Source organism: Acidimicrobiia bacterium (genome assembly GCA_029210695.1).
In the GTDB taxonomy this organism is placed as follows: domain Bacteria; phylum Actinomycetota; class Acidimicrobiia; order Spongiisociales; family JAHEDJ01; genus JAHEDJ01.
Genome location: JARGFH010000018.1, coordinates 1 through 57,541 on the forward strand (window position 1 = coordinate 1; position 57,541 = coordinate 57,541).

A 57,541-nucleotide genomic window follows, 5' to 3' on the forward strand; every position below is an offset into this window, starting at 1 on the left:
ATCCACAATCCGGCCCACCCGACCCCGATTCAACCCCCAAAACCACCACCAGCCAACCGAATCGGTGGATCCAGGCTAAGACGAAAATGGGACTGGAAGAGTTTCTGCGCAGTTGCCCTTTTTTCGGCAGGGGTGGAGATCTGCCGGCGGCTCGTAGGCGAGTCTCTTCCCTTAGGACGAGCGGCCGCGAGTGCGGATCGCCCACCAGATGGCCGCCGAGCCCAGGGCCCCGGCGAGGGCGGCTCCAGAAATGATCGGGACGGGTTTGGGAAGCGTCGCCAAACGAGTGCGCAGGGTGACCGGGCGTTCGAAATCCATCACCTGCCAGTCGCGGGCGGTGGCGATCTCCTCGAGTTCCTTGTCGGGGTTGACCACTACCGGATGGCCGACGGCTTCGAGCATCGGGAGGTCCGTGATCGAGTCGGAATAGGCGTAGGAATCTTCGAGGTTGAGGCTCTCGCGTTCGGCCATCTCCCTGATCGCCTCCGCTTTGCCGGGCCCGTAGGCGTAGAACTCGAGTTCGCCCGTGTAGCGACCGTCCGGACCCGATTTCGAGCGGGTGGCGATCACATCGTCGACACCGAGATACACGGCCAGGGGTCGCACCACTTCTTCGGGGCTGGACGAGATGATGACGACCTTGCGGCCGGCGCGATGGTGCTCGTCGATGATGGCCAGCGCTTCTGCGTAGACGAGCGGGGCGACGATCTCATCAACGGTCTCCCGGACAAGTTCGCCCACCTGATGGCGATCCCAACCTTTGGTCAGTGCCAGGAGTTGCCCTCGCACCTTCTCCATCTGATCGTGATCGGCACCAACCATGACATAGACGATCTGGGCGATTCCGGCCTTGAGCAGGGCGCGACGGTTCAGAAAGCCCGCCTTGTAGAGGGGCCTGCCGAAGGCGAGGGTCGACGACTTGGCAATGATCGTCTTGTCGAGGTCGAAGAAGGCAGCTGGGCGCCCTTCCCCCGAAGCCCAGGTTGAATGTGTGTCGCGTTCGGTCACCGCATGAGATTGTACGTCGTGTGGAGGTCGGGCGGAGCCGACCCCCCATTGAGCCACGTAATTGCAGACGTGACAAGGGGTTGTCGCGCCGGTCGCCGCCCCATATGTTGCCTCTATTCGAGTGGAGGTGATGTGACCGCGTTGACGGTGTGGACCCATGGAGACGGACTGCTGTCGGTGCTCGGACCGATTGGATTGGCTGCCGCAGCCGGAACGGCACTGGTGATCGACCTCGATCCGAACGGACCTTCGAATCGCGGCGCCGGCTCCCTCGCGGCCTTGGTGCGGTCGGGTCCGCGTCTCGACGATTTGCGGCCATCGGTGGCAGGCCCGGCGCTGCTGGCCAACGGTGGCATCGAACCCGAAGCGGCAGAGCCGGTGGTCCGGGCCCTGATCGGGGGGTGGCCTGCCGTCGTGCTGAGGAGTCCAGACGAACGCGGGCATTTCGCACCGGTTGTTCCGGTCTATCCGTTGATGCCGGGTCTGCTCGCTTCCAGTCCAGATCGATTCTGCGTCTTTCAGAGAACCGGGTTTCCCGCCGAGCCGGGCGGGGAAGGGATAGTGCTCCCGCGTCCGGGTTCGGGCACCATCCAGAGACTTCTGACCGGTTCGCTGCCCGTCGGCAGCAAGTGGATTCGAGCCTGGCGGCGGGTATGGGAGCACCCATGGCGCTGATCGGGCGGCTTGTTGCCAGAATCATCGATTCCGATGTGCCGCTCGAGCGTGAGGGGCTCGCGCAGGTCATGCCACGATTGCTGGCAGAGGAGGCGCCGCTGGCGCCGCCGGGAACCTCGCAGGCCGTCATCGACGCTCTGGTAGGCATGGGGCCCATTGAACCCCTCCTCCGCGATGAGGGGGTAACCGATGTCCTGGTCAACAGGCCCGATGACGTGTGGATCGAGCGTGACGGCCGGCTCACCAAGACCACTGTTAGGTTCGAGAGCGGAGCGGACATCCGCGCCGCCGTTGAGCGAATCATCGGGCCGCTCGGTTTACGAATCGATCATGCTTCTCCCACCGTCGATGCCAGACTCCCGGACGGCAGCAGGCTCCATGCGACACTGCCTCCGGTGGCCGTCGACGGTCCCGTCGTCGCGATCCGGCGGTTCACGCGGGCAATCGGCGATCTAGAGGACCTCGTTGTCTCGGGGGCGGTGAGCGAGGCGGGTGCCCGAATGCTTGAAGAGGCTGTGGTTCAGGGCCAGAGCATTCTGGTTTCCGGTGGCACCGGGACGGGCAAGACAACCTTGCTGAACGTGCTATCGAGAGTGATCCCGGCGCACGAGCGGGTGGTCACCGTTGAGGACGCCGCAGAGCTAGCGCTGACCGGGCACGTGGTGCGCCTCGAAGCCCGACCGGCAAACGCAGAAGGGCGCGGCGAGGTCACCCTTCGCCATCTCGTCCGGGTGGCCCTGAGGCTCCGCCCGGACCGCATCATCGTCGGCGAAGTCCGCGGACCCGAAGCACTCGACCTGGTCGGGGCGCTGAACACGGGACATCGCGGATCGATGGCGACGGTGCATGCAAACAGCCCTGAAGAGGCGCTGTTGAGACTCGAGACCCTTGCACTACTCGACGGCGGGGGAATGGAAGCCACCACGATCCGGGCGCAACTTCAAGCCGCAATCGACGTCATCGTGCAGATGGGCAGGTTTCGATCCCGGCGGCGGGTCGTCTCCATCGCCGCGCAGCGTGGAGGAGATCTCGAAGAGAGGTACCGGCAATGATGGAGGCACTCGCCGCCGGCCTGGTCATATTGTCCGGCGCCCCTCTGGTGTTCGTCCTCGTCATGGTCATCGGGTTGATCAATCCCTGGATCGGATTGGCGTCTATCTGGGCCTTCCATCTGTCGAAGCGTGGGCACCCGTCTCCCTGGTCGGTCGACGTGCGCTTCAGCCGTGGGGTGGCCGACGAACTACGCGGCGGATCGTCCCTACGGCAAGCGTTTGCGGAGGCGGCAGAGGACATCGGCGAGGGCCGTCTGGCGCGGGTCTGTCGGAGTGGGCGGCCCTACGAAGAAATGGCATCTGGGGTGGAGGCGTGTTTGCCGCTCACCGGCCAGGCGGCGGGCGCCGCCATCCGGATTGCCGGCGAGAGCGGTGGAAGGGTAGCCGACGCGTTCGAGGCCATCGCGCTGCTCGCCGAGGATGAACAAGCACTGAAGAATGAGCGGCGGGCGGCGTCCGCCCAGGCGCGTACCTCAGCCCTCATCATTGCTGTTCTACCGGTGCTTCTCGTCGTGCTGCTCGTTGGAGCCGGTCGGATGGATGTCTTGTTGTCCGGTGGCTCGCTCTCAGTCGGCCTCATGACGACGGGTTTCGGTCTCATCACAGTCGGGCTCGTCACTATCTGGCAGATGGTCCGGCGTGCGGAGCTGGCGTGATGTGGACGGCCGCCATCGCAGTCGCGCTGTTCGTCGTTGCCAGACGAGGTGACACGACCTCTCTTCCGTCTCACCCGGCGCCGGGTGGAGCCGTCCGATCGTGGACGATGGTTCCACGGCGGCGGCAACGGAACGCCTCCCTCCCGGAAGATCTGCAGGCGGTGGCCGCGGCTCTGGTGGTCGGCACGGCCGCCGGTTTGAGCCTTCAGTCCTCACTGGAGCTCGCCGCCACCCTCGGCCCCTCTCGAAGGGGCGAACTTGACGATGTGCTCAGGGATGCGCGAAATCTGGGTCTGGGTGTCGCGCTCGCCCGATCAGGCGGGAAGATGTCGCCGTTGTTCGCCAGGTTGGCCAGGGCGCAGGTGAGCGGCGCTCCGCTTGCGGCCACCGTCGCCGGCTTTGCCGCGGAAGAGCGCGAAATTCGCCGCTCCGCTCGCATCGAGGCGGCTCGAAAGCTGCCGGTTCGATTGACGATTCCACTGGCGCTGCTTGTCCTGCCCGGCTTCGTCCTGCTCACCGCCGGCCCGGCCGCGGTCGGGTCTCTGCAGCGAATGCTCGGACCGTTGATGCCGTGAGTTCCCCCCGGAGCCGGCCGGATACCGGTAGCCCGGCATGTGTCGGATTGGATGAAAGGAGTCCACCCGTGTGGACGAGAATCTCGAGCGATGATGGACAGAGCACCGTCGAATACGTGCTCGTGTTGCTGGCGGCGGCCGCCTTCGCGATGGCACTGGTCGCCTGGATCAGCGGCTCGAGCTTGATCCCGTCGTTCTTCGCCTCCGTAATCGACAAGGTGATCGGTTTCGTGCGTTGAGTGCTCCGTCGCCGTCGATCGACACCGGGCGGGGTTCGGCCACGGTCGAATTCGCGCTGGTGATCCCGGTCGTTCTGCTGGTACTGGTTGCCCTGGTCGAGGTCGCGGTGGTGGCGCGCGTTCAGTTGGAACTACTCGGCGCAGCCAGACAAGGGGCACGGGTCGCCGCCACCAACCCCGACCCGGCGAACGCCGTCGATGCGGTTCACGGAGCACTGAGCGAAGGAGCGGTCCAACAGGTCATCGTGACTGTTGAGCGGCCGGCGGTGGTGGGCAGGGAGGCAGTAGTCGAGTTGGCGATGACCCACCGCCTGGCGAGCGCACTGTTCGGAGGTGTGCCGGTCAACCTGTCTGCACGATCGGTCATGCGGGTCGAGCGATGATCCGGGAAGACGGGTCTGCGACGGTTGTGGCCGTGTTCGTCGTCGGCATTCTGGCCGTCCTAACTGCCGCCCTCGGCGGGCTGGCGCAGATCCTGGTGGCCGGCGACATGGCGCAAACGGCGGCCGATGCCGCCGCTCTCGCCGCCGCTCCCGTGACGTTCAGGCCGTTCGGGGCGACTGGTTCCGCCGTCGAGGAAGCCGGCCGGTTCGCCGGGGCCAACGGTGGACGGCTCATCCGGTGCGCCGGTTGCGAACCGGATCCGTCGTGGAATAGGCGTGTGGTGGAAGTCGAGGTCCTGGTCGAGGTCGACGTTCTCGGATTCGGCAGGTCGGTCGTCTCAGCCTCTGCCGCCGCAGAGTTCGTTCCCGCGCAGTTACTCGGTCTCCCTGTGTTCGACGGCTGAGCCGGATCCGGGATGCGGTAGCGTCAGAGGATGACCGATTGGCATGCTCGAGACGCCGACGACGTCGTTGCCGGGTTGGAGACCGACTCCGAGCGCGGGTTGTCCGGCGTGGAATCCTCCCGGCGACTGGCGGAGACCGGTCCGAATGAACTCGGGGGCAGCCGGGGACCCGGCCGCTGGCGGATCCTGGTCTCGCAGTTCACCGACATGCTCATCTTCGTCTTGCTCGTCGCCGCCGTCGTCAGTGGTTTCCTGCTGGGGGAGTGGATCGACGCGGGTGTGATCCTTGCCATCGTGGTCCTGAATGCTGTGATCGGGTACACGCAGGAAGTCCGTGCCGAGGATGCGCTCGCCCGGCTCAAGGAAATGGCGGCGCCAACCGCGCTCGTCATAAGGGACGGGGAGGAGGTGGACGTTCCCGCCGCGGAGGTTGTGCCCGGCGATCTGCTCGTTCTCGAGGCGGGCGACAAGGTGGCGGCAGATGCCCGGTTGGTGACCGCTGTGCATCTCCAGGCTGAGGAAGCCGCCCTCACCGGCGAGAGCCTTCCCGTTTCCAAGAACCTCAAGCCGTCTCCTCTCGATGCGTCGACCGGCGATCGGCGGTCCATGGTGTTTGCCGGGACCGTGATAGCCGCCGGGCGCGGCCGGGCTGTCATCACAGCTACCGGGCCCTCCACGGAGATGGGGAAGATCGCCGAGATGCTCGAACCTGAAGAGCAGCCTTCTCCGCTCTCGCTCGAGCTTGCCGAAGTCGGACGCCGGATCGCCTGGCTCACTTTGGGGATCGCCGTCATCGTCTTCATCCTCGGCCTGGCCCGCGACCGGTCGGCGGAGAGCGTTCAGACGATGTTCCTCATCGCCGTGGCGCTTGCCGTTGCCGCCATTCCCGAGGGACTGCCGGCTGTTGTCACCGTGACGCTGGCGAGGGGAGTGCAAGCCATGGCGAAGAACAACGCCATCGTTCGGCGGCTTCCTGCCGTCGAAGCGCTCGGAGCCGCTTCGGTCATCTGCACCGACAAGACGGGCACGCTGACGCGCAACGAGATGCGCGTGCAGGTCATCGATTTCGCTGACCTCGTCGCTCTGCCGGCGGACGTGGAGGGTACCGATGGGAGGGTGTGGCGTTTCGCCCAGATTGCCGCGCTGTGCAGTGATGCTCGCCGGGTCACCGACGGTTATCAGGGTGACCCGACTGAGATAGCGGTTCTCCGATCCATCGATCCGACGATTCTCAAGGTAGACGACGTGCGGGCGGCCAGTCCTCGCCTGGACGAAGTTGCCTTCGACTCATCCCGCAAGATGATGACCACCCTGCATCCGGCCGGTGAGCGATTTCTCGTAGCGGTCAAGGGAGCGCCCGAGGTCGTGCTGGGGCGCTGCGCGTTTTTCGAGCATGTCGGGGGGCCGGTCCCGATGGATGAACAGAGGCGCGCTTCTGCAGTGGAAACGGCCGACGGCTTCGCCGCCCGCGGGCTGCGCACGCTCGGTTTCGCCTACAGCATCATCGATGCGCGTCCTGCCGATCTTGCCGGCGTCGAACGAGATCTCGTGTTCGTGGCGCTGGCCGGGATGAGTGATGAGCTTCGACCCGAGACCCGGCGTGCGATAGAGGACGCCAACGCCGCTGGAGTCCGGGTCGTGATGGTGACGGGAGATCACCTCGTTACCGCCAGGGCGATTGCCGCCGACCTCGGGCTGCTCGGAGAACGCTCGGCTATGCCGGGAACCGAGTTGCGAGCGATGGAGCAGGAAGAACTGAATGCGATCGTCGAGGATGTGGCGGTCTACGCCCGTGTTGACCCGGCCGACAAGGTGAAGATCGTCAAAGCATGGAAATCCACCGGTGGGATCGTTGCCATGACCGGTGATGGTGTGAACGATGCACCGGCCCTGCAGGCTGCGGACATCGGGGTAGCCATGGGGTCGGGCACCGACGTTGCGAAGGAAGCTGCAGACATGGTCCTGGCAGACGACAACTTCGCCACCATTCTTCGTGCGGTTTCCGAGGGGCGGGTGATCTTCTCGAACCTGAAGAAGGTCGTTTACTTCTTGCTCAGTGCCAACGCCTCAGAAGTGCTGGTGATGTTCCTCGGTTTTCTCTTCTTCGGGGCGCTGGGCGAGCCGTTGCTGGCCACCCAGTTGTTGTGGATCAATCTCGTTACGGATGGATTGCCGGCACTGGCCCTGGGCATCGACACGCCGGTGCCCGGGCTCATGCACCAGTCGCCGGACGAGCGGCGCGAGATCCTCAGTGTGCCCCACCAGCTGCGGATCCTCTGGCAGGGTGCCTTCCTGGCGGCCGGCGCGCTCGGTGCGTTGATCTGGGCGCACTACCTGCGAGAGGCCGAGTGGGAGTATGTCCGAACCATGGTCTTCACCACCCTGGTCACCGCCCAGCTTGCGCACATCTACAACATTCGGGCGCAGGGCACGACGGTGTGGAAGATCGGCTTTGGCGGCAATCGAGTGCTGACGTGGGGCGTGATCGGGTCTTTGATGCTTCACGTCCTGGTCGTCTATACGCCGCTCGGCAATCGGTTGTTCGACACGGTGCCTATCGAGTGGATCGATTGGCCGGCGATCGTCGCGTTCACGGTGCTACCTTTTCTGGGCGTCGACGCGGTCAAGCGCAGGATCGTACGCCGCCACCCCGCCTGGGAGACGGTCGGGGACTGAGACTTTCTCGGCAATGCAACGGAGTGTCACGGTTCACAGCATTGCTGAGAAAACTGAGGCGAGTTTCTGCGCAATACAACGACGTGTGGCGGTTCACTGCATTGCTGAGAAAACTAGGGAGTCTCGACGAGCCCGTTCGTGAGGTCTTCGAAGATCGTGAACGCCTCTTCGTCGAGGCGCACGACGGATGCCGCCCCCGCCGTTCCAACGGTGCCGGGCACGACGATGTTCGTCAGGGTGAGTGGATTCAGCTCGTAGGCAGAGGCCGCCAGCGTCAAGAGGTCCTCAGGCGACAGATCCGTCCACGTGTATTCGGTCAGAAGTTCGAGCAGATGGGGAAGCTCCTCGATGCTCCGCCGTTGCGTCTCAAACAGGGCGGCCTTCATGATCAACCCGTGGTGGAGCTGTCGGGTCAGGTCGCCGCCGGCGATCGTCCGGTTGCGGGCAAAGGCGAGCGCCCCGGTCCCATCGATGTGCTGTTCGCCTGCATTGAAGTACGCCTTGGACTTCGGTTCGGACATCGCGAACGGAATGTCGATCTCAAATCCGCCGAAGGCGTCTACCAGACCCACGAACCCTTTGAACCCGGTGAGGATGTAGCCCTCGAAGTCGAGCCCGGTGAGGATCTCGGCGGTCTCGACCACGACCTCCGGTCCCCGGGACGCCATCACGTTCGTGAACTTGGCGTTGCCGCCGTAGGAGGCCGCGACCCACGAGTCGCGCGGGATCCCCACGATGGCACCGTCCCCGAGTCCCGGAACCGTCGAGACGATGTGAAGGCTGTCGGCCCGGAAGCGCAGGGGGTTCTCGCCCGGCCGCGCGTCGGAACCAATGACGAACGCCAGGCGCGGCGTCTTCCCGTACACCGGCGGGGCATCGAACCTACTCAGCCGGGCGCCCACGATTCGCCATTCGCCGTCGTCGACTGCGAGTACCACATCGTCTCCGGCGGTCACGACGGCGATGGGGGTCTCGAAGATCGTCCCGAGGTAGGCCGTCCCCTCGACCTCGATCGAACGTTGATCGGTGTGAACTCCTTCGAGTCCGGCGGCGAGGCTGTCGGCAATAGATCCAGGTGGGGGAGAACTCGGATCCAGAATCCAGGAGTAAAGGGCATCGATAGCAACAGCCAGTTCGGCAGGTGCGCCCTCGAGAACGACTGTGGCTTCGAGTTCGACGAGCGTCGTGGTAGCTGCCATCGTCGGCGTGGAGGTCGAGGCAATCGCGGTTGAACTGGTGGTGGTGCTGGTTTCGGAGCCGCCGCATGCTGAGAGCAAGAGGGCCACGGCCAGCATCACACTGACACGGTGAGGATTCATGAAGGCGGGAACAGTAGCCATGCGCCGAACCAAACCACAACGCCGGGTGGCATGGCGGGCATACGTCGCCTTTATACTCCCGGCCAGCTTGGTTACACGGGAGTGATCTGTCCATGAACACCTTTTTCCTCATTGCCGCCCTGGTAGCCGGTCTGGCAGCTCTTGGGTTAGCGCTGTTCTACGCCCGGGTGGTGCTTGCCGCCAGCCAGGGAAACGAGACGATGATCGAGATATCCTCGAACATCAGGGCCGGGGCTATGGCCTTTCTTCGGCGCGAGTACACCTGGGTTGCCGTCTTTGTGGCGGTGATGTTCATGCTCCTCGGGTTTCTTCTCGACGACGGCTGGCTGAGGGCGTTCGCGTATCTGGCCGGTGCGCTCCTCTCCGCGGGGGCAGGCTTCATCGGAATGCGGATCGCCACTGCTGCCAACGCCAGAACCGCCGAAGCCGCCCGAACCGGCGGCATCAAGAAGGCACTTCCACTGGCGTTTCGCGGCGGAGCGGTGATGGGGTTCACCGTTGCCGGTTTCGGCCTCCTCGGCGTGACCCTGGGATACCTGATCTTCATCGAGTGGAGCGGATTCGACATCGGCCGTGGGGCCGAGATCGTGGCCGCCATTGGCCTCGGCGGTTCCTCCATCGCGCTGTTCGCTCGTGTCGGCGGCGGGATCTACACGAAAGCTGCCGATATCGGCGCCGACCTCGTCGGCAAAGTCGAAGCGGGAATCCCCGAAGACGATCCGCGCAACCCGGCGACGATTGCCGACAACGTTGGCGACAACGTCGGCGATGTGGCCGGCATGGGCGCCGACCTGTTCGAGTCGTATGTGGGCTCGTTGGTAGCCCCGATCGTCTTCGCCGCCCTGGCGTTCGGCGATGCAGTGTTTCAGGCAGAAGCGGTTATTTTCCCGTTGGCCGTCGGCACGGTCGGCATGCTGGCGTCGATCATCGGATCGTTCCTCGTCAAACCGAAGTCCGAGTCCGATCTCGCCTCTGCCCTGCACCGGGGAACGAACACCGCCATGGTTCTGGCTGCGCTCGGTGTGCTCGGGCTCTCGTACTGGATCTTCGGTTCGATCGACAGCGTGAATCCTCTCGGCCTGTTCATAGCGGTGTCGATCGGCCTGCTCGTCGGATTCGTGATCGGCAAGATCTCCGAGATCTACACCTCCGACCACTACAAGACCGTCAAGGAGATCGCGCGCCAGGCACAGACCGGACCCGCCACCGTGATCCTTGCCGGAATCGCACAAGGGAAGCGTTCGGCTGCCTATTCGGTCATCGTCACGGCAGCCGGAATCGGGGGTGCATACTGGGCAGGAGATCTTGCGCTCGGGGCCGGGGGCGGGATCTACGGAGTGGCCATTGCCGCCATCGGGGTGCTCGCCACCCTCGGGATCGTGATCTCCGTCGACGCGTACGGGCCGATCGCCGACAACGCCGGCGGCATTGCGGAAATGGCGCATCTCCCACCAGAGGTTCGCCAGGCGACCGACGCTCTCGACTCGCTCGGCAACACCACCGCGGCAGTCGCCAAGGGCTTTGCCATTGGATCCGCGGCCGTGACCGCTCTGGCCCTGTTCTCGACTTTTACCCAGGCGATCACCAACGCCGCGTTTGCCAAGGACGTCGTCAACCCACTGGCCGAAGGCATCAACATCATGAATGTCGAGACGACGATCGGCCTGTTCCTCGGTGCCATGTTCCCGTTCCTGTTTTCCGGGATGACGATCAACGCGGTCGGTCGCGCCGCCAATGAGATGATCGAGGAAGTGCGACGGCAGTTTCGCGAGATCCCGGGCCTCAAGGAGGGCAAAGAGGGAGTCAAGGCCGAGTACGCCAAGTGCGTCGATATCGCAACCGCCGGGGCCCTACGGGAAATGATTCTTCCCGGATCCCTCGCCGTCATCCTCCCGCTGCTGATCGGGTTCGTCAACGTCGAAGCGCTCGGCGGATTCCTCGCCGGAGCGCTGGTGACGGGCTTCCTGCTGGCCATCTACATGGCGAACGCGGGCGGCGCCTGGGACAACGCCAAGAAGTTCATCGAAGCCGGTGCCTATGGCGGCAAGGGCTCCGACGCTCACAAGGCGGCGGTCATCGGAGATACGGTTGGAGATCCGTTCAAGGACACCTCCGGCCCGGCGATGAACATCGTGATCAAGGTGATGACCATCGTCAGCCTGGTGTTCGCCTCAGCCTTTGTCGGCTGACGGGACAGCACGCGACAACCTTTTGCGTTTGGCGGAGGCGGTGAAACCGGGCATCCTGGCGGGCGATGGAGATCTCGTTCTTGCGCCACGGAGAGACCGAAGCGAACGTTGCCGGAATATGGCAAGGGAGCAGACACGGCGGCCGATTGACCGGGCGGGGTGAGGCCCAGGCTCTTGTAGTCGCCGGGCGGATGGGCCGGAGACCGTATGACCTCGTCATTACCAGTGGTCTGGATCGAGCCGTCGCCACGGGAGCCGCGCTCAACGTCGAGACGGAGATTGATACGGCGTGGCAGGAGATCGATCTCGGGCAATGGGACGGACTGACCTTCTCGGAAATCTCGGAGATCTACGGCGATGAGTTGATGGCGGTAGTGACCGGCCAGCCGGTGCCGATGGGTCGGACCGGCGAGACGCTGGTCGGCCTTCGGGAGCGACTGCTCGATGGCGTAGAGCGATTGAAGGGCCGGCTGAATGACGATGAGCGGGCGCTCGTGATCACCCACGGCGGAGTCATCGAGCACCTCGTTCGTCTCCACTGGGGTATCGATACACCGACGCCTCCGTTCGCCGGGCCCGCCAACGCGTCGATCACGACCTTCCGGCATGCCTTCGGCAAGCTCCGTCTGGCCACCTACAACGACACGGGACACCTCGGGACACTCAACGAATGGGCAAAGGATCGCCTTGCCGGCGGTGATCCGGTGATCACATTCGTTCGCCACGGCGAAACCAACGCCAACCTCGAACGGCGTGTGCAGGGTCAAACAGACTGGGGTTTGAACGAAAATGGTCGACGCCAGGCCGACTTGCTCGCCTCCTGGTACGGGAGGCAGGACACGGTCTTCACCTCGCCACTCGGGCGGGCGATCGAAACGGCAGCAGCGGTCGCCGCAGACGGCGCTACCGAACTAGCCGAGCTCGCCGAATTGTCCTTCGGTTCCTGGGAGGGCAAGACGTTTGACGAGGTGCTGGCGGCTGCCGACGGCGATCTGGCCGATCGGATCTTTCAACGAGGCGAGGACTTGCCACGGGGTGGTGACGGCGAGACGTGGGCCCAGCTATCCGCGCGGATGACCGCAGGTGTAGTGAAGGCGATCAACCATGCCGGGGGATCCCGCCGGATAACGGTCGTCTCGCATGGTGGGTCGATTCGGTCCTATGCACTTGGCAACATGGGGGTGGGCTGGCCGGAGGTTCTCGACACCATCGTTCCACCCAACACCGCGATCACGCACGTCGTGATGACGCCGGATGGTCCCATTCTGGCGGACTATGCAGTAGCCGCCCATCTCGAGAGCAACCCAGAACCTATAACCTCCTGAGTGATGATTCCTTTGTCCGACATCGAAGCCGCCAGACACAGAGTCGCGCCGTACATCGTCGAGACGCCGGTCGTCTCGAGCCGGACCCTCTCGGACCAGCTCGGAACCAGGGTGCTGCTCAAGCTGGAGCTCTTCCAAAAGACCGGGAGTTTCAAGCCGCGCGGCGCCGTCAATCAGCTCCTTGCCTACGACGGACGCGCCGACGGCGTGGTCGGAATCAGCGGTGGTAACTTCGCCCAGGGCCTCGCCTACGCGGCGGGCCGGCTCGGTGTCCCGGCCCGGGTCGTAATGCCCGAATCCACTCCCAGCAACTACCTCGATGCCACCCGCGGCTACGGAGCCGACGTCGAGCTGGTCCCAACCATCGCCGACGCCTTTGTTCGTTACGGCGAACTCGTCGCAGAGGGGTGGGGTCCGATGCACCCCTTCGATGATCCGGACATGATGGCCGGGAACGGAACGCTCGGGCTCGAACTCCTGGAACAGGTGCCCGAGGTCACGGACGTGATCGTTTCCATCGGTGGCGGAGGGTTCATGGCCGGTGTCACGTCGGCGGTCAAGGCCTGCCGTCCCAACGCACGGATCTGGGGTGTTGAGACCGAGGGAGCCGATGTGATGGCGCGTTCGCTGGCGGCCGGATCCCCTCAGACCATGACGCCGACTTCGATCGCCAAGACTCTGGGGTCGCCGTACGCGGGAGAGACAGCCTTTGAGATCGCCCGGGACCACCTCGAGGAGGTTGCCGTGGTCCCCGACGCGGAAGCGGTCGATTCGATGGTGTTCCTGTTCGAACGAGCCAAGCTCGTCACCGAGCCCGCCGCCGCCTGCACTCTCGCCGCCGCCCGGAGGCTACGGGGGCGCTTCGAGCCGACGGGAACGCTCGTTCTGATTCTCTGTGGCGGCAATCTCTCCGTTGCAGATCTGTGTGCTTTCACCGATCGGTTTGGTTGAGATCCGGCATACCGGGCCGACAGGGTCCTTGTAATCGTCGTCCGGAACGAGTTTGCTACTGAGCGTGACGCCAGAGGAGGCCTTGACCCTGTGACCCGCTCGTATGTCCTCGACACCTGCGTGATCCTGGCCGATCCGAATTCGGTCCTTCGTTTCGATGAGCACGAAGTGATTCTCCCGCTCGTCGTGATCGAGGAACTCGACCGTATGAAGATCCGGCACGATGAGGTGGGCGCCAACGCCCGATCAGCTCTCCGGTTGCTCGAACGCCTCGGCGCTTCGCGTGCCGGCGGTCTGCGGGATCCGGTGCCACTGCCGAGCGGCGGCGCATTGAGGATCGAGCTCAACGGGATCGTGTCGCCTCGCCTCCCTGAGGTGTTCGATCCGACCACCCCTGATCACCGGATTCTCGCCACATGCCTGAACATGTCAGATGCGGGGGGCGATCCGGTGCTCGTCACCAAGGATGCTGCGCTCCGGATCAAGGGCGCTCAGATGGGCGTACCAGTTGCGGACTACCGGGCAGACACCATGCCCGTCGAAGAGCTGTATACGGGCATCCGCGAAGTGTCGGTCGACCGGGGCGTCATCGACCAGCTCTTCGAGGACCACAAAGTGTTGCTACCGGGCGTCGAAGCGCTGATCAACCAGTACGCCGTGTTGCGGTGCGGGTCGCAGTCGGCCCTGGCCAGAGTCGTCGAGATCAATCCAGAAACGGTCGTCAATCGCGTCCATGGTCATCCCAGGGCGTTCGGCGTTGAACCGAAGAACATGCAGCAAATCCTGGCTCTCGATCTCCTCCTCGATCCCGACGTTCCTGCGGTGTCGATCATGGGCATGGCCGGCGCCGGCAAGACGTTCCTCGCCCTGGCCGCCGCCCTCGAGCAAGTAGTCGAGTCGAATCGCTATCGGCGGGTCGCCGTGTACCGGCCGCTGGTGGCGGTGGGCCGTCAGGAGGTCGGATTCCTGCCCGGCGATCTCGATGAGAAACTCGAACCCTGGATGGCCGCCATCTACGACAACTTGCACGCGCTGTTCAGCGACCTCTCCTCGGATGATGCCCGCGACGCGGTCGATGAATTGCTCGAACGAAACGAAGTCGAGATGGCGGCGGTGACGTTCCTGCGAGGTCGCTCCATCACCGATGAGATCGTGATCATCGATGAGGCGCAGAACCTCGAGATGTCGACGCTCAAGGTGATCCTGACCCGGATGGGACGCGGATCGAAGGTCATCTTCTGTGGTGACCTCACTCAGGTGGATAACCCGTATGTCTCACCGTACGGCGGGATGGCTGCCCTGATCGAGAAGTTCAAGGGGTCGTCGCTGTTCGGCCACGTAACGCTGGAGCGATCGATCCGCAGTCCGCTGGCGGAGCTGGCCGCAACGATCCTCTAGGTATCGAAGGCCGGGTACCAGGGTGGGCTATTTGGCCAGCTTCGCTCTTCTATCGGCGAGTAGCTCATGCGCCCGCTCGGGTGTGATGGTGTCGGCATCGTCACCTTTGCGCAGGGAGGCGTTCGTGTCCCCATCGGTCACGTAGGGGCCGTATCGCCCGGATTTCAAGACGATGGGTTTGCCGGACGACGGATCGTCGCCGAGCTCCTTGAGGGGGGCGGTCGCCGCAGCCTGTCCTCTCCTCCGCTTCGGCTCGGCGAGGAGCTTCAACGCATCTTCGAGCGTCACGGTGAAGAGCTGCTCCTCTGCCTCGAGGCTTCGTGTCTCTTTGCCCTTGCGGACGTAGGGCCCGTATCGACCGTTGAGTGCCTCGATCGCTTCATCGTCGGCCGGGTCGGCACCCAGCAGGCGGGGCAGGGTCAAGAGCTGCAATGCCTGCTCCAGTGTGACCTCGTCCAGCGACATCGATTTGAACAGCGACGCCGTCTTCGGCTTATCCTTCGATCCCTCTTCCAGTTCACCGAGTTGTACGTACGGTCCGAATCGACCCGCTTTGGCGATCACGGGCAGGCCCGTGTCTTTGTCGGTACCGAGAACCTGGTCTCCGCTTGGCATCGAGAGCAACTCGAGGGCTTTGTCGACCGTCAGCTCGTCGGGTGCAAGGTCTTTGGGAACGCTTGCCCGGTCTTCGCCACGCTCGAGGTAGGGGCCGTACCGTCCCACTCTGGCGACGATCTCGGCGCCAGATTCGTCGACGCCGATGGGGATCGAGTTGACGGCCCTGGCGTCGATCTCGGCGAGTCGCGTCGACACCATGTCCCGCAGCCCGGGACTCCCGTTACCGAAGTAGAAGCTCGACAACCAGGGCGTGGAGTCCTCGTCGCCGTTTGAGATCTTGTCGAGGTCGTCCTCCATCCGGGCGGTGAAGGCATAGTCGACGAGATCGGGAAAATGCGTCTCGAGGAGGGTCACCGTTGCGAAGGCCGTGAAGGTTGGGACCAGTGCAGTCCCCTTCTTCCAAACGTATCCGCGATCCAGGATGGTGGAGATGATCGAGGCGTACGTCGAAGGGCGGCCGACCCCGAGTTCCTCCAACTTCCGGACCAGTGAAGCCTCTGTGTAGCGGGCGGGGGCCTTCGTTTCATGTGCTCCGGCCTCGATGGCCGTGATTCTGGTGAGGTCACCCTCAGCCAGTGCAGGAAGAGGACGCTCCTGATCGTCGAGTTCTGCGTCCGGGTCGTCGGATCCCTCGACGTAGGCGCGGAGGAAGCCGGGGAACGTGATGGTGCGGCCGCTGGTGGTGAACTCGGCAGACCGGTCGCCCGCCGGCGCCTCGAGTTGAACCTGAAGTGTCTCTCCGGTGGCGTCGGCCATCTGGGAGGCGACCGTGCGCTTCCAGATGAGCTCATATAGGCGAGCTTGATCATTCTCGAGTTCGCTCGCCACGTCGGTCGGTGTCTTGAACCGATCGCCTGCCGGCCGAATGGCCTCATGGGCCTCTTGCGCGTTTCGTACCTTCTTCGTATATGTGCGCGGCTTGTCAGACAGGTACTTCGGGCCGTAGAGGTCTGCGATCTGTGACCTGGCCGCCACGATGGCGGTCTCGGACAAGGTGATTGAGTCGGTTCGCATGTAGGTGATGTAGCCACCCTCGTAGAGACGTTGGGCGACCGACATCGTCCGCTTGGCGGAGAATCGAAGCTTTCGTCCGGCCTCCTGTTGGAGTGTTGAGGTGCGGAACGGCGGATACGGGGAACGCCGGTACGGTTTGCGCTCAACAGATGTGACCGTGGCCGCCGCCCCTTCGAGTGACGAGGCCAGTTCGGTGGCCTGCGCCTCGTCGAGGATCAACACGTCTTCTCGGTTGACCTGTCCGAGTGAATCGAAATCCTTCCCGGTCGCGATGCGTACCTGGTCGACGGCAACGAGTGGGGCCTCGAAGGTCGTGTCGTCGTTGCCGGGCAAGAGGGTGGCATCGAGCCCCCAATACGAAGCGCCGCGGAAGGCGATTCGTTCGCGTTCGCGTTCGACGACCACGCGGGTGGCGACGCTCTGGACGCGGCCCGCAGACAAGCCCTGGCGAACCTTCTTCCACAAGACCGGGGAAACCTCGTAGCCGTAAAGGCGGTCGAGGATGCGGCGGGCCTCCTGCGCATTGACGAGTTGTTGGTCGACCGAGCGTGGCGAGGCGAGAGCCGCACGGATCGCGTCCGGCGTGATTTCGTGAAACACCATGCGCCGGACCGGGATCTTGGGTTTCAGCACCTCCAACAGATGCCAGGCGATCGACTCGCCCTCTCGATCCTCATCAGTCGCCAGGTATAGCTCCGACGCTTCTCTCATCAGCCGGCGGAGTTCCTTGACCGTGTCCTTCTTTTCTTTGGTCACGATGTAAAGGGGTTCGAAACCGGCATCTACGTTGACGCCGAGCCGCGCCCATGGTTCACCCTTGAGTTTCTCAGGCACTTCTTTGGCGTTGCGAGGAAGGTCCCGTATGTGGCCGACCGATGACGCAACGGCATAGTCGGCGCCGAGGTAGCCGGCGATGGTGCGCGCCTTGGCAGGCGACTCGACGATGATCAGGGGTTTGGGCACGGGCAGGGATACTAAGGCGATTGTGGGACTTGAGGTGAATCTTCCACAGGGTTGTGGGTTCTGAGTTCTGGGTTTACTGGTGGTGGCGGGGTCGAATTGTTGGTGCCGGCACTTGACGGTCCGGTGACCTCCAACCTAGAACCTATGACCCGGAACTCCAGACGGCATCCTTTCGCGCCGGGCCCGCGTAGGCCGAGGATGGGGTACTACTGGGTACTCGGTACTCGGTACTCGGTACCAGCTACCAGCTACCAGGTACTAGGTACCCGATGGCCTCGCAACCCGCCCTTGCTGATATCGTTTCGTACCGGAAAGGGTTTCATCATCGAGTCAATCCGGCTCATCCGAAAAGGTCCGTTCGCGCGACTGTGGTGGTCCGGCACGGTTTCATCGCTGGGGGACTGGGTGGCGTTGTTCGCCACCATTGCTCTTGCGAATGAGATCGCCGGCGTTACCGGCATCATCGTCCCCCTGGTTGGTCGGCTGCTCCCCGGTGTCTTCGGCGCGGTGGGAGGTGTCGTCGCAGACCGGTTCGATCGGAAATGGACCATGGTCATTGCCGACTTCGGACGCGGAGCTCTCGTCCTCTTTCTCATACTCGTGGACAACCTGTTCGAGCTCTTCGTCATCTCCTTCCTGCTCGAAGTGCTGACCCTGATCCGGCAGCCGGCGCGTGAGGCCAGCATCCCGAACATCGTCACCGAGGAGCAACTCGTCAATGCCAACAGTCTGAGCCTGGTCAGTGCCTACGGGACGTTCCCGCTGGGATCGCTGGGTTGGTCGGCCGCCACGAAAGTCGGCGAGTGGATTCCCGAGGCTTCGACCATCGCCAGCCGGAACCTGGCCTTCCTGCTCGACGCGGTGACCTTTGTCGTCAGCGCCCTCATCGTGGCGACCATGGTGCTCGAGACTCCCGAAGTGCCGGAAGAGCGCCAATCGGAACACAGGTTCGATTTCAAAGCTCCGTGGCGAGATCTCACGGAGGGGCTCCGATTCGTCTTGCGCGAGAAGCACGTGCGCATGATCATCGTCGGTATGGCAACCGCCTTGTTCGGAGGTGGCTCGCTCTTCGTGCTCGGTCAGCCGTTCAGCGTGAATGCTCTCCAGGCCGGCGACTCCGGTTTCGGGATCCTGCTCACCGCGCTGGGAACAGGTGTCGGCCTGGGCATGCTGGTCGTGGCGAGTCTGAGTATTTCTGGTCTCAGGTACGAGATCTTCTTCGCCGTGAGCCTGATCGCCACGGGAACCGCCACCATGTTCACCTCGCTGGCCCAGACGGTGTTCGGTGCCGGTGGCTGGGTGTTCGTCGTCGGATTGGGGGCCGGTGGTGCCTACGTGATGGGTTTCAGCGCTCTTCATCAGCAGGTCGCTGATGAAATTCGAGGTAGAACCTTTGCGGCTCTGTTCACGGTCGTGCGGACCGCCCTGCTGGCGTCGGTGGCACTCGCCGGAGCGGTGGCTGCGGCGGTCGACGGTCGGTTGCCCCATCCGCTCGACGATGGTGTCCGTGCAGTGTTGATGCTCGGCGGCATCATCATCCTGTTGTCGGGCCTCTTCACCTTGTGGACGGTGCGCGGCATGATCAGGCAGCACCGGCTCAGTCCTGAGGCACGAAGAAAACTCCAGGATGCATCCGAGGCCTTTTCCTCGATGCGCGGGAAACGCCGCCACAAGGACCGTTGATGGGTGGCCACTACATCGCCCTCGAGGGCATCGAAGGAACGGGAAAGAGCACAGTGGCAAAGCGTCTCGCCGAGTACCTGCAGGGGAGCGGGCGAACGGCGATCATCGTTCGTGAACCCGGCGGCACCCCGGTCGGAGAGGGGATTCGGGATGTGCTGCTGCACGGTGAGCATATGGAGCCGTGGACCGAAGCACTGCTGTTCGCGGCCCAACGCGCCCAACTGGCAGCCGAGGTGATTCGTCCTGCACTGGCCGCCGGAACCTGGGTCATCAGCGATCGGACGGTCTACTCATCGCTGGCATACCAGGGTGGCGCCCGGGGACTAGGTGTCGAGATGGTTCGAGCCGTGAATGCGGCGGGGTTGTGTGGCACCTGGCCGGAGTTGGTCGTGCTCCTCGAACTCGACCCGCTCATCGGCCTGTCCCGTCAGGCGGTGGCCGATCGCATCGGGGCGGAAGGTATCGATTTTCAGCAACGGGTCGCCGAGACCTTTGCGACGCTGGCCGGGATCGAACCGGAGGTGTTTCGCAGGGTACCGGCCGATCGGACCCTGGACGAGGTAGTGGCGGCCGTGATCGGTGTCGTCGAGGAGCGTTGGTGAGGGACTTCTTTGGGGGCATCATCGGCCATGCACGGATAGCCGCGGTTCTGACCAGGGACGTGGCTCACCCCGGCCAGGCATACCTGTTCATCGGGCCCGGCGGCGTGGGTAAGGCGACCGTCGCCCTACGCTTCGCAGCCGCCATGCTCTGCCCCGGTGCCGGGGAGCACACCGAGCCGTGTTCGAGTTGCCGGCGGGTGGCCTCGGGCACCCACCCGGATCTCATTGCGATCGAACCGGCCGGATCGACGATGCTCACCGTGGATCAGGCGCGCAGCACTGTGGCCCAATCCCGTCTGGCGCCCGTCGAAGGTGACCGGAAGGTATTCCTCCTCGCCGAGGCTGGAGCGATGAGTGACGGGGCCGCCAATGCGCTGTTGAAGACACTCGAAGAACCATCGCCCTCCACGGTGTTCCTCCTCGTAGCAGAAGCAGAAGAGGACCTCCCGACCACGATTGCCAGTCGCTGCCGTACGGTGCAATTCGGTCGAGTCGATGAGGCGGAAATCATCGAAGGGCTCATCAGCCTCGGTGTGGTCGCTGAGCAGGCCGAACAGGTTGCCAAGATTGCAGGCGGACGGCCCGGCCTGGCGCTCACGCTGGCGACCCAACCGGAAGCCGCCGGGTACCGGCGCGTGTGGATGGGGATTCCGCAACGCGTATCGCCGGTTCCCGGGCGAGCATTCGATCTCGCCGAGGAAGTCCTCGCTGCCGTCGAACCGATGCTCGGAGCACTCGAACAGCGACATACCGATGAACTGGCGGAAGCCGAGGACCATGGCATGGCGGGTAGGGCGCTGAAGGACCGGCAGGAACGCGAACGGAAACGATCATCCCAGGCGCTTCTGATCTCCGGACTCGAGATGCTCGCCTCGTGGTATACCGATTCTGCTGCAGCTCAGTTCGGTGGTGAGGTTCGCAATCGCGACATCCCTGTGCACGACCTTGCCATGCTCACGCCGGCCGGGGCGGTCGGATCCGCCGAGCGCGTGCTTGGCGCCGTCGTGGCACTGCGCGCAAACCAACGCCCGAAGCTCGTCCTGGCGGACCTCTTTGCCGATCTCGGCGCCTGATCCAAGGACTCCGCCCTTCTCCGGGTGGCGTATGGCATGGACCGTGGCTTTGCCGCCGGCCCGGCTGATCGCCCGGCTCGGCTGGCGGCTACGTGTCTCTGGGGAGGTCCCGCTCCCGGCCGGTCCGGTGATCCTGGCCGCCAACCATCTTTCACATCTCGACGGTCCGATGGTCGCGGTCGCCGCCGACCGGCCGGTGCGGTTCCTTGCGGTCGATGGCTTGTGGAGAGCTCACCGCTGGCTCAACGTTTTCTTGCGCACGTTTGGAATGATTCCAATCTCGCGGGAACGGGCACCGCTGGGAGCGATGCGGACCGCCTACGAGCATCTCCGCGCCGGCGGATCGATCGGAGTGTTCCCGGAGGGTGGGGTTGTAGACGGGTGGGGACGGGTAGAACCGAACGCCTCGGTCGCCTGGTTGAGCCTGAAGAGCGGGAGTCCGATTGTTCCGGTGGCGGTCATCGGGACAGGGGAGGCGTACGGCAAGGGCGCAACCCGTTTGCGTCGGAGCAGGGTGACCGTCGTGGTCGGCACCCCGCTGATGCCGGCCGATTTCAGCGATCGGGATGATCCTGCTGCGGCGATGTTGACTGCTTGGACGGACTGGGTCGGCCGGCAACTAGCAGGCGGCTAGCAATCGGCCCTCTGCATGCGGGAGTGGGCGGGTCTCCCGGCTCTGCTGATCCCTGGTACGAAGTGCGCTTCTTGCTTCGCCCCCCGACTGTTGAACGCCTAACATACCGGGCCGCCGCCGGAGTAGCTCAGGGGTAGAGCAGCTCACTCGTAATGAGCAGGTCCGGGGTTCGAATCCCCGCTCCGGCTCTGAGACACACCACGGCCCTCAACCCGGCTTGTCGCCATCTGCCCGGTTGGTAGTGTCCACTCGGCGACAGGAGTGCTCGTGGCTGATCAGGCCAACTTCGAAAATGATGCGATGCAGTATGCGCCGCAGTTGTACGCGGCCGCGATGCGCATGACGCGCAATACCTCCGACGCCGAAGATCTCGTTCAGGAGACGTTCCTGAAGGCCTACCGCGCCTATCACACCTTCACACATGGCACCAACCTCAAAGCCTGGCTCTACCGGATCCTCACGAACACCTTCATAAACCGTTACCGCAAGCAGGCCCGACGTCCCAAAGAGGTCGACCTCGGTGAGCTCGAGGACCTCTACATGTACCGCCGCGTTTCCAGCGCGGGAACCCGGGCGGCGTCGCGCAGCGCCGAGGAGGAGCTGCTTGCCGGATTCGTGGACTCCGACGTGAAGCAAGCCGTCGAAGCCCTCCCCGAGCACTTCCGGCTCCCCGTTTTGCTGGCCGACGTCGAGGGGTTTTCCTACAAGGAGATCTCCGAGATCATGGATGTCCCGATCGGAACGGTGATGTCCCGATTACACCGGGGAAGAAAGGCGCTCCAGAAAGCGTTGTGGGAGTTCGCCGGTGAACGCGGCCTGACCGGGTCAACGGGGGATCCCCATGAGTAGGCGGACATGCGATCAGGCAGTCGAGAAGATCTACTACTTCCTCGATGGTGAGATCACGTGGTATCGGCGGTTGCGCATCAATTGGCACCTCCGGTCGTGCCCGCCGTGCGAAGGAGCCTTTCAATTCGAGAGCAAGTTGCGATCGGTTGTGCGGGAGAAGAGCGCAGAGGAGATTCCCGACGAGCTGATTGAACGGCTCCGGCGCGTCTTGCGTGATGAGATGAACAGTTGACCCGCGACCCGCGACCCGCGACTAGTGTCCCCGCCATGTCGAACAACGGTCGTCGTATTGTTTTGCCCCTGCTGGTTTTCACCGCGGTCATGCTGATTGCACCGGCCGCGCTGGCCGTTGTTGATGTGGTCGCCCAGGGCGACGTCCCTGCGATCCAGGTCCCCGAACCGGCCCCATCCAACGACCTCCCCTCCTGGACCTACCGCTATCTCATTCCCACCTTGTTGGTCGTGGCGGTTCTCGTCATCGTGCTGACGGTGGTGCAGTACTTCGTCAGGGTGGTCGGCAAGCGGTACCGCGTCGTACGATGACGGACGGGATTCCCTGGTCCCTGGCCGTCAAAGTGGCCGACCGGGTCGCCGGCAGCCACCCCCTTGAATCCACCTACCACGTCGAGGCTCTACGCCGCCAGGCGCCCGGACTGATGGAACGTGCCGGTGTGCTGGTCGGCGAGGAGACCGGACTCGTCACCGCGACCCGGGTCGCCGTCGAGGTTGTGGGCCGAACCGACTGGGTTCGTCGCAACGTCGAGTTCTTCTCGCGTTTGATGGAACCGGCCGAGGAGAAGATCGCCGGACGACTCAGTCAGGCAGGCGTCCTCGGCTCGAAGGCCGCCGGATTTGCCAGAGGCATCGTGGCAGCCGAGATGGGGGCGCTGCTCGGCGTCATGTCGCGCCGGGTACTCGGCCAGTACGAACTGGTCCTACCCACGGATGAGTCGGCGGGCGACGTTGTCTTTCTCGTCGGGTCGAATGTCCTTGCCATGGAACGTGCTCATCAGTTCTCGCCGGATGAGTTCCGCTTCTGGCTGGCATTACACGAGTGCGCTCATCGTGCCCAGTTCACTGCCGTCCCGTGGATGCAGGAGTATTTCTTATCGCTCGTTCAAGGCCTGGTTGAGAGTGCCGAGCCGGAGCGTGGCCGTCTCAAGAGGATCGTCGAAGAGATAAGAACGGCGGCAGAGGGCGAGGCCGACATCATCGGAGAGACGGGGCTGCTCGGCCTCTTCGCCGGGGAAGCTCAGCGCCAGCTGATCGACAAAGTACAGGCGCTCATGTCGGTGCTCGAGGGTCACGGGCATGTCATCATGGATCGTATCGGCGCCCGCCATCTCGTCACTCAGGAGCGGATGTCGGGGATTATCAAACGACGTCGTATGGACGCCAGGACTGCCGCGTTCTTTCGCATCACCGGGTTGGAGATGAAACTCCGTCAGTACGAGCTGGGAGAGAAGTTCGTACTCGCAGTCGAACGAGAAGCCGGTTGGGAGACGGTCGATCTCGTCTGGCGGGATGTCGAATCGTTGCCAACTCTCGACGAGATCCGCAGCCCTTCAGCATGGCTGGCTCGCGTCGCCTAGGTGTCCTGGCCGGGCGGGTGCTGGCCCAGGCGCCCGACCCTCCGGTTGGTCGTGTTGCTGTTGCCCTCAGCGGGGGCGCCGACAGTGCGGTGGCCGCCTGGCTGATGCTCGAACAGGGCACTTCTTGTCGGGCAGTCCATGTGGACCACGGTTTGGCCGGATCACCGATCGTGCGTGCGGCGGCCGTTGCGATTGCGGCACGGCTTGGCCTCGATCTCGAAGTCCTCGAGGTGACGGTGCCGACCGGCGCCTCCCCTGAGAGTCAGGGCCGGGAGGTCCGCTACGCCGCCCTCGAAGCGTCCTGTGGTGAAGGTGAGTGGCTGGTGACCGGCCATACCAGCGATGACCAAGCGGAGACCGTGTTCCTCAATATCTTGCGGGGTACGGGTCCGACCGGCCTGACCGGCATCCCGGCTCAGCGCGGCCGCCTTCTGCGGCCCATCCTGGGGGTAACCAGGTCTGAAACCAGGGAACTTGCCACGCTGCTCGGCCTCCCGTGGCGCGACGATCCATCCAATCGCTCTCTCGATCCGCGGCGGAACCAGATCCGGCGGGACGTCCTTCCGGATCTCGAGGCGCGGTTCAATCCGCGGCTGAGAGCGTCACTCGTGGAACTCGCAGGGTCGGTGGCGGACGGCATTCCGACCGGCTCGACCAGCGTGCAGATGCTGGACCTCGATGAAGGGATCGCGCTGGCGGCCCCCGAACTTCATGCGATCGGCCCGGCGGCTGCGTCCCATGCCATCCGGGACGCCCTCCGGAGGGTGCGAGGACCGTACGCGGGCACCAGGGCGGAGGTGATGAGGGTATCCGAGGTCGCCTCCGGCGTCGTGTCCTCCGCTGAGCTGGCCGGCGGGTTGAAGGTGTTCCGGCGTGGGCCCTGGTTGATCATGTCGCCGGCGCGTCACCGGGACGCGCCGCCCCCCGTCGAATGGTCGCTTCCCGGCGCGGTCTCGTTCGGGCGGTGGGCGTTCGAATCCTGGGTCGATCAGCGTGCGCCGGTGGCGTTTCCGCTCTCTGCGTGGATGGCAGTGGCGGACGCGGCACAGCTGCCCGACGCCATGACGGTGCGAGTCGCCGAACCGGCCGATGAGGTGGACGGCGTATCCGTGGGCGAGGTGCTTCGCCGGCTCGGAGTCTCGCCAGGGCAAAGATCAAACTGGCCGGTAGCCGTTGCGTCCGGTTCCGTCGTGTGGGTGCCGGGAGCTCGAATTTCGCGAGCCGTTTGGGTCGGATCGACCACACGGCGCTACCTTTGGGTTCACGCCCAATGGGAGACCGTGTGAAAGTTGGAAAGACGCTCATTTCCGCTGAGGAAATCGAAACCGCCCTCGTCCGGATGGGGGCGCAGATCGATGCAGACTACGAGGGTAGAGATCTGCTGATGATCGGCGTGCTCAAGGGCGCCTTCATCGTCATGGCCGACCTCGCTCGCCATGTGCACATCCCGGTGGATTTCGACTTCATGGCCGTGTCGTCGTACGGGGCTGCCACGCAGACATCCGGCGTGGTGAGGATTTTGAAGGATCTGGATCAGGAGATCGCCGATCGCGATGTATTGATCGTCGAGGACATCATCGATTCGGGTCTCACCTTGAGTTACCTGCTGAAGAGCTTGCGGGTGCGCCACCCGGCCAGCCTGGAAGTAGCCGCCATCCTGGTGAAGGAAGGGATCCAGCGGGTCCCGCTCGATGTGAAGTACACCGGTTTCTCGATAGGTCCCGAGTTCGTCGTCGGGTACGGACTCGACTACATCGGCAAGCTGCGTAATCTCCCCTACATAGCCGTCATGGAAGAGGATGACTGAAGCGAATGCGGTGTAATCCAGCGGGCTGCATACCATGGTCCGCCCGTGATACCGTTTAGCGAGTTTTCATGAACAGAACTCTTCGTACGATCCTCGTCTACGGCGTAGTCGTCGTGCTCATGGTTGTGGTCGCCCAAACCTGGTTTGAAACAGGTGACAAGCCCGTTGAGATCACCACCAGCCAGTTCATCCAGGATGTCGAGGACGGCAAGATCGAAGAAGTCACGATGTTCACGCGCTCCGACATCGTCACGGGCGAGTACATCGACCAGGGTGACACGACGCCGGACTTCACGTTCTCGTATCCGCCGGAGTACGAAGGGACGCTGACCGAGGTACTCGTGGCCAACGATGTCCCGATGTTCCCCGAATCCGACACCTCGCTGTGGGAAATCGTGATCAGCCTGCTGCCGTGGCTCTTCTTGATCGGCTTCATGATCTTCATATTCACGCAGATGCAGGGCGGCGGAAACCGCGTCATGCAGTTCGGGAAAGCGAAGGCGAAACAGGTCACCCGCGATACGCCGAAGGTTACGTTCGAAGATGTGGCGGGGGTCGAAGAAGCCATCGAGGAGCTCGAGGAGATCAAGGACTTCCTTCAGAATCCTGCCAAGTTCCGCGCCTTGGGCGCCAAGATCCCCAAAGGGGTGCTGTTGTACGGACCACCCGGCACGGGCAAGACCCTGCTGGCGCGGGCCATCGCCGGTGAGGCCGGCGTTCCGTTCTTCTCGATCTCGGGCTCCGACTTCGTTGAGATGTTCGTCGGCGTCGGTGCGAGTCGTGTACGTGACCTCTTCGAGCAGGCGAAGGCGCAAGCTCCGGCCATCATCTTCATCGACGAGATCGATGCGGTTGGACGGCATCGCGGCGCCGGTCTCGGTGGCGGTCACGACGAGCGTGAGCAGACCCTCAACCAGTTGCTGGTCGAGTTGGACGGTTTCGATGTCAATACCGGTGTGATCGTGATCGCGGGCACCAACCGGCCGGATATTCTGGATCCGGCGCTGCTGCGTCCCGGGCGCTTTGATCGGCAGATCGTGGTCGACCGCCCCGACCTCAAGGGTCGCCAGGCCATCCTCGCAGTCCATTCCCGCGGCAAGCCCCTCGACGACGAGATCGATATCGCAGTTCTGGCCCGCCAGACTCCCGGTTTCACCGGGGCAGATCTCGCCAACCTCATCAACGAGGCTGCCATTCTGGCCGCCCGTCGCGACAAGAAGCGGGTCGGGATGGAAGAACTCGAAGAGGCCATCGATCGCGTGATTGCCGGTCCGGAGCGGAAGAGCCGGGTCATCTCAGAGAGCGAGCGGAAGCTGACCGCATATCACGAAGGTGGTCACGCGCTGGTCGGCTTTGCTCTGCCGAACCTCGACCCCATTCACAAAGTGACCATCATCCCCCGTGGTCGCAGTGGCGGCTACACGATGGCTCTGCCCACCGAGGATCGCTTCTTCAAGCGGCGCAGCGAGATGGTCGACGAACTGGCCTATTCGCTTGGTGGGAGAACGGCAGAAGAGCTCGTGTTCGGCGACCCTTCGACTGGTGCCAGCAACGACATCGACACGGCGACCGATCTCGCTCGCAAGATGGTGATGGAGTACGGCATGAGCGACCGCCTCGGCCCCATGAAGTACGGGAAGGCGGCCGGTGAGGTGTTCCTCGGTCGCGACTATTCCCGGCAGCCGGACTACTCCGACGAGGTCGCCTCTTTCATCGACGCAGAGGTCCGCAAGCTCATCAGTCAAGCGCACGACGAGGCCCGGCAGATCCTCAGCACTCATGAGGACGCTCTCCATCGCATCGCGGCCGAGCTGATGGACAAGGAGACCGTCGACGCCGCCGAAGTCGCCAAGATCTTCTTCGACGTCCCCAAGTGGGAGCACACGGCAGATGGAGCGATGCGCATTCAGATGCCCAACTTGGCGTCGTCCGAGGACGCCGTCGCCGCCGTACACATCACGACAGACCCGGGTCCCAACGTCTGAGGAGCAGCACATGGCCGACGCTGAGAACGGTGTTCAACTGGACGCAATCGCTGATGCCGTGCGAGTGATACTCGAGAGTATCGGGGAAGACGTCGAGCGGGAGGGCCTGCGCGACACTCCCCGGCGGGTTGCACGTATGTATGCAGAGGTGTTCGGTGGATTGAGCATCGATCCGGAGAGCATCGTCAGCACTGTATTCGATGACGAGAACCACGAAGAGATGGTGATGGTCAAAGACATTCCGTTCTATTCGATGTGCGAGCACCACCTGATTCCATTCCACGGCAAGGCCCACGTGGCCTACCTGCCCAAGGGGCGCCTCACCGGCCTCTCCAAGCTCGCCCGCCTGGTCGAAGCGTTCGCGCGCCGGCCGCAGCTCCAGGAACGGTTGACGACCCAGATCGCAGACACCCTGATGGATGGGCTGGACCCACACGGCGTCCTCGTGGTGGTGGAGGCCGAGCACCTGTGCATGAGCATGCGCGGCGTGAGGAAACCGGGTTCGATCACCGTCACCTCTGCGGTGAGGGGCAGTTTCTGTGATCGTGACGCAACGAGGGCAGAGGCCTTTGCGCTGATCTACGGCGGCCGTTGACGTTCGTGGACTGGCACCTGCGGACGAGAATTCTCAGCAACCGCCCGCACACACTCGTCATGGGCGTTGTCAACGTCACTCCCGACTCTTTTTCCGATGGCGGTGACTTCTACGAGACAGCCGGGGCCATTGCACGCGGACGGGAGATCTCCCGTCAAGGGGCAGACATCGTGGATGTTGGAGGTGAGTCGACCCGTCCCGGCGCCGCGCTCGTATCAGAGGAAGAGGAATCGGCCCGCGTGATTCCCGTGGTTCGGGCGCTTGCAGAGGAGGGCATCGTCGTGTCGGTTGACACGGCCAAAGCGTCCGTTGCGGCGGGTGCCCTGGCCGCCGGTGCTGAGATCGTCAACGATGTTTCGGCGCTGGGGGATCCGGCGATGGCGGCGGTAGTGGCCGACTACGGAGCCGGAATCATCCTCATGCACATGCAAGGCACGCCCTCGACAATGCAAGACGCTCCTCGCTACGACGACGTATCAATGGAGGTCCGACGATCGCTTTTGGCGAGTGCCGCCCTTGCCGAGTCGGAGGGGATCGATCGCAATCGCATCTGCCTCGACCCCGGTATCGGTTTCGGGAAGACCATCGACCATAACTTGACCCTGCTGCATGATCTAGGTGAGTTTGTGTCGATCGGCTATCCGATCGTGGTAGGGATCTCGCGCAAATCCTTCATCGGGGCGATCGCAGGGCTGCCCGACGCTCGTGACCGAGATGCCGCCACCGCCGGAACCACCGCGCTGGCGGTGGCAGCCGGAGTGTTGGCGGTTCGCGTCCATGATGTACCCGGGAACCTCCAATCTGCTCGCGTTGCCGACGCTATTGTGCGGCTGAAGGTCTTCGACGAGGTAGGGGGATGACCGGTCTCAAGCCAAGAGAATTCGTGTGGGTGATCGCCGGTCGACTCGCCGTGTGTGAGCGCATCGGCGGCTACGGCTTTCAGCACCGCCGGGTGCGCCGCGAAGAAGAGATCAACTGGCTGCGCAATGAGGCCAAGATCACCACCGTCCTATCGCTTCTCCCGGGCAACCAGAATCTGAACTCTTACGCGGATGCCGGTTTCAAGGTTCTGCATCGTCCGTTTCTCCCCGAGAACGAAGACGGTGACCTCCTCCCATTCTTTGGACTGCTCGACGAGGCACTGGCCGACAGGAACTCGGTGGTGCTCGTGCATCGGGACTTCATAGACGAGGGGATGGGCGGTCTCCTCGCCGGATATCTGGTTTACGCTGCCTACGTCGACGGCCCCATCATGGCTTCGGCAATCATTCAGGAGATCCTCGGCCGGCCGCTTGGTCCGAGAGCACGGGCGATGATCCGGGTGGCGGAGCGCTAGGCGCGCTCGGAGAGCTGGATGACCGACTGCATTCGCCTGCGGGGTATCGAGGTCTTCGCCTACCACGGGGTTCTGGCGGATGAGCAAGAACACGGCCAGATCTTTGTCGTTGATGTCGATGTGTTCTTGGACCTTTCGAAGGCCGCGGCCTCTGATGACCTCGCCGCCACCGTTCACTACGGGGAACTTGCGCAGGCAATCCATGACCGGGTGGCAGAAGAGCGGTGGGACCTGATCGAGCGGGTTGCCGGCAGGGTTGCCGACCTGGTGTTGGAGGATGAGCGAGTGCACCGCGTCACCGTCACGGTTCATAAGCCGTCGGCTCCTATCAGCGTGCCGTTTTCGGATGTTGCAGTAACCGTCAAGAGGCCACGGTGACCAGGGCGGCGATTGCGCTCGGCTCCAATCTGGGCGATCGACTCGAGAACCTCGAGTTTGCCGTTGAAGCCCTGGGCTCGCTCGGAGAACTCGTCGGCGTCTCCGACCTGTATGAGACGGCTCCCGTTGGAGGTCCGGAGCAGGGCGCCTACCTGAACGCAGTCGCGATTCTGGAGACCGGGATGGCGGCTCGGAACCTCCTCGCCGCATTGCACGACGTCGAACACCTGCGTGGGCGCACGCGGAGTTTCCGGTGGGAGGCCAGGACACTCGACCTCGATCTGCTTCTCTACGGAATGGAAACCCATTCCGACGAGGCCTGCACCATCCCGCACCCGCGCCTGCTCGAACGCCGATTCGTCATCGAGCCGCTCCTCAACGTATGGCCGGATGCCGTCCTTCCCGACGGAACCGGGGTTGCGACCTACGCGGCGGCCGTTGAGGATCAGGAGGTGACCGGTCTGGGAGCCTGGTGGTCGCTCGTCCCACCGTCGAAAGGCTTCCACGGTCGCGGTGGCTGGTGGGTCGTTGCCCAGGTTGTGATGATTCTGGCGGTGGTCCTGGCGCTCGGCGCGGGTGGGCCGTCGCTTCCGGGCGGAGACGCACTCAGCCTGGCAGGCATCGCCGTCATTGCCGCAGGGGTGATCGAGTCTGCGCTCGGCTTGTTCCAACTCGGCGAGCGCCTGACGCCCTTTCCGGAACCGCTTGATGGAGGCGGGATGGTGCACGGTGGTGTCTACGCAGCCGTCCGGCACCCGATTTACGGTGGAATCGTGGTCGCCTTGGTCGGCGCCGCCTTGTTCAAGTTGTCGGTTGTCGGCCTCGGGGCGGGAGTGATGGCAGGCGTGTTCTTCTGGTGGAAGGCGAGCAAGGAAGAGGCGCGTCTGCTCAGGCGGTTCCCGCAGTATGCCGACTATCGGGCCAGGACCAAGGCGCGCTTGATTCCCTGGGTCATCTAGCTGGCAGCCGGGTCGTCGTTGGGGCGGGGTTCGGCCAGGCGGGCGGCCACCAGCGATGTTCTCGGCGGAAGGCTGACGAACTGTTTCTGTCCGGGTCTGGCCTTCGTCATCAGACGGTAGAGCGAGTATGCGGCAACGGGCGCAAAGAACCCCGAGAGGCTCCACAGGTACCCGACCGGTCCGAGGAGCGTCATCATCAGCGAGGCGGCGATCGGCCCGGCAATCGAACCCACCCCGTATACGAATAACACGCCGCCGGCAGTTGCCACCAGTTGATCGTCCGAGACGAGGTCGTTGATATGGCTGACGGCGAGTGAGTACATCGGGAAGGCAAGGCTGCCGTACAGCAGCGCCACGGCAAAGAGAAGGAGGCTGTCCGGATCGACCGCGGTTCCGGCCCCCGCAACACCGGCGGCGGCCATTGCCACGGCGAAGATCACCCGTCGGCGTGGGAATCGATCCGATAGGTGGCCGATCGGGTACTGCGTGAGGGTTGCGCCGACGATGGACGCTCCTACGAAGAGCCCTGCCCGACCCGGGTCCATGCCGATCCGGGTGGCGAAGACCGCTCCCAGCCCGAAGATCGCGCCGTTCGAGGCGCCGACCAGGGCCCCGGCAACGACGCCCAGCGGGGCCGCACGGAAGAGCGCTCGAATCGAGACCTTGGCGGGCGCTTCGAGCGCGGGTGCCGGCACCTGTGAAAGAGCCAGAGGCACGATGGCCAGCGAGATCAGGATCGAAGCGGTGATGAAGAGCCCGGGGCCGGATGGATCGGCGACTCCCAGGAGAAGCTGCCCGGACCCGACGGAGGTTGTCACGACCACCATGTACACGGCCAGCAGGCGGCCGCGAGTTGCGTTGGTGGCTCGTTCGTTGAGCCAGCTCTCGATCGTCACATACAGGCCCGACAGACACACCCCGGTGATGAAGCGCAGCAACGACCAGGTGAAAACGCCGACGACCAGGTAGTGGATGAGAGCAACAGACGACGTGAGCGAAGCCAGCCCGGCAAACACCCGGATGTGTCCGACGCTGGCCAGTCTGGCCGGAATAGTGAGCGAGCCGACGAGAAACCCGGCATAGTAGGACGCCATGACGATGCCGATGGCAGGGGTGGCGAAACCTTCGATATCCGATCGAATGCCCAGGAGCGAACCCTGAAGTCCGTTGCCTGCCATCACGAGGGCGGTGCCGAGGAATAGAACCCAGACCGACGCGACAACGGCGCCGGCCCCCTGGTTCTTAGCTCTTGATGACACCGCTTGGCCTCCACTCCATGGTCCGCAGATGCTACCGGTGGAGCAACCACGCCGACCGCCCGCTTTCGACAATTGGCCCACCTCCAATGGCCGACCGCCACCCGACCAGAAAACCTCCACTACCGTTCCGGGCATGGACAATCCACTGCGCATCGTGATCGTCGGGCTGGGGCGCGCCGGGACGTCGGTCGGGCTCGCCGCCCACCGGGCCGGCCACGACATCGTGGGCGTGCTCGGCCGGTCGAACGTCATTCCCGGGGCGGCAACGCTCGAGGCTCCGGTCCTCGAATGGGGCATCTCGCTGCCTTCGTGTGACCTGATCATCGTGGCAGTTCGCGACGACGCGATCACCGAGGTGGCTACGTTGCTGGTGCCGATAGCCTCAACCGCGGCCGCATCAGTTCATCTTTCCGGTCTCACCTCCGTTGATGCTCTCGATCCACTCCGGCAGGCCGGGTTGGAGATCGGTGGATTCCATCCGCTGCAATCGATGCCGAACCCACGTGATGGAGCGGCAGCCCTGGATGGAGCATCAGTTGGGATCACTGCCGACCCGCCCCTTCAGGGTGTGCTCGAGGGTCTGGCCATCAGCATCGGCGCTCACCCGTTCGAACTCCTGGACGCGCAGCGACCCCTCTATCACGCCGCGGCAGCCGCCGCCGCCAACTACGTGCTCACCGCGCTCGGGATGGCCGAGCGCTTGTTCGCAGCTGCCGGAGTTCCCTTTGCAGCATGCCGGCCGTTGGTCATCCAGATCGTCAACAATGCCTTCGACCTGGGCCCCCTCGTCTCGCTGACCGGGCCGATCGCCCGCGGCGATGTCGGCACCGTCGCCTCTCAACTGGCCGCAGTCGAAGCTTTCGATCCGGATCTAGCATCCGACTTCAGGGCGCTCGGGCGGGCTACCGCTCGATGGGCCGGCTCAGGCGAAGCAATGCGCGAGGCACTCGGATGAAGGTCGTAGGTACGTTTGCCGCCGTGCGTGACCTGGCGGCCGGCGTTATCGGTCTGGTGCCGACCATGGGCTTCTTACATGAAGGTCACCTGGCGCTCGTCGACACGGCGCGCCGGGAATGTGACACGGTGGTGATGAGCCTGTTCGTGAACCCACTCCAATTCGACGAAACGCGCGACCTATCTCGCTATCCACGGGACTCCGGCCGCGATGCCCACCTGGCCGCAGAGCAAGGCGTCGACGTGTTGTTCGCTCCCGAACTCGAGGAGATGTACCCCCGTCCACAGCTCACCCGCGTCAGAGTGTCCGACGTGACGGAGGGTCTGGAGGGCCCTTTGCGACCGGGACATTTCGAGGGCGTTGCCACCGTTGTCGCCAAGCTCTTTATCGGCACGGGCGCCGATCGGGCCTACTTCGGAAGGAAGGACGCACAGCAGTTGGTCACCGTGACGAGGATGGCGTTCGACCTTTCGATGCCGGTTGAAGTGGTGCCGGTGCCAATCGTCCGTGAGCCGGATGGCCTGGCACTCTCCAGTCGCAACGTATTCCTGTCGCCGGAGGAGCGGGATCGGGCATCGGGCATATCCGCCGGACTCATGGCGGCAGCCGGAGCGGCCGAAGACGGAGAGCGATCTGCGGAAGAACTCGAAACGATGGTTGCCGGCCACCTCGGCGATCTCGAGGTCGACTATGTGACGCTGGCGGATGCCGATTCTGCGCAACCGGTCCGTCGCCTCGAGCAGGACAGCTTCCTGGCGGTGGCAGCCCGCGTAGGGAACACCCGGTTGATAGACAACGTGTTCTTCCGCGTGACCTCCGCCGGCATCGAGGCGGATCGAGGGCATCGATTGGAAGGTCCAAGCATTCTGTACGAGGGGAGATAGCGGCCGGCATTTGGCCACGGGCAGACGGTCGTTCACCGGCGGATTCTCCCACTACTGGTACCAGCTGCCGGGTACCGGCTACTCGGTTCCGGGTACCATCCCTTCCCATGACTGACGACCCCACCCACCTCGGAAGTGCCGAAGTCCCGGACGAGGCCGGCCTCGCTGCGCATCCGATCACGGCGCGCCGTCTCGAGAAGCTCGGCGAGATCCGGGCTGCTGGCGGGGAGCCGTATGCCTACCGGTTCGAACGCACGGCGCTGGCCGCGGACCTCCATGCTGAATATGGAGAACTGGAACCGGGAGTCGAGACGGGTAAGACCGTGGCGGTGGCGGGTCGCGTTCTCAATGTCCGCAGCTTCGGCAAGCTCATGTTCCCGGTCGTTCTCGATCGGACCGGTCGAATCCAGCTGTTCGTTGCCAGAGACACGCTCGGGCAAGAGGAGTTCGATCGGTTCGCCGAGGTCGACGGAGGGGATTGGATCGGAGTCGAGGGCGAGATAATCACGACCAAGAAGGGTGAGCTGAGCATCCGCGTTCGGTCGTGGACCATGCTCTCGAAGTCGCTTCGCCCGTTGCCTGAGAAGTGGCACGGACTCAAAGACGTGGAGCGCCGCTACCGGCAGCGCTACCTCGATCTCATCACCAGTGAGCAGGCCCGTGCTGTCGCACTCACGCGGGTCCAGATCATTGCCGAACTTCGCAAGCAGTTCACCGACCGAGGCTACGTCGAGGTCGAGACCCCGGTTCTGCAGGCGCAGGCAGGCGGAGCGCTGGCGCGGCCCTTCGCAACTCATCACAACGCCCTCGATGTGGACATGTACCTCCGCATTGCCACCGAGTTGCATCTCAAACGACTGGTAGTCGGCGGCATCGAACGGGTCTTCGAACTCGGCCGCATCTTTCGCAATGAAGGCGTCGACACCACGCACAACCCGGAGTTCACGACTTTGGAGGCCTACGAAGCCTTCGCAGACTACGGCGACATCATGGAGCTGATGGAACAAGTGATCGGTGCCGTTGCCGAAGCAGCGACGGGCTCGAGTCTGATCGAGTACGACGGAAAGCCGATTGACCTCACCCCACCGTACCGGCGCGCAACGCTGCTCGATCTTCTTGCAGAAGCGATCGGGCAACCGGTCGGGTTCGATTGGTCGTTGGAGCAACTGCGGGAACTGGCTGCCGGTAGGGGAATCACGCCGGAGGGAGGCTGGGGGAAGGGCAAGATCATCGCTGAGCTCTATGAACACCTCGTTGAACCGGGTCTCTGGGATCCGGTTTTTGTGATCGACCACCCGAAGGAGACTTCGCCACTGGCCAGGATCCATCGCAACGATCCGAATCTCACCGAGCGGTTTGAGCTGTTCGCGGGCGGGATGGAACTCTGCAATGCCTTCTCGGAGCTGATCGATCCCATCGATCAGCGGGACCGATTCGAGCAGCAGGCCCTGGCCAAAGCAGCCGGTGACGACGAGGCGCATCCGATCGACGAGGACTTTGTTCGTGCCCTGGAATATGGGATGCCTCCCACCGGCGGCCTCGGTATCGGCGTCGACCGCCTGGTCATGTTGCTCACCGACCAGACGACCATCCGCGAGGTCCTGTTGTTCCCGCACTTGAGGCCGGAGCAGCCCTAGCAGGCCTATGGCCTATGGCCCATGGCCTATGACCCACAGACGGCAACACCCACTCACGTGACTAGATATGTCGTGCAGCGTGTTGCCTAGTCACTTAAATGGTTACCTCGTGAACTATCTTTCGCGTTAAGTCCCGTCTCCGGCCTCCGACTGGCGCTATATGAGCCCAGGGAGGTACTTCGAGATGCGAAAAGGAATGGCGCTGCTGGCAGGGGTTGCCATAGCCATTGTGACGATCAACCCCGTCCAGGCTTCCTCGATTTCATTCGATCCGGCCGGCGGAAGTGCAGAAGCCGTTGCGGCCGTGGACAGCGCCATTGGCGTCTTTGAAACATCGTTCTCCGCCAGGGCCTCATGTATCGGCTCGGCGTCAGTCATCTTCGAATCACTGTCGGGCCGCATGGGTGAGTACCGGACGGCTGAGGCAGTCGTAGCGGTCAACCCGGATCGTGAGGCCGGGACGATGGCGGCCACGGTCTACCACGAACTCGCCCACCACGTAATGCTCACCTGCCGGGCGCATCGGGATTCCGACTTCATGGCCGCCTTCTATGCGGCACAGGACATTCCCGTCGATCGTGGTTGGTTCGACGGTTCGGCGGGTTGGAGCGGAATTCCGGCCGAGCAATTCGCCGAGGCGGCCGTCGTCGTTGTGCAAGGAACTGCCGGTGGAGGGATCGCTGTCTCGAGCGAAGCCGTCGATACCGTGCGGCGCTGGCTGAACGGTCAGCCGATGCCGGTGGCTGCGACGCCGGTGGCTGAAGAGAATGCCGAAAAGCAGGACGCCACCCCCGCACCCGCAGGTGCATCCGTCACGGTGGCAACCACAACTGAGCCTTCGCCTGCTCCAGCGGCAACTGAAACCGCGGTCGCTCCCGTCGGGGCCGCTCCACTCCCAACGACTACAACCGAAGTTCCACAGCCGGCCCCGGTCAAGGCGGCGGCCACACTGGCCTCACCCGCATCGCCGGCGCCCGAGGCCATTCAGGTGGTTGCCGCCGTGCCCGTAATCGATCGTCCGGCACTTCAAGGGCCGGCCGGCGCCAATCGGGGCGGTTGGATGAGGCCCGAGTAGGGCGTCGTGTCACCGGACCTAGCCCCGAGGACTCCCCTAGGGAAACGCACCGGTCCGTCCGGCGTGTCCGGATCCGCACCTAGAGGACCGGCGTCGACTACCGGTCTCCCTCGAGTCTGCTCGTGCGGCCGGCGGCCGGTGCGGCCGGGATCACAGTTCAATGATGAGCGGGCTGCCCGGCGAGGATCTGGTCCGCAGCGCTTCGACTTGTTCGAGAAGGGAACCTGCCCGATGAAACGGTCCCGGTTTGATGGAGACCAGCGTGAAGGCCGGATCCGTCGGAACCAGGCTCGCTCGCTCCGACTCCATTTGCAGGATCGCTCGCAGTCGCTCGAGGAGTACCTGATTTCCCTCGATCTTGAATTCCCGCAACACGGCCGCGAAGGTCGTGTGGTCGACGTGACCGACCCTGTCGACCTTGCGCAAGGCGGCCTCCAGCACGGCCTCCAGGTGCTGCTGGATGCCCTGGTGACGTTCGGCCGCGCTCGTGCTGATCGCCTGGAGGCCTGGAATCTCGACGGCGAGAATGGCGAAGGGGTCGTTGCGGCGAGTCAACCAGTCCAGGGCATCCTGGATGGCGTCGATCACGCCGTTGCGGTTGAGCGTTCCTGTGCTCGGGTCGATCGGTGAGAGCACGTCGAGCGCCAGGCGAAATTGCCGCAGCTCTTCCTCGCGCTCGGCAAGGAGCCCCTCGAGTTCGTTCGGGTCGCGAATCGGCGGCTGTGGTTCCATCCGTAATGATGAGGATAGTGGTGACTGGGGGGGCCCGGTCCGCTTATCGGTTGCACGGGACGGCCGACCGGGAAAGACGTGCCGGCCGAGTTGCGCAGAGTGACCCCGATATGCCGCCGGTTGGGACCAGTAGTCGACGTCCGGTGAGTTGGATATGAAGGTTCTACGGGAGATCCAGGCCTATTGCACACGGCACGGACTCGACGGGCGCATCAATTCGGTAGATGATCTCGATTGGGGGATCGAATCCGATGGAGCAGGGTGGCGGGACGGGTGCACTCGAGCCAACCCGGGGCACAGCCTCCATGATGAGGTCAGCGGTTGGATACAGGAAGGGAATGATTCGGGAGAGGGACTGGCCTGGATCGAACTCGCCGATCTCCGGCTACGGGTCCTGGTAGAAGAACTCCAACGGGCGCGGCATCTGGCGACTCGCCTGCAAGGCGTGCTCGACGAGGATCAGCGGACCGCCGCCCGGCAAGAGATCAGCGTTCTAGCCGAGTCACTTCGAGAGGCGACCACCACGAGCATCGGCGGTGGGCCTGGGTCCCGGTCCGGCGCTGCTTGGGTCTACTGCAGCGGTTCGGGTCGTGTGGTCCGCAGGACGACGGCCAAAGAGCCGGTCGGCGATGACCTCCCCGATTGTCCCGACCCGGTCCGCCTCCTCGAAGGTCTCATCGATGCGCCGGAAGCCGTCGGTGCCTTTGAGCGATGCATCGACGAAGTGGGCAGGAGTTTTGCCGGGCTCTCGGATGCCCGCAGGCGTTTGATGGTCAGTCTCTCACGCAGCGTGATCGAGCAAAGCAAGATCCAATCGCGCTTGCCCGGATTCGACCACGCCTACGCGTCTGCGGTAATCGGTGAACTCCAGACGCAGACGGTCGTCTATCAGGTGACTCTCGAGGTGCTGTCAAGAGTACTTCAGCCGTCGTTGGTCGATTTTCTCCGCTAGACCGGTTTGTGGTACATCGAAAGCGACGGTTCTCGTTGTCGATTACGGCTTCACCGTGGCGGGATCGGCATGCACGATGAGGGCCCGACCTTTTTCCCGGCTCTCACCCATCCAGGGGAGTGCCTGCGAGTCGCTCGATGCCGAGTTGCGCAGCCTCCAACCGTTCACGGGTTGACTGCTCGAGCGATGGCCTGAGCGAATCGATCTCATTCGTCAGAGCTACGAGTTCATCGAGGCGTTGTCCGAGAGCCTGTGCGTGATCGGGGTGGCCCCGGCTGATGATCGTGCGTAGGGAGAGGTCGTAGTCGTTTATGTGCCATTCCTCGGCGATTCCCGCAACAATCAGCGCACGCATCATCTCGGTGGTACCGAGCTGGTCTTCGAGGTTCGAGACCTGCCTGGCCGCGGAAGCCAGAGAGCGATCGGGGTGTGACAGGACCAGTTCACCGACTTGGCGGAGTCGGGCCAAGAGGCTTTCGAGGATATCGCGTTCCCTACGCAGGATCTCCAGGAGCGGCTCGACCCCGGGTTGCAGCATGAGCATCAGTTCGTTCACCTGAGGCCTCCATCGAATCTAGGCCGGCGCGGTTTCCTGCATTTGGCCTGTCGGCGGGCCGGCCGCCTGTTCAAGCTCCGGAGTAATAGCTCGCCTTTTCGCCTCGAAATCGGAATGTGACTAAACGCGAATAGCACTCAAGAACCCTGCATCCGGGTGCCGATGACTAGAAAGTAGCTACAACAAAGAACTAGTTACACACCAGGGACAACCGGACAAGGACAAGATCATGGCCTATTCGGACCGGAATCAGCTTGCCACCGATCACCTCGAGCTCGTGGGTCACATCGTCGCAGAAGTATCGGTTCGCTATCCGCGTCACGTCGATCGCAACGAGTTGTGGAACGCCGGGGCACTCGGCCTTGTCGAAGCCTCCCGACGATTCAATGAGGATGCCGGCATTCCGTTTGCCCGATACGCCGCTATCCGGATTCGCGGAGCCATCATCGATTCCACCCGGACGCGCGACTGGGCGACGCGGTCGGTGCGGCGCAACCTCCGTGAGATCCAGCAGGCGACCTCGGATTTCGAAGAGCACACCGGCCGCCGCCCCAGCGACGATGACCTGGCCACGACGCTCGGCATCACCACCATGGAGCTCTCCGCCCAGAAAGCCCAGGAGGGCCACAGCACCCTCCTGCATCTCGATCAGGAAGATTCCGATGAGTCGCCCTTGCGGGATCAGGTCGCCGAGCAGCGCTCACAGGCTCTCCCGGAGCAGGCGCTCGAGCAACGTGAGCTGTTCGGTACCCTCAAGACGGCAATCGAGCTTCTTCCATCGACGCAAGCAGAGGTTGTCACTCGCTACTACCTGCAGGGAGAATCCCTTCAGGACATTGCAGACGATCTGAAGGTCACCGAGGCCAGGGTTTCACAGATCCGGGCCGAGGCGCTGGCTGCCATCCGGGCATACTTTTCGACTCTCTACGAGGGTCTTCCGGAAGTTGCGGCCGCGACACCCGGCAGGCGGGCGCGAGCGTCATACCTGTCGGTCATGTCGGAGAACACCACGTGGCGCACACGCCTGGATGGCGGTCGCCGCCCGGATAACACGCTCGCAGTCTGAGGCAAAAGCTTCCGTTTCGCTCCACGCAGATGACGGCCCCGGCTCGTGGCACCTGCCAAATCCCCCGACGATCAGCCGAATCTGATCTGGTGATCAGTTACGTATGGTCCGAGCCTTTCGTCGTCCGCAGATCGTCCGCAGTGAGATCGATCACCGCAGGCCGGGTGGACTCGACCGAAGGAGTGAAGCCGCGGCGATCCAGGCTTCCCCACGTGTGGTCGCCGCGCAACGCCGAGACTATGCCCTTGATGCGCCACCACGTTGACAGCTGCCGGTATCCGAAATTCTCGATCAGCGCCACCACGATCATTCGCCCCAAGTCGGCCGGTCTCGTGTACCGGCGAAACGACAACTCCTCCAGGGCCACCGCTGCTACCGACAGCGCAACGCCGGCAGCCACCGCCAGCGCTAGGAAAGCCAGCACATATTGCAGAGGGGCATTTCCGGTGACCGCAGCCCACAGGAAGAACGCAAATCCGACGGCTTCGATGATCGGCCCGATGACTTCAAAGATCGTGTAGTAGGTGAATCCGATCAGACCGGGCGGACCGTAGCGCGGGTTGCCGAACATCCGCCGGTGGCGCCAGAGGGTCTGCACCAGACCCCGCTGCCACCGGTCACGCTGCCGGCCGAGGCTCTTGAGGTCTTCCGGGGCTTCCGTCCAGGCAACCGGGTCCGGCACGAAGTTGATCCGGTACTTGATCTCTTTCTCCCGGCAATATCGATGCAGGCGGACGACGAGTTCCATGTCTTCTCCGACTGTGTCGGTGGAGAACCCGCCGACCTGCGCAACGATCGCCCGCTTGAACACACCGAATGCCCCGGAGATGATGAGGGTCGATCGCAGCACATCCCAGCCGACCCGGGTGGCGAGGAAGGCACGGAGGTATTCGATGACCTGAAAGCGGGCTACCAAGTTCGTCGGTAGCAACACCTGGCGAACGATGCCACCCTCGACGATGCAGCCGTTGGCGATGCGAACGATTCCTCCCGCCGCGATTGTCGTCCGGTCCTCGAGAAACGGGCGAACGAGGCGGGGCAGTGCCTCCGGTTCGAGCAGCGTGTCGGCGTCCATCGCGCAGAACAATGGAGTCCGGGCGTGGTTGAGGCCGGCGTTCAGGCTGTCGGCCTTGCCCCCGTTTTCTTTGTCGATTACCCACAGGTTCGGATGGCGGCCCGCCCGGTATACCGCCCGCACCGGAGCAGTTGAGAGCGACGAACTCGGGGTGCGTTCCGCCGTTTCCAGCTCGAAGGCCTCTATCAGGTGATCGAGTGTGCGGTCCGTTGAGCCGTCGTTCACGACGATGATCTCGTAGTCCGAATACTGCAGGGTGAGTAGTGATCGGACCGACTCGACGATGCCGGCGACCTCATTGAACGCTGGCATGACCAGGGTGATCGGCATTCCCCCGGCTGCGTTGACGAGATCGCTGATGTGGAGTGACTCGAGGCGCCCGACGTATTTCTTGAGATGGAGGAAGGCCAGAATGCTCGTGGTCATGTAGATGACATTGAGAGCCAGGAAATAGGCGAGGATCACTACGCTGACGACGGTGATCGCAGTGGTCATGCGACCTTCTCCATGATCGCTTCTCGGGCCAGCGCCGCCATTGGGTGGCCGCTTTCCACCATGGCCTCGAGCCGCGCCGCGCCACCCGCCTCCACCATGGCTTGGGCCGAGTTGATGGCGACCCAGGGTTCGGGGTCTGCCATTCCTCGCTCGAGCAGCTCGAGGTCGACCGCTTCGCCGACGGTCCCCAGCACCCGCAAGGCCAGGGCTCGCAGCACGAAGTCCCTGCTGGTCGCGCAGCTCCTGGCGATCGGCAGGTGCTCCGGTCCGCCCACCGCTCTGAGCAGACGTAGTGAAGCCGCTGCGAGTTCCCGGTCGGGAGTTCCGTTGAGGATCCCGGCTGCAACGTCGGCGGCGGCGGGGTCGGTGAGGAGGCTGAGGGCGTCTGCGGCAACGGCCCGATCGAGGGGGTCACGGTTGCTCCGCAGGTACGACCGGAGTGCCGGAGCCACCTCGGACCCCATGGAGGCCAGCATGCTGGAGAGGAAGCGGCTGTTCCACCTGGCATAGCGGTGGAGATTGAAGAGGACGTCGTCGATGTACGCCGGCTGGCGCGATGCTGAGAGCGTCCGTGCCGCCACCATCGAAACGAGCGCTGAGGGATCATCGAGTGCCCCGGCGACTATCGGGCCGTATTGCGCCATACCGAGGGTCGCCAGCGTTTGCACGGCGAAGGCGCGCCGCTCAGGGTTCCGGGCCTTGAGGTCTCTCACGATCATCGGCAGGTGTGGTGTGGCGAGGTCGACGACCACCCGGCGGTCGCCGCCGGACAGGAGGCGGGCATAGCGGACGAGGAACTTCAGGAAGTGTCTCCTCGAGCGCGATGTGACGGTGGCGTGAAGCCGGGAGGCGGGGATGGATCCGTCGATGACGTCGAGGAGCAAGGGCTCCCAGCTCGCCTCGTAGGAGTTGTAGCGGCGAGCACGAAGCACGTTGCGGATCCGCATTGAGAAGGCCACTCCGGCCAGATACAAGACGACTGCGACGATGGCGAGCGTCGACCAGAGCACGACGGTGATCAATGAACCCGTCGCCCACGCTGGAGAGGTTCCGCCGGACCACATGACGGTCGGCGGCTACTTCGCCAGCAGACGCTGGACCCGGAGGGCGAGCTCTGTCGGCGAGAACGGCTTCAGGATGTAGTCATCGGCTCCGCCGGACAGTGCGCGTACAACGTCCTGTTCGGCGCCCATCCCGGTGAGCATTACCACGGGAGTTGAGGCCAAATTCGGGTCTTCCTTGAATCGGCCAAGGAGTTCGAAACCGTCCATTCGTGGCATCTTCACGTCGAATATCGCCAGGGCATAGGGTTGGGGACCGGCTGCCTGAGCAGCTTCGAGCGCGCTCTGGCCATCCGGATGATGCACGACCACATAGCCCTCCCGTTGAAGGCGATGGATGATCAGCCGGTCGGTGAGGGTGTCGTCTTCGGCGAGAAGGATCGTGCGCCGGTCACCGGTTGCTTCAGTTTGGATCTGCACTCTGTCACCTCCTTTCGCCTGTGCATCCGATCGAAGCAGTCTTGCAGTATCGAGGGTCAGTTGGCGGTCATCGTTCCTGGTGTCGGCGGCGAGACCCGCGGAGAAGCTGACCATCACGTCCGGGATATCTGCCCGGTTCCTGACCCGAAGGCGCGCCGTTTCCAGGAAACCGGCTGCTTCAGTCCGGTCGAGGTCGGGGAAAACGCAGACGATTTCGTCACCTACGCCGGGGAAACGTGTGGCCGGGGGTTCGAGGTGGGCGGCCAGCAATTCGTCCACCAGTTGCGCGGCAGTTTCTGTGTCGACCGGGGTCGCCGAGCCTTCCGAGGGGAACGCTTCGGGCATGATCGACGCTACCGTCATCAGCTGCCGCTTCGATGAGTGCGGGCGCGGCGGCTCGGTGCGGGCGCGGTCGTCGATCACGGGGCCGCCTCGCGCCCGATCGGGCCCGGAGTGCCCCTTCTGTTGGGGCTGATCCGTTCAGTCGTGTGCGTGCGCATGATCGAGTCCGTCCGGTTGCGGTTGTGGACTCCTGTCGGCCGATCCCGCCGATAGCTTATGGCTTATGGAGAAGAGGCGTTGGCCCGCGCCAAACGGCTAACCGGCCGATCGCCCCGCAGCCACCCGGTTGATGAGGTAGCCCCCGAGCGAGTTCAGGACGTCTTTCGCAGGTGAATCTGCCAGGTCGGCGATGGCGTTCCCGGCGACCTCTATCCGGCGGGACGCTTCATCGAGAGCGCTCTCCACGTATCCGCCTGCCCGCACGAGGTCAATGACCTCCGAAACAGATTCCTGGGGATAAGGCCGGGGGCGGGCCAGCATCTCGCCGATCCGGCTTCCATCTGGACCTTGTAGCGCCGAGAGCACTGGCAGAGTGAACTTGCCCTCCGAAATGTCGGATCCGGCCGGCTTGCCGAGAAAATCGTCGGTGGCAACGAGATCCAGTGCGTCGTCACTGATCTGGAAAACGATGCCCAGCTCCCAGGCCCATCGGCTGAGGCGTTCCACATCGTCGGGAGACGCGTCCGCGGCCATGGCGCCGAGCCGGGCAGATGTGCGGATCAGGCTTGCCGTCTTTCCCTCGATCACCCGGAAATACTCGTCCGTGCCGTGGTGGATGTCCCAGTCGAGTTGGAGTTCCAGGGTCTGGCCTTCGACCAGTTCGGCGTAGGTCCTGGCCAGGATCTCGACCGCCCGCTGCCCCAGTGTGGCGGCCGCCACCTCAGATGCCCGCGCCATCAAGAAGTCGCCGGCCAGGATGGCAACGGTGTTGCCCCAGTTGGTGTTTGCGGAGTCTGTGCCGCGACGTGTGGTCGCTTCATCGATGACGTCGTCGTGATAGAGGCTGCCGACGTGGATGAGTTCGACGGCGACGGCCGCGTCGATTGAGCGCTGATCGTCGGCCGGGCCAAACTCCGCGGCGAGTTGGGCCAGGAGGGGGCGGAAGCGCTTGCCACCGGCGATGAGAAGGTGCTGAGCCGCTTTGGTGAGGAACGCGTCACCCGATTGCGATACCTCGAGCAATCGCGTCTCGACGCGTTCGAGCCGCTGCCACACCGACGGCAGTGGAACGAGATCTTCGAGGGTTGGAGCGTCCATGCACGACCTTCTCAGCGGGTGCGGGTGCATGGTAGTGCGCTGCCGGTTAACGAAGCAGAGCAGATCACGCAGGTCCTGGACGGTCCGGCCGACCGGGCTTATGCAGGCCCGTCGGGTTTGGCGGGTACCGGGGTTATACTCAACTGCGCGGCCGGCGATTGGCCCGCTGGGGAATTTGGTAGGAGGCCGAGAGACCTTGTTCGAACGCTTTACTGATCGGGCCCGAAGAGTTGTGGTGCTTGCACAGGAGGAGGCGCGCCTCCTCAATCACAACTACATCGGCACCGAGCACATCTTGCTTGGCCTCATCCATGAAGGTGAGGGCGTTGCGGCCCGCGCCCTGGAGAGTCTGGGCATCAACCTCGACTCCGTCCGCCAGCAGGTGGTCGAGATCATCGGGCAGGGTCAGCAGGCGCCGAGCGGGCACATTCCGTTCACGCCCCGCGCTAAGAAGGTTCTCGAGCTGAGTCTGCGCGAGGCGCTTCAACTCGGCCACAACTACATAGGTACAGAGCACATTCTGCTGGGACTCATCCGGGAGGGTGAGGGGGTTGCCGCTCAGGTTCTACAGAAACTCGGCGCAGATCTCCCGAAGGTTCGTCAAACCGTCATTCAGCTGCTGTCCGGAGTTCAGGGCGATGATCAGCCGTCTGGCCCCTCATCCGCCAAGGGCCGGGCCGAGCAACCGACGGGTGGATCGACGATCCTCGATCAGTTCGGAAGGAATCTCACCCAGTCTGCTCGTGAGCAGAAGCTCGATCCCGTGATCGGCCGCCAGACCGAGATCGAGCGAGTCATGCAGATTCTGTCCAGGCGGACCAAAAACAACCCGGTCTTGGTGGGAGAGCCCGGAGTTGGCAAAACGGCCATCGTGGAAGGCCTCGCCCAGCGTATCGTCGCCGGCGATGTCCCGGATACCTTGACGAACAAGCAGCTCTACACGCTCGACCTGGGCTCGCTCGTGGCAGGCTCGCGCTATCGGGGTGACTTCGAAGAGCGTCTCAAGAAGGTGCTGAAGGAGATTCGGACCCGGGGCGACATCGTCCTGTTCATCGACGAGATTCACACCCTGGTTGGAGCGGGCGCCGCAGAAGGCGCCATCGACGCGGCGAGCATTCTGAAGCCGATGCTGGCTCGCGGCGAACTGCAGACCGTCGGCGCCACCACGCTCGAGGAGTACCGCAAGTACCTGGAGAAGGACTCTGCACTCGAGCGACGATTCCAGCCGGTTAAGGTCGAGGAACCAACGGTGGCCGATACCATTCAGATTCTGCACGGCCTTCGGGATCGGTATGAAGCGCACCACAAGGTGCGATTCACCGACCAGGCGCTCGTGAATGCCGCCAACCTGGCGGATCGCTATCTCGCCGATCGGTTCCTCCCGGACAAAGCCATAGACCTCATCGACGAGGCCGGCAGCCGCATGCGAATCCAGCGAAAAGGCAGCATGCCTGAGCTCGAGGATCTCGACGATCGTATCTTCGAAGTGCGGTCTTCCAAGTTGGAGGCCGTCCAGTCGCAGCAGTACGAACGGGCTGCCCAGCTCCGCGATCAGGAACGGAGCCTCACTTCAGATCGTATGGAACATGAGCGCGAAGCGAGCGAGTCCGGCATCCAATCAACCTGGGTGATCGACGAAGAAGAAATCGCCGAGGTGCTGGCGCAATGGACGGGTATCCCGGTGCACCGTCTGACCGAGGAGGAAACCGCCCGGCTGGTCCGCATGGAAGACGAGCTCCACAAGCGAATCATTGGTCAGCACGACGCCATCGGCGCGGTGAGCCGGGCCATCCGCAGGACCCGGGCCGGGCTCAAGGATCCGAAGCGTCCGGCCGGGTCGTTCATCTTCCTCGGGCCATCCGGCGTCGGCAAGACCGAGACTGCCAAAGCGCTGGCCGAGTTCCTGTTCGGTGATGAGGCCGCCCTCATCCAACTCGACATGTCGGAGTACATGGAGAAGCACACTGTGAGCCGGTTGGTCGGTTCGCCTCCCGGGTACGTTGGCTACGATGAAGGTGGGCAGCTCACCGAAGCGGTCCGGCGCAAGCCATTTTCTGTCGTGCTCTTCGACGAGATCGAGAAAGCCCACCCGGATGTCTTCAACACACTGCTCCAGATTCTCGAGGACGGCCGGCTGACCGACGCCCAGGGTCGGACGGTCGACTTCAAGAACACGGTCATCATCATGACCTCCAACCTGGGTACCTCCGAGCTGCGGAAGAAGGCGGTCGGGTTCCACAAGGGAAACGAAGAGGTCACATACGAGTACATGAAGGAGCGCGTGACCGAGGCGCTCAAGAAGAACTTCCGTCCGGAGTTCCTCAACCGCATCGACGAAGTGATCGTGTTCCACGAGCTTCGCAAGGATGAGGTCAAGGAGATCGTCGATCTCATGCTGGCGAGAGTCCATCAACAGTTGAAGTCACAGAGCCTTCAACTGGCGTTGTCGGATGCCGCCAAAGGTTTCCTCGCAGACAAGGGATACGATCCGGAGCTTGGTGCCCGGCCGTTGCGCCGAGCCATACAGCGGCGCCTCGAAGATGCCCTGTCGGAACGGGTCCTGCTCGGCTCCTTCAAGGCCGGGACCACCATCGTCGTGGACGTCGACACCGAAACCGACGAGCTCACCTTTGAGGAAGTCGAAGCTCCCGATCAACCGCCTGTGGTGCTGGCCGAGTCACAAGACTCCTAAGAGGTTCTAGGTTCGAGGTTCTAGGTCAGTTGCCTGTCACCTTTCTTCGCCAATCGGTGCTTCCAGCACGAAAGTACCTAGAACTCATGACCTAGTACCCGGAGACCCGGATGCGCTCTTGGCTCCCAGCCTCAGAGGGCATGCGATCCGCTCTCGCTACACTCCCGAACCCTATGACCGTTGCCTCGAGCGATCTGCGCCGCGCCTACCGGGTCCTCACGATTGTGGTGGCGGCCTACATCTCCGCCCAACTGCTGGCGGATATCGCCAGCCTCAGGATCGTGTCTGTGGCCGGGTTGTCCATGGACGGTGGAACGCTCATCTATCCGTTCACGTTCACGATTCGCGATCTGGTTCACAAGCTCGCCGGTAAACAGGTCGCCAGATTGCTCATCTTCCTGGCGGCGGGCATCAACCTCGTCATGGCGGGTGTGTTCCGGCTCGTGGCTGAGCTCCCGGCCGATCTCGAGGTCGGCACGCAGACCGGGTTCGGTTCCGTACTGGCGCCGGTGTGGACGATCGTGGCCGCATCCATCATCGCCGAGGTCGTCGCGGAACTGATCGATACCGAGGTCTATCAGAGGTGGGCAGATCGGTTCGGGGAACGATGGCAATGGGGCCGGGTCCTCTCGTCAAATGGCATCGCCATTCCAATCGATTCTGCCCTGTTCGTGTGGCTCGCCTTCGGGGGGTGGCTGCCGGGATCAGAGGGTCTGGCGACTGGTGTGCTCCTGAGCATCTTCTGGGCGAACGTGCTCATCAAGGGAGCGGTCACCCTGGTTTCCATCCCCTGGATCTACCTCGTGAAACCTTCACCGCTCCCGCAGCCTCCAACCGGCGCAACGGCCTGAGGCGGCTTTCGGGAAGGTAGAATGGCAGAGGTGGGCATAGCTCTCACCATTCGTTAGGAAAGGACTCCCTTGATGCAATCCAAGACATGGATGAAGATCGTGGCGTTGCTCGCGGTCTTCGCACTTGTATTGGCCGCCTGCGGCGACAGCACGACAGATACGACTGCTGCTCCCGATACGACGGATACGACTGCTGCCCCCGACACCACGGACACGACGATGGCGCCCGACACCACGGATACCACGATGGCGCCCGACACCACGGACACGACCGCCGCCGCGATGGTCGATTACAAGGCCTGCGAGGTCACCGATACCGGCGGTGTCGACGACCGCAGCTTCAACCAGAGCGCCTGGGAAGGCGCCCTGAAGGCCGAAGCGGAACTCGGTGTAGAGGTGAAGGTTCTCGAATCTCAGTCTGCAGCAGATTTCGAGCCGAACATCAACTCTCTGATCGCCGACGACTGCGATATGGTCGTCACCGTCGGGTTCCTGCTCGGCGACGCCACGCTCGCCGCCGCCCAGGCCAATCCGGATGTTGCGTTCTCGATCGTTGACTACGCGTACGATCCGGTTGTCGACAACATTGCCGCCCACGTCTACGCAACCGCAGACGGTGCATTCTTGGCGGGCTACGTTGCCGCAGCCATGACCCAGACCGGGACGATTGCCACCTACGGTGGTGTCGACATCGGCGGACCCGTGACCGACTTCATGGACGGTTTCGTTTGGGGTGCTCGTTACTACAACCAGGAGAAGGGCACCGATGTCCAGGTGCTCGGCTGGAATCCCGATACCAAGGAAGGTCTGTTCACCGGTAACTTCGAGAGCATCGAGGACGCCAGGACGCTCAGCGTGAGTTTGGCGGACGAAGGTGCCGACATCTTCCTGCCCGTCGGCGGACAGATCGGGCAAGGCTCGGCGGCGCTGGCTCAGGAACGTGGGGATATGTGGGTGATCGGTGTGGACTCCGACTGGTTCCTGTCGGTTCCACAGTTCTCCGACGTCATCCTGACGTCCGTGCTGAAGAAGATCGATGTGTCGGTCTACGACACCATCAAGTCGGCCGTCGACGGCATGTTTGCCGGCGGCACCGTCGTCAACACGATGGCGACCGGTGCCATCGACATCGCTCCGTTCCATGATGCCGACTCGTTGGTTCCCGCCGAATTGAAGGCTGAAGTCGAGGCGATCAAGGCGGCCATCATCGATGGTTCGCTCGACATCGTTATCTCCGGCTAAAAGAACGCGAGAAGCACAAACAACGAGAGCCCCCTCTTTCACGAGGGGGCTCTCGTTCGTCTAGGCTGCCTCGTGCTGGTCGAGAGGAGGAGTGGGTGGAACTCGAGCTGAAGGGAATCACCAAACGGTTCCCGGGAGTCCTGGCCAACGATCGAGTCAATCTCGAAATCAAGTCGGGGGAGATTCTTGGCCTCCTTGGGGAGAACGGGGCCGGGAAGACCACGCTCATGAACGTCCTCTACGGTCTCTACTCGGCGACCGAAGGCGAGATCCTGATCGACGGGCGCGTGCAGGATTTCCAGTCGCCGGGCGACGCCATCGCCGCCGGGATAGGCATGGTCCATCAGCATTTCATGCTCGTTCCGGTGTTCACAGTCGCCGAAAACGTAGTTCTGGGCGTTGAACCGACCAGGGCAGCCGGCATCCTCAACATGGAGGAGGCCCGCCGCGACGTCCGCCAGATCTCCGCCAAGTACGGCCTCGAAGTCGATCCAGAAGCCGTCATCGAAGACCTCCCGGTCGGTATCCAGCAACGAGTCGAGATCATCAAAGTGCTGTTCCGACAGGCGGAGATCATCGTGTTCGACGAGCCGACCGCGGTGCTCACCCCGCAGGAGGTCGAGGAATTCTTCGGCATCGTCCGGTCCCTTCGTGACGCAGGTAAGGGGATCATCTTCATCACCCACAAGCTCGACGAGATTCGCGAGGTAGCCGATCGTATCAACGTATTGCGGCGGGGCCGGGTTGTTGGGGAGGCCGATCCGAAGAGCGTTAGCAAAGAAGAACTGGCTGAAATGATGGTCGGCCGGCCGGTAGAGCTGGTGGTGGCAAAGGGGGAGGCGACTCCCGGTGCCCCCGTTCTCGAGGTGCAAGACCTGGTCGTCCTCGACGACCGCAATCATCCCAACGTTGACGGAGTTTCATTCACCGTTCACGCCGGTGAGATCGTCGGTATCGCCGGTGTGCAGGGCAACGGTCAAACCGAGCTCGTTGAAGCGTTGACCGGGTTGCGGACGGCCCTGTCGGGAGTCGTCCGGCTGTCCGGTGAGGTGGTGACCGACGACACGCCGCGTGAGATCCACCGCAAGAGCGTCGCCCACGTGCCGGAAGATCGGCAGCGGTCCGGTCTCGTGCTGACCTTTACCGTTGCCGAGAACCTGGTGCTCGACAGCTACTACGACGAGCCGTTTTCTAGCGGCGTGGTCATGGACTGGGCCCGGACGAGAGAGAACGCCAGATCACTCGTGGAAGAGTACGACGTACGGACCCCCTCGATCGAGGTCGAAGTCCGCAATCTGTCTGGAGGCAATCAGCAGAAGGTGATCGTGGCGCGCGAGTTTTCACGCGACGTGAAGTTCACCGTTGCTTCGCAACCAACGCGTGGACTCGATGTCGGTTCCATCGAGTACATCCACGAGCGAATCGTCAAGGAGCGCGACACGGGTGGGGCAATCCTCATTGTTTCGACGGAACTCGACGAGGTCATGGCCCTCTCCGATCGCATCCTCGTCATGTACCGGGGCAAGATCGTGGCCGAGCGCCGCCCGGACGAGACCGACACGACACAACTCGGATTGTTCATGGCAGGAGTGACTGAGAAATGAGCGACGAGCACACGGGCCCGCAGGCTGAGGACCCGGCCAACGGGGAAGGAATGGCCACCGAGCCGGCTGCCAACGGCCCCGATCGGCGCATCTGGGCGCGCATCACAGGGGCAGAGGGTGACTGGCGGTCCCAGATCCTGGTCCCGGTACTGGCCGTCTTCACGGCCCTGGTGATCGGGGCCATCATCATTGCACTCTCGGACATCGATCTGCTCGGCATGTGGGGCGATGACGCCGGTGAGGCTTTCCGGCAGACCTTCGCCCGGATCGGAGACGCGTACGGCGGCCTGTTCACCGGCGCCTTCGGTTCGGTTCGAGGCGTTTCGGAAACGCTCACCTGGGCAACTCCGCTCATACTCGCCGGGCTATCCGTCGCCATCGGATTTCGGGCCGGGCTCTTCAATATCGGCGCGGAAGGTCAGATGCTCATGGGCGGGATGCTGGCCCTCGTGGTCGGGTTTCAGTTCAACGTTACGATCTGGCTCCATCTACCGCTGGCCATCCTGGGCGGCTTCATTGGTGGGGCCATCTGGGGTGGCATTCCCGGCTGGCTGCGCGCCAGGACCGGGGCACACGAGGTTATTACAACCATCATGTTCAATTGGATCGCCATTCGGTTCGTCGACTACGCCCTCAAGACGACCTTCATTCAGCGGGAGGGTCGGCCCGATCGTATCTCCAAGGACGTACTGGAATCTGGTCGGCTTCCCAAGTTGCTCGGCTGGATAGACCCGCAGTACCGGCTCAATGCCGGGATCATCGTGGCGTTGCTGGCTGCCTGGGGGGTGTACTGGTTGTTGTTCAAGTCAACGGTCGGTTTTGAGGTCCGGGCGGTAGGAGCCAATCCGGACGGAGCCAAATACGCCGGCATGAACGTCACGCGGGCCTACATCCTGGTCATGGCGGTTGCAGGTGGTCTCGGCGGATTGGCCGGCTCGACTCAGATCCTCGGGGTGCTCGGCAACGCCACCCCCGGCTTCAGCGCCAATCTCGGCTTCGACGCAATTGCCCTCGCCCTGCTGGGGCGGTCGCATCCGTTCGGCGTGGTTCTGGCCGGCATCTTGTTTGGTGCGCTGCGAGCGGGTGGGCAGCAGATGCAGGTGGCGAGTGATGTGGGGATCGACCTGATCCTGGTCATTCAGGCCCTCATCGTGGTGTTCATTGCAGCTCCGGAACTGATCCGGGCCATATTCCGGGTGAGGGCCGTCAAGGCGGCCGAGCAAATCACACGGGGGTGGGCAACATGACCGCCGCTACTGCAACTGCAACGGCACAGCGAGTGCTTCGATCTCCGGCGGAGATTCGACGGGCACGCATCATCGGAGTCATCTATCTCTTGCTGGCTGCCTTCGTGCTGGTCGTCTTCGCCATGGGGACCGAGGGTGATGCGACCTTCCGGCTGGCCGCCGCAGAAGACCGGTTCCAGCTTCCGGATCTCATTCTGTCCGCGGCCGGGCTCTCCTACACCGCCGCCGCGCTTCTGGCCTTTCTGGGCGGCATGCAACTGACCCGAGGTTTTGGGAAAGCTACCAACATCGTGCTTGGCCTTGCCATGGCGCTGATCGCCTTCACGTTTCTTGGGTGGGCGGCGGCCGGCAAGTCTTTCAGCCTGGTGGGGATGCTGCAGCTGACGGTGGTCAAGAGCGTGCCGATCACGTTCGGAGCACTGTCGGGTGTGATGTGCGAACGAGTGGCGGTGATCAACATCGGCATCGAGGGCATGCTGCTGTCTGGGGCCTTCCTAGGCGCCCTGATCGGGTCGGTGGCAGGACCATGGATGGGGATTCTGGCGGGAATCCTGGTGGGCGGATTGCTGGCGTTCGCTCTGGCTGTGCTGGCGATCAAGTACCGGGTCGACCAGATCATTGCCGGGGTGGTCATCAACATCTTTGCGCTGGGCATAACCTCGTTTCTGACCAGTTCCATTCTCGTGGAGAATTCCGACACGTTGAACCGCGTCGATATCTTCCGGGCCTGGAAGGTTCCCCTGCTCGGCGATATCCCGTTCATCGGACCGATCTTCTTCAATCACAACTTCTTTGTTTACGGCATGTATGTGCTGGTGGCGGTGATCGCCTTCGCGCTGTTCAAGACCCGGTGGGGTTTGCGATCGCGGGCAGTGGGGGAGCATCCAAAGGCAGCCGACACGCTGGGCATCAACGTGTTCCGGTTCCGCTACCTCAACGTGATTCTCGGGGGGATGATTGCCGGTTTCGGCGGTGCATACTTCACGGTCGGTTCGGCGGGTGCGTTTGATGAGAACATGTCGGCCGGCCGCGGCTTCATCGGCCTGGCAGCAATGATCTTCGGTCGGTGGCATCCCGTTGGAGCTCTCGGGGCAGCACTTGTCTTCGGCTTCGCCGATTCACTCCAGGCGAAGCTGGCCATTCTTCAGACGCCCATACCGGGTGAGTTCCTGCTGATGGCGCCCTACATCGTGACGGTGATCGTGGTAGCCGGAGTGGTCGGCCGGGCCCGCCCGCCGGCGGCCGACGGTCAACCGTACGTGAAGGAATAGGCCCAATCAGGTAATCGGATATGGGTTGTAGGTTCTTCCGGCGAGAACACCTGGCGGTTTGGGCACGACCCACTACCTAGAACCTAGAACTCTGAAGGGGCGTTGAGCGGTGCTCAACGCCCCGGTTTGCCGTAGAACTCCAACTCTGCCAGTGCCAACTCGGAAAACGGGATGCCGACCTCTCCCGTCGCCGGATCGGTGTAGGCCTCCGCGGCATACACCCCGGTCACCCGGATCGTGAGTTCGGTCGTCGCCAGTGTCTGAATGCGAATCGACTGTGGCTGTGACTTGTCATCCAGCGTGAAGTTGAACGGCGAGGTCACGTCGTCGGCGACAATCTCCAGGTCCTTGATCCGGTAGTTCCGCCTGAACTTCGCCTCGTCGGTGACATTCATGATGACGATCGTCTCGAGTTGGACGGGGGTGCCGAAGGTGATCACGAACTCGGCGCCCTCACCTTTGAGGCTCAAGTCATTCCAGTAGGTCTCAACAGAACCGTCCTTGAGGTTGTCGCACGGCAGGCTGACGAACTCGGATGAACAGGTGATGAGCAGCACCGGCAGCTTCTGGGTGGCGGCGATCGTCGCCGATGTAGTGCTCGTACTCGATGCTCCATCCACGACGGTGTCATCGGTCGAGTCGCCGGTGAGAGCCCCGAAGATCCAGGCGATCAGCAGCACTCCGAGCAGGACGCCCGTGATCATTATGGCGGCCCTGACACCCGCCGACGCCTGGAGGAATGGTTGTGGGGCAACGGGAAGGGGGCCTTGCGCTAGCCTCGCTCCGCACTCCTCACAATGCCGGTTGGTCTCCGGGTTGGCGGCGCCGCACGACGGACACGTGAGGGAGGTATAGGGAATCGAGGCCACTCCGTAGTCGCCTTCCTCCACGTAGTTGTCGGGTGGGGTGTCATCGAGATCGAATTGCTCGACCTCGCTGTCCGCAAGCGGATCGACCCATAGGCCGCACTGCGGGCAGAACTGATCGTCCTTGAACTGGGCGCCACAGTTGGTGCAGGTATGTTCGCTCAACCAGAGTCCTTCCTTCGGGCGTTATTGTGCCATGCATTGATGGTGCTGTGGGCGATCAGAACGACGGAAACCTGGACACCGGCAAATATCGTCGGTCTCGTAGTGTTGGTGGCCGCCTTGGCCGGCCTCGCTTTCTGGCATTTTCGAGGACGCGCGAAGCCCTAGCAAGGGCTCGCGGCTGGTGCGGGTTGGCAGATAGCTCACTTGCTCTTGTGTCCCATGCCGCCGATAGGATCGCTCCATGACATTTCGATGTGGAGAGTGCGGATATCGATCCGGGAAATGGATGGGCTTCTGCCCGCAGTGCCGGTCCGATCTGGGCTTGATCGAAGACGACCGTGCCAGGTCCGTTGCGCGAATCCCGGTGCCGACACCGTTGCAGGTTGCCGGCAACCGGACGATCGAGCGCGCCAGGATCGGGATCGGTGAAGTGGATCGTGTGCTCGGTGGTGGTCTCGTGCCGGGATCCGTGGTACTTGTCGGCGGTGAACCCGGCGTCGGCAAGTCGACGCTGTTGCTTCAGGTCGCCGGGAGCCTCGCCGATGCCGGCGGGAAGGTCCTCGTTGCCACCGCTGAAGAATCGGAAGACCAGGTGGGCCTCAGGGCCCGACGCCTCAGCGTTGCCACGGACAACGTGTTTCTCCTCGCGGAAGAGGACGTCGATTCCATCATCGCGGCTGCCGGGGAGTTGCGCCCGGACCTCTTGATCGTGGATTCCGTGCAGGCGGTGAGTGCCGCAGAGGTCGGGAGCGGCCCCGGCTCGATCGCCCAGGTGCGCGAGTGTGGGGCGCGCTTGACGCGGTTCGCAAAAGAACGGAACGTGGCGGTGATTCTGGTCGGTCATGTCACCAAAGATGGCGGCATCGCCGGACCCAAGTTGCTGGAGCATATGGTCGATGTCGTCCTCTATCTCGAAGGCGAGTCCGAGCATGGCCTCCGCACCCTGCGGAGTCTCAAGAACCGATTCGGGGCGACCCACGTCGTCGGCCTCTTCGAGATGGCGACCGTCGGGTTGGTCGAGGTCGATGACCCATCCGCAGTGTTTCTGGCCGGGTGGCGTCACACGGTGGCCGGGTCCGTCGTCGTTCCAGCTGTGCAGGGCCGCCGGCCGGTGCTGGTGGAGGTGCAGGCGCTGGTCGCTCCTACCAAGTTCGTCCAGCCGCGTCGTAGCACTCGTGGCATCGAGTCCGCCCGACTTCACCAGCTGATCGCAGTCCTGGCGCGCCACGGTGGGATTCCCTTCTACGACCGGGAGGTCTACGTCGGGCTGGTGGGTGGTCTCCGGATCGCCGAGCCTGCGATCGATCTGCCGCTGGCGCTCGCACTCGTCTCCTCGCTGCTCGATAAACCGCTCGGTCGGCTGGCTGCCTGGGGTGAAGTGGGCTTGACGGGGGAGATCAGGTCGGTGCCGCATGAGTCGAGGCGCCGGGAGGAAGCCAACCGGCTGGGCGTCGAGCGGATCGTCGCGCCCTCCGATGTGAGCTCGCTGGCTGAGGCCCTGGAGTGGGCGGGTTTGCTGCCCGACGGAGGCCATACGCCGGGGAGATGAGTGCCGGGTAGGTGCTTCGGAACCCTGGGAGGGAACGGAACCCGGTTCACATGACGCGACGCTGAGGCTCGGGTGGGTGTAGTAGATTCCTGTCGATGGTTGCGCGTCTCACTCTCCAAGATGTCCTAGAGCGTCTGGCGCCGGGCACACCGCTCCGGCAGGCTGTGGAGCGAATCATTCAGCAGCGGAATGGTGCCCTCGTCATCCTCGGCTTCAACGCGGGAGTGGCAGATTTGTGCAGCGGCGGATTTGAACTCTCCGACTCCGCTTTCACTCCTGCCAGGCTGGCCGAGCTGGCCAAGATGGATGGGGCGATCATCATCGACGATTCCTTCGGACAAATCCTGCGTGCGAATGTGCACCTGCTGCCGAATCCCAAATACGGTACGGATGAGACCGGCGCACGACACCGAACTGCGGAACGTACCGCACAGCAGACCCGCAGGCCGGTGTTGAGCGTGAGTGAGGACCGACGCATGGCGACCCTCTTCATCGATGGAACCAAGCACGAGCTCTTGAGTCCCACGCTTGTCGCCGCCAAGGTCAACCAATCGCTCCAGACGCTCGATCGGTTCCGCAGAAGGCTCGAAGACGCTGAGGAGATCCTCACTCGCTCCGAGATAGCCGACCTCGTTACCTTCCGGACGGTCCTCACGGTGTTGCAGCGGTCTGAACTCGTGCGCAGGATCGGGCAGGAGATCAAGCAAGATGCGGTAGGTCTGGGTGACGAGGGGGGCCTGATCGTTCTTCAGATTGCCGACCTGATCCATGGTGTGGATGAGCTCAGGGAACTGACTTTGGCAGACTACGTTCGCCCCAATCGGGCCAATGTGATTCGTGGGGCTCTCAACGATCTCGAAGCAATACCGATGGCGGATTTGACCAGTGCCGAGCGGGTTGCGGAGGCACTCGGATTCGATCAACCCGACCAGCAGGCGGAAGCCCGCGGGGTTCGGCTTCTGTCCCATGTTCCAAGGCTTCCTGATTTCGTCCGGACCTCGTTGGTTCGTCACTTCCGCGACGTGCAGCGCTTGCTGGCCGCTTCAGCTGCTGACCTCGAGCGCGTGGAAGGCGTCGGCGCAGCCCGCGCTGAGCAGATCCGGCGTTATTTCGACCGCATGGTCGACCGCACCCAGATGTGGCAATCCACCTCGCTCGACTAACGAGCCCGGCTCTGCGCGAGGTACACTGTTCCGCCCCCGACGAGAGTGTGCATGGCCACGAAGAAACCCGCATCCGCAAAGAAACCTGCCGCCCCCAAGACGGCGACCGCTAAGAAGTCTGCGGCGAAGAAGCCTGCTGCCAAGGCGGCTGCGGCGAAGAAACCTG

54 protein-coding genes and 1 tRNA gene (1 of these 55 cut by a window edge) are annotated in these 57,541 nt (G+C 63.4%); 44 read left to right on the top strand and 11 right to left on the bottom strand.

Annotated elements, in window-relative coordinates:
* Window positions 1–171: 171 nt before the first annotated feature.
* A complete protein-coding gene (locus tag P1T08_07550; protein ID MDF1595935.1) occupies window positions 172–1,008 on the bottom strand; it encodes an HAD-IB family hydrolase in 837 nt (278 codons plus the stop codon).
* 132 nt (window positions 1,009–1,140) lie between these two features.
* Between P1T08_07550 and P1T08_07555 the strand changes: the two genes are divergently transcribed.
* The 8 genes from P1T08_07555 (at window position 1,141) to P1T08_07590 (ending at window position 7,668) form a co-directional block, all read left to right on the top strand.
* Window positions 1,141–1,683 (top strand): hypothetical protein, encoded by a 543-nt coding sequence (locus P1T08_07555; protein ID MDF1595936.1) that lies wholly within the window; start codon window positions 1,141–1,143, stop codon window positions 1,681–1,683.
* On the top strand, window positions 1,674–2,735 hold the full coding sequence (locus tag P1T08_07560) for an ATPase, T2SS/T4P/T4SS family (protein ID MDF1595937.1): 1,062 nt from the start codon (window positions 1,674–1,676) through the stop codon (window positions 2,733–2,735). Before P1T08_07555 ends, P1T08_07560 begins: the two co-directional genes overlap by 10 nt.
* Entirely contained in the window at window positions 2,732–3,391 is a 660-nt protein-coding gene (locus P1T08_07565; protein MDF1595938.1) for a type II secretion system F family protein, read from the top strand. The genes P1T08_07560 and P1T08_07565 overlap by 4 nt, the downstream gene beginning before the upstream one ends.
* Window positions 3,391–3,966, top strand: a complete 576-nt coding sequence (locus P1T08_07570; GenBank protein MDF1595939.1) for a type II secretion system F family protein — start codon at window positions 3,391–3,393, stop codon at window positions 3,964–3,966. The genes P1T08_07565 and P1T08_07570 overlap by 1 nt, the downstream gene beginning before the upstream one ends.
* Window positions 3,967–4,034: 68 nt before the next feature.
* Window positions 4,035–4,205 (top strand): DUF4244 domain-containing protein, encoded by a 171-nt coding sequence (locus P1T08_07575; protein MDF1595940.1) that lies wholly within the window; start codon window positions 4,035–4,037, stop codon window positions 4,203–4,205.
* Window positions 4,202–4,588, top strand: a complete 387-nt coding sequence (locus tag P1T08_07580; protein ID MDF1595941.1) for a TadE/TadG family type IV pilus assembly protein — start codon at window positions 4,202–4,204, stop codon at window positions 4,586–4,588. The genes P1T08_07575 and P1T08_07580 overlap by 4 nt, the downstream gene beginning before the upstream one ends.
* Window positions 4,585–4,992, top strand: coding sequence for a pilus assembly protein TadG-related protein (locus P1T08_07585; protein MDF1595942.1), 408 nt, complete (start codon window positions 4,585–4,587; stop codon window positions 4,990–4,992). The genes P1T08_07580 and P1T08_07585 overlap by 4 nt, the downstream gene beginning before the upstream one ends.
* Before the next feature lie 30 nt (window positions 4,993–5,022).
* Window positions 5,023–7,668, top strand: coding sequence for a cation-translocating P-type ATPase (locus P1T08_07590; protein ID MDF1595943.1), 2,646 nt, complete (start codon window positions 5,023–5,025; stop codon window positions 7,666–7,668).
* 113 nt (window positions 7,669–7,781) lie between these two features.
* Here P1T08_07590 and P1T08_07595 read toward each other — a convergent pair whose 3' ends face one another.
* A complete protein-coding gene (locus P1T08_07595) occupies window positions 7,782–9,008 on the bottom strand; it encodes an LCP family protein (GenBank protein MDF1595944.1) in 1,227 nt (408 codons plus the stop codon).
* A 92-nt stretch (window positions 9,009–9,100) separates the two neighbouring features.
* Here P1T08_07595 and P1T08_07600 point away from each other — a divergent pair, with 92 nt between their 5' ends.
* From P1T08_07600 to P1T08_07615, 4 genes are all read left to right on the top strand, one after another.
* Window positions 9,101–11,197: a sodium-translocating pyrophosphatase gene (locus P1T08_07600; protein ID MDF1595945.1), complete on the top strand. Its 2,097-nt coding sequence runs from the start codon at window positions 9,101–9,103 to the stop codon at window positions 11,195–11,197.
* Window positions 11,198–11,262: 65 nt separating this feature from the next.
* Entirely contained in the window at window positions 11,263–12,522 is a 1,260-nt protein-coding gene (locus P1T08_07605; GenBank protein MDF1595946.1) for a histidine phosphatase family protein, read from the top strand.
* 3 nt (window positions 12,523–12,525) lie between these two features.
* Window positions 12,526–13,473 (top strand): threonine/serine dehydratase, encoded by a 948-nt coding sequence (locus P1T08_07610; GenBank protein ID MDF1595947.1) that lies wholly within the window; start codon window positions 12,526–12,528, stop codon window positions 13,471–13,473.
* A 90-nt stretch (window positions 13,474–13,563) separates the two neighbouring features.
* Window positions 13,564–14,871: a PhoH family protein gene (locus tag P1T08_07615; GenBank protein MDF1595948.1), complete on the top strand. Its 1,308-nt coding sequence runs from the start codon at window positions 13,564–13,566 to the stop codon at window positions 14,869–14,871.
* 27 nt (window positions 14,872–14,898) lie between these two features.
* Here P1T08_07615 and topA read toward each other — a convergent pair whose 3' ends face one another.
* Window positions 14,899–17,466: a type I DNA topoisomerase gene (topA, locus tag P1T08_07620; protein ID MDF1595949.1), complete on the bottom strand. Its 2,568-nt coding sequence runs from the start codon at window positions 17,464–17,466 to the stop codon at window positions 14,899–14,901.
* Between the two features lie 288 nt (window positions 17,467–17,754).
* Here topA and P1T08_07625 point away from each other — a divergent pair, with 288 nt between their 5' ends.
* From P1T08_07625 to folK, 17 genes are all read left to right on the top strand, one after another.
* On the top strand, window positions 17,755–19,149 hold the full coding sequence (locus P1T08_07625) for an MFS transporter (GenBank protein ID MDF1595950.1): 1,395 nt from the start codon (window positions 17,755–17,757) through the stop codon (window positions 19,147–19,149).
* A complete protein-coding gene (gene tmk / locus P1T08_07630) occupies window positions 19,149–19,751 on the top strand; it encodes a dTMP kinase (protein MDF1595951.1) in 603 nt (200 codons plus the stop codon). The genes P1T08_07625 and tmk overlap by 1 nt, the downstream gene beginning before the upstream one ends.
* A complete protein-coding gene (locus P1T08_07635; GenBank protein MDF1595952.1) occupies window positions 19,748–20,824 on the top strand; it encodes a DNA polymerase III subunit delta' in 1,077 nt (358 codons plus the stop codon). Before tmk ends, P1T08_07635 begins: the two co-directional genes overlap by 4 nt.
* A 31-nt stretch (window positions 20,825–20,855) precedes the next feature.
* Window positions 20,856–21,458, top strand: a complete 603-nt coding sequence (locus tag P1T08_07640; GenBank protein ID MDF1595953.1) for a lysophospholipid acyltransferase family protein — start codon at window positions 20,856–20,858, stop codon at window positions 21,456–21,458.
* 116 nt (window positions 21,459–21,574) lie between these two features.
* Window positions 21,575–21,646, top strand: a tRNA-Thr gene (locus P1T08_07645).
* Window positions 21,647–21,725: 79 nt separating this feature from the next.
* A complete protein-coding gene (locus tag P1T08_07650) occupies window positions 21,726–22,307 on the top strand; it encodes a sigma-70 family RNA polymerase sigma factor (GenBank protein ID MDF1595954.1) in 582 nt (193 codons plus the stop codon).
* On the top strand, window positions 22,300–22,539 hold the full coding sequence (locus tag P1T08_07655) for a zf-HC2 domain-containing protein (GenBank protein ID MDF1595955.1): 240 nt from the start codon (window positions 22,300–22,302) through the stop codon (window positions 22,537–22,539). The genes P1T08_07650 and P1T08_07655 overlap by 8 nt, the downstream gene beginning before the upstream one ends.
* Window positions 22,540–22,574: 35 nt before the next feature.
* A complete protein-coding gene (locus P1T08_07660; protein MDF1595956.1) occupies window positions 22,575–22,850 on the top strand; it encodes a hypothetical protein in 276 nt (91 codons plus the stop codon).
* On the top strand, window positions 22,847–23,899 hold the full coding sequence (locus tag P1T08_07665; protein ID MDF1595957.1) for a zinc-dependent metalloprotease: 1,053 nt from the start codon (window positions 22,847–22,849) through the stop codon (window positions 23,897–23,899). The genes P1T08_07660 and P1T08_07665 overlap by 4 nt, the downstream gene beginning before the upstream one ends.
* On the top strand, window positions 23,878–25,185 hold the full coding sequence (tilS, locus tag P1T08_07670; GenBank protein MDF1595958.1) for a tRNA lysidine(34) synthetase TilS: 1,308 nt from the start codon (window positions 23,878–23,880) through the stop codon (window positions 25,183–25,185). Before P1T08_07665 ends, tilS begins: the two co-directional genes overlap by 22 nt.
* Complete coding sequence (hpt, locus tag P1T08_07675) at window positions 25,170–25,706, top strand: hypoxanthine phosphoribosyltransferase (GenBank protein MDF1595959.1); 537 nt, start codon at window positions 25,170–25,172, stop codon at window positions 25,704–25,706. Before tilS ends, hpt begins: the two co-directional genes overlap by 16 nt.
* 119 nt (window positions 25,707–25,825) lie before the next feature.
* A complete protein-coding gene (gene ftsH, locus P1T08_07680) occupies window positions 25,826–27,691 on the top strand; it encodes an ATP-dependent zinc metalloprotease FtsH (protein ID MDF1595960.1) in 1,866 nt (621 codons plus the stop codon).
* A 10-nt stretch (window positions 27,692–27,701) separates the two neighbouring features.
* Window positions 27,702–28,286: a GTP cyclohydrolase I FolE gene (folE, locus tag P1T08_07685; protein ID MDF1595961.1), complete on the top strand. Its 585-nt coding sequence runs from the start codon at window positions 27,702–27,704 to the stop codon at window positions 28,284–28,286.
* Window positions 28,287–28,345: 59 nt separating this feature from the next.
* The gene (gene folP, locus P1T08_07690; GenBank protein MDF1595962.1) at window positions 28,346–29,146 is read left to right on the top strand and encodes a dihydropteroate synthase; all 801 of its coding nucleotides are present in this window, start codon (window positions 28,346–28,348) and stop codon (window positions 29,144–29,146) included.
* Entirely contained in the window at window positions 29,143–29,622 is a 480-nt protein-coding gene (locus tag P1T08_07695; GenBank protein ID MDF1595963.1) for a hypothetical protein, read from the top strand. Before folP ends, P1T08_07695 begins: the two co-directional genes overlap by 4 nt.
* A gap of 18 nt (window positions 29,623–29,640) precedes the next feature.
* On the top strand, window positions 29,641–30,000 hold the full coding sequence (gene folB / locus P1T08_07700) for a dihydroneopterin aldolase (protein MDF1595964.1): 360 nt from the start codon (window positions 29,641–29,643) through the stop codon (window positions 29,998–30,000).
* Window positions 29,997–30,959 carry a 2-amino-4-hydroxy-6-hydroxymethyldihydropteridine diphosphokinase gene (gene folK, locus P1T08_07705; GenBank protein MDF1595965.1) on the top strand — a complete coding sequence of 321 codons (963 nt, stop codon included), beginning with the start codon at window positions 29,997–29,999 and terminating at the stop codon, window positions 30,957–30,959. Before folB ends, folK begins: the two co-directional genes overlap by 4 nt.
* Here the strand turns inward: folK and P1T08_07710 are convergent.
* A complete protein-coding gene (locus P1T08_07710) occupies window positions 30,956–32,218 on the bottom strand; it encodes an MFS transporter (protein MDF1595966.1) in 1,263 nt (420 codons plus the stop codon). The genes folK and P1T08_07710 overlap by 4 nt on opposite strands.
* A 133-nt stretch (window positions 32,219–32,351) precedes the next feature.
* Between P1T08_07710 and P1T08_07715 the strand changes: the two genes are divergently transcribed.
* From P1T08_07715 to P1T08_07730, 4 genes are all read left to right on the top strand, one after another.
* Window positions 32,352–33,173 carry a DUF2520 domain-containing protein gene (locus P1T08_07715; protein ID MDF1595967.1) on the top strand — a complete coding sequence of 274 codons (822 nt, stop codon included), beginning with the start codon at window positions 32,352–32,354 and terminating at the stop codon, window positions 33,171–33,173.
* Entirely contained in the window at window positions 33,170–34,057 is an 888-nt protein-coding gene (panC, locus tag P1T08_07720) for a pantoate--beta-alanine ligase (GenBank protein ID MDF1595968.1), read from the top strand. Before P1T08_07715 ends, panC begins: the two co-directional genes overlap by 4 nt.
* A 107-nt stretch (window positions 34,058–34,164) precedes the next feature.
* Window positions 34,165–35,694, top strand: coding sequence for a lysine--tRNA ligase (gene lysS, locus P1T08_07725; GenBank protein ID MDF1595969.1), 1,530 nt, complete (start codon window positions 34,165–34,167; stop codon window positions 35,692–35,694).
* 184 nt (window positions 35,695–35,878) lie between these two features.
* The gene (locus P1T08_07730; GenBank protein MDF1595970.1) at window positions 35,879–36,769 is read left to right on the top strand and encodes a hypothetical protein; all 891 of its coding nucleotides are present in this window, start codon (window positions 35,879–35,881) and stop codon (window positions 36,767–36,769) included.
* A 150-nt stretch (window positions 36,770–36,919) separates the two neighbouring features.
* Here the strand turns inward: P1T08_07730 and P1T08_07735 are convergent, their stop codons facing one another.
* Window positions 36,920–37,501, bottom strand: coding sequence for a GGDEF domain-containing protein (locus P1T08_07735; protein ID MDF1595971.1), 582 nt, complete (start codon window positions 37,499–37,501; stop codon window positions 36,920–36,922).
* Window positions 37,502–37,655: 154 nt separating this feature from the next.
* On the opposite strand from P1T08_07735, the gene P1T08_07740 reads away from it, so the two are divergent.
* Complete coding sequence (locus tag P1T08_07740; protein MDF1595972.1) at window positions 37,656–38,453, top strand: hypothetical protein; 798 nt, start codon at window positions 37,656–37,658, stop codon at window positions 38,451–38,453.
* 103 nt (window positions 38,454–38,556) lie between these two features.
* On the opposite strand, the gene P1T08_07745 is transcribed toward P1T08_07740, so the two are convergent.
* Window positions 38,557–39,009 (bottom strand): hypothetical protein, encoded by a 453-nt coding sequence (locus tag P1T08_07745; GenBank protein MDF1595973.1) that lies wholly within the window; start codon window positions 39,007–39,009, stop codon window positions 38,557–38,559.
* A gap of 229 nt (window positions 39,010–39,238) precedes the next feature.
* On the opposite strand from P1T08_07745, the gene P1T08_07750 reads away from it, so the two are divergent.
* The gene (locus P1T08_07750; protein MDF1595974.1) at window positions 39,239–40,075 is read left to right on the top strand and encodes a sigma-70 family RNA polymerase sigma factor; all 837 of its coding nucleotides are present in this window, start codon (window positions 39,239–39,241) and stop codon (window positions 40,073–40,075) included.
* A gap of 97 nt (window positions 40,076–40,172) precedes the next feature.
* Here the strand turns inward: P1T08_07750 and P1T08_07755 are convergent, their stop codons facing one another.
* The 4 genes from P1T08_07755 to P1T08_07770 all read right to left on the bottom strand — a co-directional run bounded on the left by P1T08_07755 (window position 40,173) and on the right by P1T08_07770 (window position 44,725).
* Complete coding sequence (locus P1T08_07755; GenBank protein ID MDF1595975.1) at window positions 40,173–41,645, bottom strand: glycosyltransferase; 1,473 nt, start codon at window positions 41,643–41,645, stop codon at window positions 40,173–40,175.
* Window positions 41,642–42,709: a hypothetical protein gene (locus P1T08_07760; protein ID MDF1595976.1), complete on the bottom strand. Its 1,068-nt coding sequence runs from the start codon at window positions 42,707–42,709 to the stop codon at window positions 41,642–41,644. The genes P1T08_07755 and P1T08_07760 overlap by 4 nt, the downstream gene beginning before the upstream one ends.
* A gap of 12 nt (window positions 42,710–42,721) precedes the next feature.
* A complete protein-coding gene (locus P1T08_07765) occupies window positions 42,722–43,549 on the bottom strand; it encodes a response regulator (GenBank protein ID MDF1595977.1) in 828 nt (275 codons plus the stop codon).
* 174 nt (window positions 43,550–43,723) lie between these two features.
* Window positions 43,724–44,725, bottom strand: a complete 1,002-nt coding sequence (locus P1T08_07770) for a polyprenyl synthetase family protein (protein MDF1595978.1) — start codon at window positions 44,723–44,725, stop codon at window positions 43,724–43,726.
* A 196-nt stretch (window positions 44,726–44,921) separates the two neighbouring features.
* Between P1T08_07770 and P1T08_07775 the strand changes: the two genes are divergently transcribed.
* The 6 genes from P1T08_07775 (at window position 44,922) to P1T08_07800 (ending at window position 53,632) form a co-directional block, all read left to right on the top strand.
* On the top strand, window positions 44,922–47,417 hold the full coding sequence (locus P1T08_07775; GenBank protein MDF1595979.1) for an ATP-dependent Clp protease ATP-binding subunit: 2,496 nt from the start codon (window positions 44,922–44,924) through the stop codon (window positions 47,415–47,417).
* A 173-nt stretch (window positions 47,418–47,590) separates the two neighbouring features.
* Entirely contained in the window at window positions 47,591–48,268 is a 678-nt protein-coding gene (locus P1T08_07780) for a queuosine precursor transporter (protein MDF1595980.1), read from the top strand.
* Between the two features lie 72 nt (window positions 48,269–48,340).
* Entirely contained in the window at window positions 48,341–49,510 is a 1,170-nt protein-coding gene (locus P1T08_07785; protein MDF1595981.1) for a BMP family ABC transporter substrate-binding protein, read from the top strand.
* Window positions 49,511–49,605: 95 nt separating this feature from the next.
* The gene (locus P1T08_07790; protein MDF1595982.1) at window positions 49,606–51,114 is read left to right on the top strand and encodes an ABC transporter ATP-binding protein; all 1,509 of its coding nucleotides are present in this window, start codon (window positions 49,606–49,608) and stop codon (window positions 51,112–51,114) included.
* A complete protein-coding gene (locus P1T08_07795; protein ID MDF1595983.1) occupies window positions 51,111–52,361 on the top strand; it encodes an ABC transporter permease in 1,251 nt (416 codons plus the stop codon). The genes P1T08_07790 and P1T08_07795 overlap by 4 nt, the downstream gene beginning before the upstream one ends.
* Window positions 52,358–53,632 carry an ABC transporter permease gene (locus P1T08_07800; protein MDF1595984.1) on the top strand — a complete coding sequence of 425 codons (1,275 nt, stop codon included), beginning with the start codon at window positions 52,358–52,360 and terminating at the stop codon, window positions 53,630–53,632. Before P1T08_07795 ends, P1T08_07800 begins: the two co-directional genes overlap by 4 nt.
* A 113-nt stretch (window positions 53,633–53,745) precedes the next feature.
* Here the strand turns inward: P1T08_07800 and P1T08_07805 are convergent, their stop codons facing one another.
* Window positions 53,746–54,663: a hypothetical protein gene (locus tag P1T08_07805; protein MDF1595985.1), complete on the bottom strand. Its 918-nt coding sequence runs from the start codon at window positions 54,661–54,663 to the stop codon at window positions 53,746–53,748.
* A gap of 241 nt (window positions 54,664–54,904) precedes the next feature.
* Between P1T08_07805 and radA the strand changes: the two genes are divergently transcribed.
* The 3 genes from radA to P1T08_07820 all read left to right on the top strand — a co-directional run.
* Window positions 54,905–56,212, top strand: coding sequence for a DNA repair protein RadA (gene radA, locus P1T08_07810; protein ID MDF1595986.1), 1,308 nt, complete (start codon window positions 54,905–54,907; stop codon window positions 56,210–56,212).
* Window positions 56,213–56,307: 95 nt separating this feature from the next.
* The gene (disA, locus tag P1T08_07815; GenBank protein MDF1595987.1) at window positions 56,308–57,375 is read left to right on the top strand and encodes a DNA integrity scanning diadenylate cyclase DisA; all 1,068 of its coding nucleotides are present in this window, start codon (window positions 56,308–56,310) and stop codon (window positions 57,373–57,375) included.
* 51 nt (window positions 57,376–57,426) lie between these two features.
* Window positions 57,427–57,541: the 5' end (the start) of a CarD family transcriptional regulator gene (locus P1T08_07820; GenBank protein MDF1595988.1), read on the top strand. 752 nt of this gene lie beyond the right edge of the window; 115 of the gene's 867 nt are visible here — the first part of the coding sequence; its start codon is at window positions 57,427–57,429; the stop codon falls past the right edge of the window.

Bases quoted from the DNA above. Each gene is read 5' to 3' on its own strand.
- radA (MDF1595986.1), top strand. From the start codon at position 54,905: ATGACATTTCGATGTGGAGAGTGCGGATATCGATCCGGGAAATGGATG.
- folE (MDF1595961.1), top strand. From the start codon at position 27,702: ATGGCCGACGCTGAGAACGGTGTTCAACTGGACGCAATCGCTGATGCC.
- P1T08_07715 (MDF1595967.1), top strand. From the start codon at position 32,352: ATGGACAATCCACTGCGCATCGTGATCGTCGGGCTGGGGCGCGCCGGG.
- P1T08_07570 (MDF1595939.1), top strand. From the start codon at position 3,391: ATGTGGACGGCCGCCATCGCAGTCGCGCTGTTCGTCGTTGCCAGACGA.
- lysS (MDF1595969.1), top strand. From the start codon at position 34,165: ATGACTGACGACCCCACCCACCTCGGAAGTGCCGAAGTCCCGGACGAG.
- P1T08_07750 (MDF1595974.1), top strand. From the start codon at position 39,239: ATGGCCTATTCGGACCGGAATCAGCTTGCCACCGATCACCTCGAGCTC.
- P1T08_07655 (MDF1595955.1), top strand. From the start codon at position 22,300: ATGAGTAGGCGGACATGCGATCAGGCAGTCGAGAAGATCTACTACTTC.
- P1T08_07610 (MDF1595947.1), top strand. From the start codon at position 12,526: ATGATTCCTTTGTCCGACATCGAAGCCGCCAGACACAGAGTCGCGCCG.
- P1T08_07665 (MDF1595957.1), top strand. From the start codon at position 22,847: ATGACGGACGGGATTCCCTGGTCCCTGGCCGTCAAAGTGGCCGACCGG.
- ftsH (MDF1595960.1), top strand. From the start codon at position 25,826: ATGGTTGTGGTCGCCCAAACCTGGTTTGAAACAGGTGACAAGCCCGTT.
- P1T08_07660 (MDF1595956.1), top strand. From the start codon at position 22,575: ATGTCGAACAACGGTCGTCGTATTGTTTTGCCCCTGCTGGTTTTCACC.
- P1T08_07800 (MDF1595984.1), top strand. From the start codon at position 52,358: ATGACCGCCGCTACTGCAACTGCAACGGCACAGCGAGTGCTTCGATCT.
- P1T08_07795 (MDF1595983.1), top strand. From the start codon at position 51,111: ATGAGCGACGAGCACACGGGCCCGCAGGCTGAGGACCCGGCCAACGGG.
- P1T08_07785 (MDF1595981.1), top strand. From the start codon at position 48,341: ATGCAATCCAAGACATGGATGAAGATCGTGGCGTTGCTCGCGGTCTTC.
- P1T08_07640 (MDF1595953.1), top strand. From the start codon at position 20,856: ATGGCATGGACCGTGGCTTTGCCGCCGGCCCGGCTGATCGCCCGGCTC.
- folP (MDF1595962.1), top strand. From the start codon at position 28,346: ATGGGCGTTGTCAACGTCACTCCCGACTCTTTTTCCGATGGCGGTGAC.
- P1T08_07755 (MDF1595975.1), bottom strand. From the start codon at position 41,645: ATGACCACTGCGATCACCGTCGTCAGCGTAGTGATCCTCGCCTATTTC.
- P1T08_07585 (MDF1595942.1), top strand. From the start codon at position 4,585: ATGATCCGGGAAGACGGGTCTGCGACGGTTGTGGCCGTGTTCGTCGTC.
- P1T08_07695 (MDF1595963.1), top strand. From the start codon at position 29,143: ATGACCGGTCTCAAGCCAAGAGAATTCGTGTGGGTGATCGCCGGTCGA.
- P1T08_07600 (MDF1595945.1), top strand. From the start codon at position 9,101: ATGAACACCTTTTTCCTCATTGCCGCCCTGGTAGCCGGTCTGGCAGCT.
- tmk (MDF1595951.1), top strand. From the start codon at position 19,149: ATGGGTGGCCACTACATCGCCCTCGAGGGCATCGAAGGAACGGGAAAG.
- P1T08_07590 (MDF1595943.1), top strand. From the start codon at position 5,023: ATGACCGATTGGCATGCTCGAGACGCCGACGACGTCGTTGCCGGGTTG.
- disA (MDF1595987.1), top strand. From the start codon at position 56,308: ATGGTTGCGCGTCTCACTCTCCAAGATGTCCTAGAGCGTCTGGCGCCG.
- P1T08_07730 (MDF1595970.1), top strand. From the start codon at position 35,879: ATGCGAAAAGGAATGGCGCTGCTGGCAGGGGTTGCCATAGCCATTGTG.
- tilS (MDF1595958.1), top strand. From the start codon at position 23,878: ATGGCTGGCTCGCGTCGCCTAGGTGTCCTGGCCGGGCGGGTGCTGGCC.
- P1T08_07565 (MDF1595938.1), top strand. From the start codon at position 2,732: ATGATGGAGGCACTCGCCGCCGGCCTGGTCATATTGTCCGGCGCCCCT.
- P1T08_07770 (MDF1595978.1), bottom strand. From the start codon at position 44,725: ATGGACGCTCCAACCCTCGAAGATCTCGTTCCACTGCCGTCGGTGTGG.
- P1T08_07560 (MDF1595937.1), top strand. From the start codon at position 1,674: ATGGCGCTGATCGGGCGGCTTGTTGCCAGAATCATCGATTCCGATGTG.
- P1T08_07595 (MDF1595944.1), bottom strand. From the start codon at position 9,008: ATGGCTACTGTTCCCGCCTTCATGAATCCTCACCGTGTCAGTGTGATG.
- P1T08_07605 (MDF1595946.1), top strand. From the start codon at position 11,263: ATGGAGATCTCGTTCTTGCGCCACGGAGAGACCGAAGCGAACGTTGCC.
- P1T08_07760 (MDF1595976.1), bottom strand. From the start codon at position 42,709: ATGTGGTCCGGCGGAACCTCTCCAGCGTGGGCGACGGGTTCATTGATC.
- P1T08_07735 (MDF1595971.1), bottom strand. From the start codon at position 37,501: ATGGAACCACAGCCGCCGATTCGCGACCCGAACGAACTCGAGGGGCTC.
- hpt (MDF1595959.1), top strand. From the start codon at position 25,170: ATGGGAGACCGTGTGAAAGTTGGAAAGACGCTCATTTCCGCTGAGGAA.
- panC (MDF1595968.1), top strand. From the start codon at position 33,170: ATGAAGGTCGTAGGTACGTTTGCCGCCGTGCGTGACCTGGCGGCCGGC.
- folB (MDF1595964.1), top strand. From the start codon at position 29,641: ATGACCGACTGCATTCGCCTGCGGGGTATCGAGGTCTTCGCCTACCAC.
- P1T08_07740 (MDF1595972.1), top strand. From the start codon at position 37,656: ATGAAGGTTCTACGGGAGATCCAGGCCTATTGCACACGGCACGGACTC.
- P1T08_07780 (MDF1595980.1), top strand. From the start codon at position 47,591: ATGACCGTTGCCTCGAGCGATCTGCGCCGCGCCTACCGGGTCCTCACG.